At 67.9% G+C, this 57,439-nt stretch carries 51 protein-coding genes; 36 read left to right on the forward strand and 15 right to left on the reverse strand.

All coding sequences use genetic code 11. The annotated features are described in order from the left end of the window. The first annotated feature begins 561 nt into the window (after nt 1-561). The 3 genes from NS6_RS29180 to NS6_RS29185 all read left to right on the forward strand — a co-directional run bounded on the left by NS6_RS29180 (nt 562) and on the right by NS6_RS29185 (nt 2,157). Complete coding sequence (locus NS6_RS29180) at nt 562-1,158, forward strand: Rv1733c family protein (RefSeq protein ID WP_068048555.1); 597 nt, start codon at nt 562-564, stop codon at nt 1,156-1,158. 64 nt (nt 1,159-1,222) lie between these two features. Then, a complete protein-coding gene (locus NS6_RS35000) occupies nt 1,223-1,450 on the forward strand; it encodes a hypothetical protein (RefSeq protein WP_157113008.1) in 228 nt (75 codons plus the stop codon). Nucleotides 1,451-1,776: 326 nt separating this feature from the next. Next, a complete protein-coding gene (locus tag NS6_RS29185; RefSeq protein WP_245669551.1) occupies nt 1,777-2,157 on the forward strand; it encodes a pyridoxamine 5'-phosphate oxidase family protein in 381 nt (126 codons plus the stop codon). A gap of 85 nt (nt 2,158-2,242) precedes the next feature. Here NS6_RS29185 and NS6_RS35005 read toward each other — a convergent pair whose 3' ends face one another. Further along, complete coding sequence (locus NS6_RS35005; protein WP_157113009.1) at nt 2,243-2,404, reverse strand: hypothetical protein; 162 nt, start codon at nt 2,402-2,404, stop codon at nt 2,243-2,245. Between the two features lie 268 nt (nt 2,405-2,672). Between NS6_RS35005 and NS6_RS29190 the strand changes: the two genes are divergently transcribed. Both NS6_RS29190 and NS6_RS29195 read left to right on the forward strand, forming a co-directional pair. After that, nucleotides 2,673-3,674 (forward strand): zinc-binding alcohol dehydrogenase family protein, encoded by a 1,002-nt coding sequence (locus NS6_RS29190; protein WP_068048815.1) that lies wholly within the window; start codon nt 2,673-2,675, stop codon nt 3,672-3,674. 107 nt (nt 3,675-3,781) lie between these two features. Then, nucleotides 3,782-4,234, forward strand: coding sequence for a CBS domain-containing protein (locus tag NS6_RS29195; protein ID WP_068048558.1), 453 nt, complete (start codon nt 3,782-3,784; stop codon nt 4,232-4,234). Nucleotides 4,235-4,357: 123 nt separating this feature from the next. Here the strand turns inward: NS6_RS29195 and NS6_RS29200 are convergent, their stop codons facing one another. From NS6_RS29200 to NS6_RS29210, 3 genes are read right to left on the reverse strand one after another with little or no spacing between them, the layout of a single operon-like run. Then, a complete protein-coding gene (locus NS6_RS29200; RefSeq protein WP_084471527.1) occupies nt 4,358-5,950 on the reverse strand; it encodes a bifunctional aminoglycoside phosphotransferase/ATP-binding protein in 1,593 nt (530 codons plus the stop codon). Between the two features lie 53 nt (nt 5,951-6,003). Beyond that, complete coding sequence (gene ppsA, locus NS6_RS29205; protein WP_157113010.1) at nt 6,004-8,292, reverse strand: phosphoenolpyruvate synthase; 2,289 nt, start codon at nt 8,290-8,292, stop codon at nt 6,004-6,006. Further along, the gene (locus NS6_RS29210; protein ID WP_068048574.1) at nt 8,292-8,762 is read right to left on the reverse strand and encodes a DUF2267 domain-containing protein; all 471 of its coding nucleotides are present in this window, start codon (nt 8,760-8,762) and stop codon (nt 8,292-8,294) included. Before NS6_RS29210 ends, ppsA begins: the two co-directional genes overlap by 1 nt. Nucleotides 8,763-9,242: 480 nt before the next feature. Here NS6_RS29210 and NS6_RS29215 point away from each other — a divergent pair, with 480 nt between their 5' ends. The 14 genes from NS6_RS29215 to NS6_RS29280 all read left to right on the forward strand — a co-directional run bounded on the left by NS6_RS29215 (nt 9,243) and on the right by NS6_RS29280 (nt 22,973). Then, nucleotides 9,243-10,265 carry an Acg family FMN-binding oxidoreductase gene (locus NS6_RS29215; protein ID WP_068048577.1) on the forward strand — a complete coding sequence of 341 codons (1,023 nt, stop codon included), beginning with the start codon at nt 9,243-9,245 and terminating at the stop codon, nt 10,263-10,265. 97 nt (nt 10,266-10,362) lie between these two features. Further along, nucleotides 10,363-10,794, forward strand: coding sequence for an Hsp20/alpha crystallin family protein (locus NS6_RS29220; RefSeq protein WP_068048580.1), 432 nt, complete (start codon nt 10,363-10,365; stop codon nt 10,792-10,794). Between the two features lie 85 nt (nt 10,795-10,879). Then, entirely contained in the window at nt 10,880-11,839 is a 960-nt protein-coding gene (locus tag NS6_RS29225) for a 1-phosphofructokinase family hexose kinase (RefSeq protein ID WP_210746791.1), read from the forward strand. Between the two features lie 99 nt (nt 11,840-11,938). Continuing rightward, the gene (locus NS6_RS29230; protein ID WP_068048583.1) at nt 11,939-12,679 is read left to right on the forward strand and encodes a hypothetical protein; all 741 of its coding nucleotides are present in this window, start codon (nt 11,939-11,941) and stop codon (nt 12,677-12,679) included. A 198-nt stretch (nt 12,680-12,877) separates the two neighbouring features. Further along, nucleotides 12,878-13,627, forward strand: a complete 750-nt coding sequence (locus NS6_RS29235; protein WP_068048588.1) for an SDR family NAD(P)-dependent oxidoreductase — start codon at nt 12,878-12,880, stop codon at nt 13,625-13,627. A 66-nt stretch (nt 13,628-13,693) separates the two neighbouring features. Next, the gene (locus NS6_RS29240; RefSeq protein ID WP_068048591.1) at nt 13,694-14,665 is read left to right on the forward strand and encodes an Acg family FMN-binding oxidoreductase; all 972 of its coding nucleotides are present in this window, start codon (nt 13,694-13,696) and stop codon (nt 14,663-14,665) included. 55 nt (nt 14,666-14,720) lie between these two features. Then, nucleotides 14,721-15,794, forward strand: a complete 1,074-nt coding sequence (locus tag NS6_RS29245; RefSeq protein ID WP_068048594.1) for a CBS domain-containing protein — start codon at nt 14,721-14,723, stop codon at nt 15,792-15,794. 34 nt (nt 15,795-15,828) lie between these two features. Beyond that, a complete protein-coding gene (gene acsA / locus NS6_RS29250) occupies nt 15,829-17,640 on the forward strand; it encodes an acetate--CoA ligase (RefSeq protein WP_084471514.1) in 1,812 nt (603 codons plus the stop codon). Next, nucleotides 17,637-18,635, forward strand: coding sequence for a pyruvate dehydrogenase (acetyl-transferring) E1 component subunit alpha (gene pdhA, locus NS6_RS29255; protein ID WP_371859374.1), 999 nt, complete (start codon nt 17,637-17,639; stop codon nt 18,633-18,635). The genes acsA and pdhA overlap by 4 nt, the downstream gene beginning before the upstream one ends. Further along, a complete protein-coding gene (locus tag NS6_RS29260) occupies nt 18,632-19,606 on the forward strand; it encodes an alpha-ketoacid dehydrogenase subunit beta (protein ID WP_068048595.1) in 975 nt (324 codons plus the stop codon). The genes pdhA and NS6_RS29260 overlap by 4 nt, the downstream gene beginning before the upstream one ends. Before the next feature lies 1 nt (nt 19,607). Then, nucleotides 19,608-21,104: a dihydrolipoamide acetyltransferase family protein gene (locus tag NS6_RS29265; RefSeq protein ID WP_068048597.1), complete on the forward strand. Its 1,497-nt coding sequence runs from the start codon at nt 19,608-19,610 to the stop codon at nt 21,102-21,104. A gap of 3 nt (nt 21,105-21,107) precedes the next feature. Further along, complete coding sequence (locus NS6_RS29270) at nt 21,108-21,365, forward strand: hypothetical protein (RefSeq protein ID WP_068048598.1); 258 nt, start codon at nt 21,108-21,110, stop codon at nt 21,363-21,365. Nucleotides 21,366-21,747: 382 nt separating this feature from the next. Next, complete coding sequence (locus NS6_RS29275) at nt 21,748-22,542, forward strand: hypothetical protein (protein ID WP_068048601.1); 795 nt, start codon at nt 21,748-21,750, stop codon at nt 22,540-22,542. Nucleotides 22,543-22,703: 161 nt separating this feature from the next. Beyond that, the gene (locus tag NS6_RS29280) at nt 22,704-22,973 is read left to right on the forward strand and encodes a DUF1918 domain-containing protein (protein WP_068048604.1); all 270 of its coding nucleotides are present in this window, start codon (nt 22,704-22,706) and stop codon (nt 22,971-22,973) included. 346 nt (nt 22,974-23,319) lie between these two features. Here the strand turns inward: NS6_RS29280 and NS6_RS29285 are convergent, their stop codons facing one another. Then, the gene (locus tag NS6_RS29285) at nt 23,320-24,708 is read right to left on the reverse strand and encodes a wax ester/triacylglycerol synthase domain-containing protein (RefSeq protein WP_068048607.1); all 1,389 of its coding nucleotides are present in this window, start codon (nt 24,706-24,708) and stop codon (nt 23,320-23,322) included. A 334-nt stretch (nt 24,709-25,042) separates the two neighbouring features. Between NS6_RS29285 and NS6_RS29290 the strand changes: the two genes are divergently transcribed. Beyond that, nucleotides 25,043-25,624 (forward strand): CBS domain-containing protein, encoded by a 582-nt coding sequence (locus NS6_RS29290; RefSeq protein WP_068048610.1) that lies wholly within the window; start codon nt 25,043-25,045, stop codon nt 25,622-25,624. Nucleotides 25,625-25,673: 49 nt separating this feature from the next. Here NS6_RS29290 and NS6_RS29295 read toward each other — a convergent pair whose 3' ends face one another. The 4 genes from NS6_RS29295 to NS6_RS29310 form a co-directional block, all read right to left on the reverse strand. Continuing rightward, a complete protein-coding gene (locus tag NS6_RS29295; RefSeq protein WP_068048613.1) occupies nt 25,674-28,262 on the reverse strand; it encodes a cation-translocating P-type ATPase in 2,589 nt (862 codons plus the stop codon). A 22-nt stretch (nt 28,263-28,284) separates the two neighbouring features. After that, nucleotides 28,285-29,199: a universal stress protein gene (locus tag NS6_RS29300; protein ID WP_068048827.1), complete on the reverse strand. Its 915-nt coding sequence runs from the start codon at nt 29,197-29,199 to the stop codon at nt 28,285-28,287. A 14-nt stretch (nt 29,200-29,213) separates the two neighbouring features. Next, entirely contained in the window at nt 29,214-30,119 is a 906-nt protein-coding gene (locus tag NS6_RS29305; protein ID WP_068048616.1) for a universal stress protein, read from the reverse strand. An 86-nt stretch (nt 30,120-30,205) separates the two neighbouring features. Beyond that, a complete protein-coding gene (locus NS6_RS29310) occupies nt 30,206-30,760 on the reverse strand; it encodes a flavodoxin domain-containing protein (RefSeq protein WP_068048618.1) in 555 nt (184 codons plus the stop codon). Nucleotides 30,761-30,890: 130 nt separating this feature from the next. On the opposite strand from NS6_RS29310, the gene NS6_RS29315 reads away from it, so the two are divergent. The 7 genes from NS6_RS29315 to NS6_RS29345 all read left to right on the forward strand — a co-directional run bounded on the left by NS6_RS29315 (nt 30,891) and on the right by NS6_RS29345 (nt 37,062). Then, complete coding sequence (locus NS6_RS29315) at nt 30,891-31,886, forward strand: Acg family FMN-binding oxidoreductase (RefSeq protein WP_068048620.1); 996 nt, start codon at nt 30,891-30,893, stop codon at nt 31,884-31,886. A gap of 200 nt (nt 31,887-32,086) precedes the next feature. Beyond that, nucleotides 32,087-33,211 (forward strand): 4Fe-4S dicluster domain-containing protein, encoded by a 1,125-nt coding sequence (locus tag NS6_RS29320; protein WP_068048622.1) that lies wholly within the window; start codon nt 32,087-32,089, stop codon nt 33,209-33,211. Beyond that, complete coding sequence (locus NS6_RS29325; RefSeq protein ID WP_210746790.1) at nt 33,198-33,692, forward strand: Crp/Fnr family transcriptional regulator; 495 nt, start codon at nt 33,198-33,200, stop codon at nt 33,690-33,692. Before NS6_RS29320 ends, NS6_RS29325 begins: the two co-directional genes overlap by 14 nt. 41 nt (nt 33,693-33,733) lie before the next feature. Further along, nucleotides 33,734-34,543 (forward strand): FAD/NAD(P)-binding protein, encoded by an 810-nt coding sequence (locus tag NS6_RS29330; protein WP_068048833.1) that lies wholly within the window; start codon nt 33,734-33,736, stop codon nt 34,541-34,543. Further along, a complete protein-coding gene (locus tag NS6_RS29335) occupies nt 34,540-35,313 on the forward strand; it encodes an NADH-quinone oxidoreductase subunit B family protein (protein WP_068048625.1) in 774 nt (257 codons plus the stop codon). Before NS6_RS29330 ends, NS6_RS29335 begins: the two co-directional genes overlap by 4 nt. After that, nucleotides 35,297-36,589, forward strand: a complete 1,293-nt coding sequence (locus NS6_RS29340) for a Ni/Fe hydrogenase subunit alpha (RefSeq protein ID WP_068048627.1) — start codon at nt 35,297-35,299, stop codon at nt 36,587-36,589. Before NS6_RS29335 ends, NS6_RS29340 begins: the two co-directional genes overlap by 17 nt. Then, nucleotides 36,586-37,062 carry a hydrogenase maturation protease gene (locus NS6_RS29345; RefSeq protein WP_210746789.1) on the forward strand — a complete coding sequence of 159 codons (477 nt, stop codon included), beginning with the start codon at nt 36,586-36,588 and terminating at the stop codon, nt 37,060-37,062. Before NS6_RS29340 ends, NS6_RS29345 begins: the two co-directional genes overlap by 4 nt. Nucleotides 37,063-37,187: 125 nt before the next feature. Here NS6_RS29345 and NS6_RS29350 read toward each other — a convergent pair whose 3' ends face one another. Further along, nucleotides 37,188-39,890: a cation-translocating P-type ATPase gene (locus NS6_RS29350; protein WP_068048632.1), complete on the reverse strand. Its 2,703-nt coding sequence runs from the start codon at nt 39,888-39,890 to the stop codon at nt 37,188-37,190. Nucleotides 39,891-40,590: 700 nt separating this feature from the next. Here NS6_RS29350 and NS6_RS29360 point away from each other — a divergent pair. From NS6_RS29360 to NS6_RS29395, 8 genes are all read left to right on the forward strand, one after another. After that, complete coding sequence (locus NS6_RS29360; protein WP_068048638.1) at nt 40,591-40,857, forward strand: SHOCT domain-containing protein; 267 nt, start codon at nt 40,591-40,593, stop codon at nt 40,855-40,857. 220 nt (nt 40,858-41,077) lie between these two features. Further along, the gene (locus NS6_RS29365) at nt 41,078-41,452 is read left to right on the forward strand and encodes a hydrogenase maturation nickel metallochaperone HypA/HybF (RefSeq protein WP_068048640.1); all 375 of its coding nucleotides are present in this window, start codon (nt 41,078-41,080) and stop codon (nt 41,450-41,452) included. After that, nucleotides 41,410-42,198 (forward strand): hydrogenase nickel incorporation protein HypB, encoded by a 789-nt coding sequence (gene hypB, locus NS6_RS29370; protein WP_068048650.1) that lies wholly within the window; start codon nt 41,410-41,412, stop codon nt 42,196-42,198. Before NS6_RS29365 ends, hypB begins: the two co-directional genes overlap by 43 nt. Further along, on the forward strand, nt 42,182-44,554 hold the full coding sequence (gene hypF, locus NS6_RS29375; protein WP_084471516.1) for a carbamoyltransferase HypF: 2,373 nt from the start codon (nt 42,182-42,184) through the stop codon (nt 44,552-44,554). Before hypB ends, hypF begins: the two co-directional genes overlap by 17 nt. 16 nt (nt 44,555-44,570) lie before the next feature. Beyond that, on the forward strand, nt 44,571-44,897 hold the full coding sequence (locus tag NS6_RS29380; protein ID WP_068048652.1) for a HypC/HybG/HupF family hydrogenase formation chaperone: 327 nt from the start codon (nt 44,571-44,573) through the stop codon (nt 44,895-44,897). Next, complete coding sequence (gene hypD / locus NS6_RS29385; RefSeq protein WP_068048655.1) at nt 44,894-46,003, forward strand: hydrogenase formation protein HypD; 1,110 nt, start codon at nt 44,894-44,896, stop codon at nt 46,001-46,003. Before NS6_RS29380 ends, hypD begins: the two co-directional genes overlap by 4 nt. Further along, a complete protein-coding gene (hypE, locus tag NS6_RS29390; RefSeq protein ID WP_068048658.1) occupies nt 45,996-47,075 on the forward strand; it encodes a hydrogenase expression/formation protein HypE in 1,080 nt (359 codons plus the stop codon). Before hypD ends, hypE begins: the two co-directional genes overlap by 8 nt. 222 nt (nt 47,076-47,297) lie before the next feature. Further along, nucleotides 47,298-48,233, forward strand: coding sequence for a universal stress protein (locus tag NS6_RS29395; protein WP_068048661.1), 936 nt, complete (start codon nt 47,298-47,300; stop codon nt 48,231-48,233). A 44-nt stretch (nt 48,234-48,277) separates the two neighbouring features. Here NS6_RS29395 and NS6_RS29400 read toward each other — a convergent pair whose 3' ends face one another. Then, nucleotides 48,278-49,201 (reverse strand): lysylphosphatidylglycerol synthase transmembrane domain-containing protein, encoded by a 924-nt coding sequence (locus tag NS6_RS29400; RefSeq protein WP_245669552.1) that lies wholly within the window; start codon nt 49,199-49,201, stop codon nt 48,278-48,280. A gap of 99 nt (nt 49,202-49,300) precedes the next feature. Further along, nucleotides 49,301-50,665, reverse strand: a complete 1,365-nt coding sequence (locus NS6_RS29405) for a wax ester/triacylglycerol synthase family O-acyltransferase (RefSeq protein WP_068048669.1) — start codon at nt 50,663-50,665, stop codon at nt 49,301-49,303. A gap of 251 nt (nt 50,666-50,916) precedes the next feature. Between NS6_RS29405 and NS6_RS29410 the strand changes: the two genes are divergently transcribed. Next, the gene (locus NS6_RS29410; RefSeq protein WP_068048672.1) at nt 50,917-51,105 is read left to right on the forward strand and encodes a hypothetical protein; all 189 of its coding nucleotides are present in this window, start codon (nt 50,917-50,919) and stop codon (nt 51,103-51,105) included. A gap of 69 nt (nt 51,106-51,174) precedes the next feature. Here NS6_RS29410 and otsB read toward each other — a convergent pair whose 3' ends face one another. The 3 genes from otsB to NS6_RS29425 all read right to left on the reverse strand — a co-directional run bounded on the left by otsB (nt 51,175) and on the right by NS6_RS29425 (nt 57,093). Then, complete coding sequence (gene otsB / locus NS6_RS29415) at nt 51,175-55,161, reverse strand: trehalose-phosphatase (RefSeq protein WP_174552644.1); 3,987 nt, start codon at nt 55,159-55,161, stop codon at nt 51,175-51,177. A gap of 157 nt (nt 55,162-55,318) precedes the next feature. Beyond that, entirely contained in the window at nt 55,319-56,674 is a 1,356-nt protein-coding gene (locus NS6_RS29420; RefSeq protein WP_068048674.1) for a wax ester/triacylglycerol synthase family O-acyltransferase, read from the reverse strand. Continuing rightward, on the reverse strand, nt 56,671-57,093 hold the full coding sequence (locus tag NS6_RS29425; RefSeq protein ID WP_068048676.1) for a CBS domain-containing protein: 423 nt from the start codon (nt 57,091-57,093) through the stop codon (nt 56,671-56,673). Before NS6_RS29425 ends, NS6_RS29420 begins: the two co-directional genes overlap by 4 nt. Nucleotides 57,094-57,439 lie beyond the last annotated feature (346 nt).

Raw genomic sequence — 57,439 nt, forward strand, 5'->3', positions numbered from 1 at the left:
TGGCTGCGCAGTGTGGCCCTGGAGCCGTGCTGGCGGCTGCTTCCGGGGCTCATGCGGCTCCATGCCTACCGCAAGGCATGGCTGCGGGCCCGATGATCGTGGGCCGGCTCGGCGCGGTCACCGGTGTCCCGAAATCGGGCAACGATGTCGCAGCGCAAGTTCGGTCCTGGCAGCACACCTCGGCGATTGGCATTGGCTCACCGTCTTGCTCGCCGCTGCCGTATGGACACGTCGGTCGTACTGGCACGGCGCCGATGTCGAAGTCGATCTGATGGCGATGGACGCCGTCGAGCAACTCCGTGACTACCGCACTTGCCGGGGCATCGTGATCGCGCTGGCACGGGTGAAACAAGATCTTCGCGACGATCTGGATGCGGGTGGACTGACCGAACGGATCGGCGCCGGGCACTCTATACCACCTTGCCCACTGCGGGCGCCGCGTTCGAGGCCGACGGTCAGGGGCCACTCGGCCTGCCGGGAAGATGACCTTTTTCTCTGACCCCCTACCGTCTCCAGGCGCGACGCTCTACCCAGAGCAAGGTATCGGAAGAGGTGTTGGTGATGAGCGAGCCCGGGCCGAACGCCCACATACGGTGGGCTGTATTCACCCGCAGTTGGGCGCTGCGGCCGACCAACCCCAGCGTGCTGATGCGCCCGTGCGATCGCCTCGAAGCCACCATCCGGGTCCTCGCGGTGCTGGCGGTGGCAGCGTTGATCCCGATCTCGGCAGCGCTGGGGACCAGCGTCTACACCACCGTCGCCGCGCAGGTCGAGGTCGAGCAACGCAGCAGAGTCCCCGTCGACGCCGTCATCATCGGCGAACCGAGCCACAGCGGTCTGAATGCCGCCGAAGCGAAGGTGAGCTGGGAGCGCAGGGGCCACCGCAGTGAGGCCGACGTCGCGGTACCTCTCACGGCAGTGCCCGGCGACCGGATCACACTGTGGGTCGATGAGGCGGGCCGGCGCACCGGGCCACCGCGCCACTCCAGTGCCGCAGCGACGAGCGGCGTCACCGTGGCAGTCGCCGTCGTCGTCATGGCGGGTTTCGCCGCCTGGGGCACCATCGGATCGGCGTCATGGCTGCTGTCGCGGCGGCGGAACAGCCAGTGGGACCGAGAATGGCGCACCCTCACCGGCACCACCGAAAACCTGCCCTGAAACGGCAACTGGCCCGCGCGGCCGCACCTCATCGTGGCGGGCAGTCACAGGAAGGAATCCACGCATGGCACGTCGTGGTGGTTCGAACAGCACGAAAGGCCCTGCAAACCCGACGATTCCGGCAGCGGTCGACGGTTCGGCCAGTGCCTACCACGCCGTTGCAGGGCGGGAGCGGAAGCGGCACTGCGGTGCTCTGCACATCTTTACCATGATGCTCGGATCGACCAGTACCGCTTTGCTGCATGCTGTGGACATCCCGATGATCATCGTGCGGGCCCCGCGCCCCGATTGATGTGGGAGCAGCGATGACTGCGCATGCACGCTTCGCGCAGACCGGTCGGCACCTCCGTGTCACCGCCGCCGGCACGACCGGAACGGCGGCTTGCGCGGAGCGATGGCTGGTTCATCTGCTGAACGGGCAACAATGGAAAGCGAAGGCCGAAGGTCCGTCGAGCGCGGGGCTTGATGCCCTGTGGGCGCGGCAGGTGGCCGTGTTTCGATTTCTGCTGGGGGAGTACTCGGGTAGGAGGCAGCGTGGAAGAGGTGGGCAAGCTCGTGCCTCGCCGCGATCGTCCAGACACCGGGCGGCACATGGTCGAGTTGTCACGCGGGGAAGCTATGGGACTTCTGGCGACTGCACCGTTCGGCCGGATCGTGTTCACCAGCAACGCCTTACCGGCGGTGCGTCCGGTGAACCATCTCGTCGAACCAGATGGTTCGGTGATCGTGCGCACCAGCCTGTTGCCGGGGCTGCGATCCACCGGTTCGGTGATCGTGGCCTACCAGGCCGACGCGATCGACCCGTTGCAGTGGCTGGGCTGGTCTGTGGTGGTCACCGGTCCCGCGCGTACGGTGACCGCACCGGATGTGCTGGCCGACTACGAACACAGCCTCGATGCCTTCGTCGCCAGCGGAAACAACCGGGTGATCGTCATCGAACCCACGATGGTGACCGGAGTCAGGTTGGTAGAGCGGCCGCCGGAGCCGACAGCCAGGTGAACGCGACATCCGGTACCTGGGTAGATCGGCGCCGCGGGGCGCGGTGGGCCGGGACGGCTCGACCTCCGGTGGCGGCCCGCAGGGGTCACAGCGGGATGCTGTGGCGCGTAGTCGTGTGATCACCATCAAGTTTGGACCGGTCGATCAATACCAGGATCGGCGGCGGGTCGGTGACCACGGTCTCGACGTCGAGTTCGTCGGGACGGGTCACGGTCTCCCGGGCGGTCTTCTCGGCGGTGCGCAGCATGGCTTCGCCGGCGCCTAACGCTCGGACGCGTCGCCCTGGATACGGGGTTTCGGTCGATTACCCTCACCGCAGGAGTAGTGGCACTGTGCTGCTGCCGTTCGTCGCGAATCCGAGGGGCGAAAGTTGCTCGGGTGCCCAAGAACAGGCGCGGGGGTCGATCGGTAGTTCATCGTGGAAGGACAAAGAACCGTCGGAGTCCACTGAACGGAGTCCGGTTCATATAGGCCGAGGTGCAGACGGAGAGGCGAAGAAAGGATCGCGCGTGTCGATGCGAGCATGGCGACTGGACTCACCGGCCGATATCCGGCAGCAGCCGCTGCGCATGAACGTTGAGCCGATGCCGGTACCGGCCGAAGGGGAATTGCTGGTTCGGGTGCTGGCCTGCGGAGTGTGCCGGACCGATCTGCACGTAGTGGAGGGTGATCTGCCCGTCCACCACCAGCATGTGGTGCCCGGCCACGAGGTCGTCGCGGAAGTCGTTTCCGCGGATACCAGTCCCGGGCACGCTTTCGTGTCCGGGCAGAAGATCGGCGTGCCGTGGCTGCGCTACACCTGCGGCGAGTGCCGCTACTGCCGCCGCGGCGCAGAGAACCTGTGCCCGCGTTCGAGATACACCGGCTGGGACGCCGACGGTGGCTACGCGGAGTTCACCACTGTGCCCGCGGAGTTCGCGCTACCACTGCCCGCGGGCTACGACGACGAACATCTCGCACCACTGCTGTGTGCGGGGGTGATCGGTTACCACGCGCTGCAGCGCGCCGAGCTGCCCGACGGCGGAGTGCTGGGGATATACGGGTTCGGTGGCAGCGCCCATATCACCGCCCAGATCGCGGTGGCTCGCGGCGCACGCGTGCACGTGATGACCAGAGGCGCGGCCGCACGCGCCCTGGCGCTGTCGCTCGGCGCCGCGTCGGCCTCCGATGCTGCCGCGCCGCCGCCGGAGCCGCTGGATTCGGCGATTTTGTTCGCCCCGGCGGGTGAATTGGTGTTGCCGGCGCTGGAAGCGCTGGACGCCGGCGGGACGCTGGCGGTCGCGGGAATACATCTCAGTGATGTACCGCCGCTGAACTATCAACGACATTTGTTCCGGGAACGCCAGCTACGCAGTGTCACCTCCAACACCCGGGCCTCGGCGCGGGAGTTCCTGGAACTGGCGGGCCGGCAGCGGCTGCAGGTCACCACGCACCACTACCCGCTCGACCACGCCGACTGGGCGTTGAGCGATCTCGCCGCCGGCGCCTACGACGGTGCGGCGGTCCTGATTCCCTGACGGATTACCGAAGACCCTCCACGGAGTACCTAGGTCCCTGCCGTGGCGGGCTCCGGGTGGCGAGGATGGACCCACCACCGAAGAAAATGCGATGTCAGGAGGCAACAATGACCACTGCAGGGGCCGTGATGCACGACGATGTGGCCCATATCGGGGTACGCGACACGCTCGACACCGCGGCACAGCAGATGCGTCAACACGGCGTCGGCGCCTTGCCGATCTGCGACGGAGAAGGCCACGCCGTCGGTATCGTCACCGACCGCGACATCGTCGTGAAATGCATCGCGCAGGGCCACCATCCCGCCACCGCCACTGCCGGTGAATACGCTCAGGGCGACGAGCTGCACACAGTGGAATCCGACGCCGATATCGGCGCCGCTCTGGCAGTGATGGAGCAGTACCAGGTGCGCCGGCTGCCGGTCACCGAGCACGGCCGGTTGGTGGGCATCATCACCGAGGCCGATCTGGCCCGGAACCTGCCCGAACAATCTGTCGGCGAATTCGTCGAAGCGATCTGTGAACAGAAACTACCCGCGCAGGCCGAGACCTCCCCAGGGTAACGGCGCAGCTGCCACCGCCGGGTGTGACAGCAGGCCACGTCCAGTCGCCGTGTCTCCGGAATCTCCGGGTCCTCAACGGTGGCGGACTCGATCGAGGCGGACGTCGGAATCGGGCGGGGAGAATCAAGCCGGCCCTCGCCCGGTTTTCGAGAGCAGACGCTGTGCCCACCTCTCGGCGACCGGCCCGGTGACGGCGGCATCGGACGAGCGGGGAGGCTGTGCAGGCGGGGATCCAGGAGGCTGTGCAGGCTCCGAATGGTCGGTGTCGTCGGCGAGAGCGTCCCATACCGGGCAGGCAGTCGACACCGCAGTATCCAGTCGGTTGCCGGTGTCGATATCGGTTGCTTCCGGCCACGGGTCCGCCGCGGCGGCCAGGGCGGCGGCAATGCGGGGCGTGGCCTCGGAGGGGTCGTGCCTGCGGCGGCGGATGCGGTCGGCGGCCACAGGTGCCGGACAGACGCAGCGTAGCGCCGCGAAACGAGCCCAGGTCCGGTGCGCGAGGGCTCGAGCGCGGCGCCGTTCGGTGGCGTCGCCCCAGCTCGCATCGAGGATCACCGATCGACCCGAGTCCAGCAGTGTTCGTGCGCGGTTCAACAGTTCGGTGTAGACACGCTGCTTGTTCTCGGGTGAGTAGGCCCCGCGACCGTAGGCGCCGCTATCCCCGGCGATATCGCCGGCCGCCCGCAATTCGGCACGCACCGTGTCGCTGGAGAGGACCACGGCACCGGTGTGTTCCGCCAGTCCGGCGGCCAGGCTGGATTTACCGGTGCCGGGTAGTCCGCCGACGAGGACCAGCCGCACCGCCGATGCCTGCAGGTGCTCGACCGCGATCTGCAGGTGCCGGTGTGCGCGGTCACCGCCTCCTGTGTCCCCTTGGCCGGCGCGGATGGCGTCGACTTTCGCGCGGACCAGCGCACGGTAGGCGATGTAGTGATCGGCCAGCGAGGCCGGGGCGGTGTCTGCGGCGCGGCGCTGATAGGTCTGGATCAGATCGGCCGCGTATTCGGGGTGGCCGAGGAACTGGAGGTCCATGGCGAGGAAGGCGATATCGTCGAGGCAGTCAACGAACCGCAGATCGTCGTCGAAGTCGAGGCAGTCGAGGATGCGGAACCCGTCGCGGAGTTCGAAGATGTCCTCGGCGAGCAGGTCGCCGTGCCCGTCGACCATGCGCCCCGCGGCGATACGGTCCTCGAACAGGCGCTGCCGGCCGGTCAGGTAGTGCCGGACCAGTGTGTCGATGGTGTGGAGCAGTGCGGGGTCGAGGATTTCGGGTGGCCGGTGGCGCATGCTTGTCAGCAGGACGGTCCACCGGCCCCAGAGCGCATCGGCGGTGCCGGCCCGGTCGATCTCGGGTCCTCGTCGCGCGGTGGTGTGGAAGTCCACCAGCACATCGACCAGGGCCGTGAGGTCGACGGGCTCGCCCCCCGGGTCACTGAGCCGACGCGATAACCGGGTGTGTTCGGGGAGGCGGCGCATGACGATCACCGGCTCGTCCGGTGCTTTGCCGGGCTGAGTGAAATGGCCCAGCCCGAGATAGATGTCGGGGGCGAGCCGACGGTTCAGTTCGATCTCGCGAGTACAGGCGCGTTGCCGCTGCTGCGTCGTGGCGAAGTCGAGAAAGTCGGTGGTGATCGATTTTTTGACCTTGTATACCCGGTCCCCGCAGAGCATAACGATCCCGGTGTGTGTCTCCCGCAGTTCGACCGCTGGATCCATGTCCAGGTCCTGTCTGTTGCGCGTATGCCCGGCGCGGCGCCGGAGGTTACCCGTCATCGGCCGGTCGCACGGACGTGATCGAGCAGTAGCCGCCGTTCGGCGGCCTCGATGGCGCGTCGTGTCGCGAGGACGGCATCAGTGGTGACCGAGACCGACGTGATGCCCATCCGGATCAGGTGTTCGACGAAGTCGGGGTTTCTCGACGGCGCCTGCCCGCACAACGAGGAGGTGATCCCCGACGTGCGCGCGGCGGCGACGATGGTGGAGATCGCGTCCAGCACTGCGGGGTCGGATTCGTCGAACAGCGGTGCGCACTCGGTGGAGTCGCGGTCGACTCCCAGGGTCAGTTGGGTGAGGTCGTTGCTGCCGATCGAAACCCCGTCGATGCCCAGGCCGACGTATTCGGGCAGCCAGTAGGCAATCGACGGCACTTCGGCCATAACCCAGCGGTGCATTCCGCGCTGATTGCGCAGCGAGCCGGAATCGATGAGGTCCAGGCATGCTTCCAGTTCCCAGCGGGTGCGTACGAACGGGAGCATCAGGTGCAGGTTCGGGGTTCGTTGCCGGACCTCGGCCAAGGCGCTCATCTCGAGCTCGAACACTTCCGGCTCCCGGGTGTAGCGATAGCATCCGCGGTAGCCGATCATCGGGTTGTGTTCCCGCGGCTCGTAGCCGGCCCCGCCTTCGAGGTCGCGGAATTCGTTGCTGCGGAAGTCGGTGGCCCGGTAGATCACCGGGCGCGGGGCGAATGCAGTGGCGATGTGGGTGAGCGCATCGACCATGCGGTCGAGGAACACATGTTGTTCGCCGCGGGCGATCACTTCACGGGGATGGCGGTTGTCGAGGGCACGGGTCAGCAGCATCTCGGCGCGCAGGAGCCCGACGCCGTCGGTGTCGGCGGCGGCTGCGCGTTGCGCGGCTTCGGGCAGCGCGAGGTTGACATACAGTTTGGTGGCCGTAGCCGGGCTTGCTGCCGGGGCGGTGCCAGCGGTGTGGGGTTCGGTGACCACCGTGGTGTGGGGTTGTGCGCCGGCGCGGACTTCTCCTGTGGAGCCGTCGACGGTGACGGTGTCGCCGTCGGTGAGCGTGGTGGTGGCCGTGCGGGCGCCGACGATGCAGGGCACACCGAGTTCCCGGGCGACGATCGCGGCGTGGCAGGTCATTCCCCCGCTATCGGTCACCACGGCGGCGGCGCGGCTGATGGTGGGCAGCCAGTCCGGGTTGGTCATGGGCGCGACCAAGATCTCGCCGTGCGCAAGCGCGGTCCCTTGTTCCGGTGCGGACAGTACGCGTACGGTCCCGTCTGCGGTGCCGGGTGCGGCGGCAAGTCCGCGGACGAGCACTGTTGCCGACGGGGGAGCGTCCGGAACAGGGTGGGGTTCGGGCAGGGTGGTGATGGGCCGGGCTTGGACCAGCCAGAGTCCGTCCTCGTCGTAGACCCATTCGACATCTTGTGGCCGGTTGCCGTGATGGTGGTGTACGGCCAGGGCAAGCCGGGCGACCTCGACGGCTTCGTGTTCCGTCAGTGCCGGTGCTGTCTTGTCTTCCTCGCTGAGTTCGATGCGGCGGTCGCCGCCAGGGCCGGCGATAATGGCGAAATCCTGGTGGCCGGGCCGGCGTTCGAGCAGGCGGGGCCCTTCGGTATCGAGGAGGTAGGTGTCGGGTTGGATGGTCCCGGAGACCACGACCTCGCCTTGGCCGCGGGCTGCGTCGACGACGATGCGGTCCCGGCGGCCGGTGGCCGGGTCGGCAGTAAACGCGACACCCGCACGGCGGGCCTGCACCATCGTCTGCACGACCACTGCCATGGCCGGTGTGGCCTGCATGTCGCGGCGGGCGCGATAGGTCAGTACCCGCGGACTGAACAGCGAGGCCCAGCAGTCGACGATCGCCTCGACGAGCTCTTTCTGGCCACGCACGTTGGTACGGGTGAGGTTCATGCCCGCGAACGAGGAGGTCGCGCTGTCCTCGCCGACCGCGGAGGAACGCACTGCCACGTCGGCGCGGTTGCCGAGTGAACGGTAGGCGGCCGCGATCGCCGAGCGCGCTTCGGTATCGAGAGTGCAGGCGCGCACGATTTCGCGCATGCGCTGACACAGCTCGTCCACCCGGACGGAATCGGCCGCCGCCGCGGCGGCGAGTGCTTCGGCGTGCAGCGCCGCGAGTTCGGCGCCGCGTGCTCCCTGCGCGACGATCTGCTCGTAGCAGGAACGCAGGACAACGAATCCCGGCGGGACCGGGAGGCCGGCGGCGACGAGTTCACCGAGGTTGGCGCCCTTGCCGCCGGCCTCGTCGGCGTCGGCCAGGCACAGTTGATCGAACGCGGCGACATAGGCGCCCATCATCGACTCCCTTGCTTGTCGGTGCCGGTGGCGACTGTGCTGCTGAGCAACTCGGCGGTGAGCAGCCGCCGTAAGGGGGCGGGTAGTTCGGCCAGGAGCCGGTCCAGTTGCCCGGTGGAGAACAGCCGGCTCAGTGCTTCGGTGACCGCACCGAGCAGGGCAGCGGCCTCGTCGGCGGAGACGCCGGCCTCGCCGGCGAACTGCGTCAGGAACGACTCCACGGTGTGCGGGTGGGGCACCTCGTCGGGGACCCAGCCCTCGTAGAAGGCACCCCGGAACAGTTCCGGCAATTGGGCCGCAAGTCGCGCCGCGGTGCCGGCACCGACACTGTCGCGCACGGTGTGCAGCCAGGCGCGCAGCGCGCGGTGTGCGAAATTGCGGTCGTAGGTGCCCAGATCGTCGGTGACCGCACGCAGCCATTTGTGTGCCGTGTTGATCGCGGGGGCCAGCGGATCATGAGGTAGCGGCATGACCGGTCCTCTCGGGCTCGGCGGCAACCCTCGCCGAGGTCGGCGGGCACTGCGGAGTCTGCCTGGGCATGGGTCCAGCGTGGTCGATACGCCGGCCTCCGGGTCAGTGTCGTCGTGCCTGAGCCGCTGGGACCTAGGACCTTTCCGGCGTGGCGTGGGCCGTAGCCCCCTGTATCCGGGGTCGGCGGTGCCGGGAGCCAGGACACCACCACCGGGAAGGCCACGGCCGGCACCGGCATCCCGGCCACCCGCGTCAGCGCCGTGGCGGCCCTCGACATGAGACCGAGGTGGTCAGCTACACAGCCGGGTCACCGGCCTGGGGACTCGGCGGGACGAACGGCATGTCCGAAGGTCACAGGTTCTCAGGACGCGATTGCGTTGCTCGGCCGACGACACAGGCCGGTGGGCTCTGGCCGGATTCGCCTGTAGACGGCCACTCTGGGAGGGGAAAAGTCGCCCGGTTGCGACGAGGAGAGGAATATGGTCGCCGCGAAACCCGATGTGCAGACAGTGCGCAAGATTGTAGCCAGGGCGTGCCGTGCGCCGTCGCTGCACAACAGTCAGCCGTGGCGGTGGACATGGAACGGGGCGTCTCTGCGGCTGTATATCGATGATCGGCGTCTGCTGCCCTACACCGATGCGTTCAACCGGCAAGGGATCATCGCCTGCGGCGCCGCACTCGATCACGCTCAGGTAGCAGGCGCCGCATTGGGGTGGGAAATGCAGGTGTCGGTGTTCCCCGGCCCCCTGGACCGGTCGCATCTGGCGTCGCTGTCGTTTCGTGGCCGTCATGCACCCTTGGAGGCCGATGAGCTGCTCGGCGCGGCGATCGAAACCCGCTGTACCGATCGGCTGCCGTTCACTGCGCCCTTCCAATGGATCGGTCTGGAGGTGGTCCTGCGGACACTGTGCCGCAACTTCGGCACCCATCTGCGGGTGCTCGACCGGTCTCAGCACCGCGATCTGAACCGGATCTCGGACACGGCGGCCGCGTTGCGCCGCGCCGATCCCCGATATCAGGACGAACTGCATGGATGGGCCGGCGACACCTGGCGGCCCTATGCCGGTATCCCTGCGTCTGCCCGGGCGACAGCCCAGGCGGCGGAGAAGGTAGCGACAGGCCGGATGTTCCCGGTCGGTGCCGCCGACGCGGCCACGCACCTCTCGATCGAGGACCGTGCCGCGATCGTCGTGCTCTCCAGCGATAACGACACCGTGGAATCCCTCCTCGAATGCGGACGGGCGTTATCGCAGCTCCTGCTCGAGTGCACGGTCGAAGGGCTGGCGACCTGCACGCTGACCCACGTCACCGAAGCCCCGTCGGTGCGGGCAATGGTGAGCGACCTGCTGGGTCTCGACTACCCCCAGGTCCTGGTTCGTATCGGGCAGGCCACCGCGCCGTCGCCTCCGCGTACCCCGCGTCTGCCGCTTGAGTCGGTATTCGACCTCGACCCCGAAAGCCCCGGCCCCGGGTATGGCCGGTCCTCGGCGGCGGCGACCTGAGTCTCTGCCAGAGGTGACCGCTGTCCCTATACCGCACGTGTCGCGGCGGCGTGGAATCGAACAGTGTCACCCGACAACCCATTGATCAGGAGGAGTAATGAGCCTCATCCCTGCACACCGCCAACAGCATTCGCTGCTGCCCGACTTCACCGACGTCTGGAACTCACTGGCTCCGGCCGCGGGCCTGGCATCGATGTTCGGCACCCACCTGCTGCGGGTCGAGGACACCGTCGACGACGGCCACTACGTCGTCCGCGCCGAGATCCCGGGCGTGGACCCGGACAACGACGTAGAGATCTCCGTACAGGACGGCCAACTGACCATCAAGGCCGAACGCTCGGAAAAACACGAGGAGAAGGGCCGGTCGGAATTCAGCTACGGCTCCTTTGTCCGCACCGTCACCCTGCCTCAGGGCGCAGACGAGGACGCGATCGAAGCCAACTACGCGAAAGGCATCTTGACTGTATTGGTGCCCGTCGCCGAACCGACCAGCGAAGCGAAGAAGGTCCAGGTGAAGAAGGGCGAGTAAGCGAGCCCGCCGCTCGACCGAACCGCCGGGAAACCCGGCGTGAGTCCGGCATCTCCGACGCAGGCCTACGTGTGCAGGAGGCGCGATGGTGGCGCCCATTGTCACGGTGACAATGAACCCGACAATCGACCTGTCGACCTCTACCGACCGGGTGGTAGCGACGGAGAAGATGCGCTGCGCACAGCCGCGGACGGATCCAGGCGGCGGCGGTATCAATGTCGCCCGGACAGTGCTCGCACTCGGTGAACCGGTGCTGGCGGTGCTGCCCGTCGGGGGCCCCACCGGAACAGTGCTGGAAGAGCTGCTCGGACATGCCGCAGTACCGTGCCGGATCATCTCGATCGACGGGTCGACGCGGGAAAGCTTCTCGGTCACCGACAACGAATCCGGCCGGCAGTTCCGGTTCGTCTTCCCCGGCCCGACGTTGACCCCGTCCGAGTGGAGCCGCTGCCTGGACACCGCGAACGACGCGGCACGCCCCGCCCAGTACGTGGTGGCAAGCGGAAGTCTGCCACCCGGGGTGCCCAGCAACTTCTACCAAGCGCTGGCCACGCGGGTGGCTCGGGCAGGCAGCCGGTTCATACTCGACACCTCCGGGGAGGCGCTTCGACAGATGCGCCACGGCGCATATCTGGTGAAGCCGAGCGCACGCGAACTCGCCCATTATGTCGGCCACCCCTTACCTGACAGTGACAGCCGGATCACTGCGGCACGGGAACTGATCACCGGTGGCGTCAGCGAGCTCGTGGTGGTATCGCTCGGTGCCGACGGGGCACTCGTCGTCGGCCGGGACTGGTGGGAGACCGTGTCGGCGACACCGGTTGCGGTCGCCAACGCCACCGGTGCCGGCGATGCGATGGTCGCGGGCCTGACTGTGGGATTCACGCGCGGGCTCGACACGATGGACGCGATGGAACTGGGGATCGCCGCGGCATCGGCTTCTCTGGTGACCCATGGCACCAATCCCGGCCACCCCGATGTCATCGCGAACCTGCTCGACGTGCGCACTACGACACCGGCACCGCTGTCGCACAGTACGGATTGACAACCGGCCGCCGCCGGTGCCTCGGCCAGGCCGTGTACAGCTACGGTCCCGCGCCCGGGACAGACAAGGACAGCTCTTTCCAGCAAGAAGGAATCATCGATGCGTTCATCCGTCTTATCGATTACCGCCGCGGCCGCCGCTGCCGCGGTAGCGCTGCTGCTGCGGCAGCATATGTTGCGCTGGGGTGCGACCGACGAGGAAGTGGCGGCAACCTATCCCGGCGACGAGCTGATCAGTCGGCCGTGTTCGCGGTCGACCATGGCGACGACCCTGCCCGGCCCGCCGACCGCGGTGTGGCCGTGGCTGGTGCAGATGGGTGCGGACCGAGCCGGCTGGTACAGCTGGGACCAGCTGGACAACGATGGCCGGGCCAGCGCTACCGAGATCGTCGAGCAATGGCAGAATCTGCGCGCCGGTGATCGGATCTGTGCAACCGCTGACGGCAGCGTCTATTTCACCGTCGCTGTGGCCGGGTATCCGTCGACGTTGGTGCTGCGCAGTGATTACGCGCTGCCCAGCGGTCGGCCCCTCGACCCGGCCGAACCCGACCCACGCGCGTTCGCCCGCGGATTATGGGGCTTTCACCTGCGCGAATTGCCCGGAAACAAGACTCGGCTGGTGGTGCGCACCGTCGGCCGTGACGGGCCCCGCGCGGTCACCGCGGTGTTCGACCGGTTGTTCGGGGAACCCGCTCACCTGATCATGCAGGCACGCCAGTTCCACAACCTGGCGCAGCGGGTCCGATCCACCGCAGACAGCGCCGAGCCCGCAGCGGCTGCCACGGCCGTGACAACCCGGCCCGAGCAGATCGCGGATCGAGCCACACCTGTCCCGCACTGACCTCAGGTAATCCTCAGCGAGATCCCGGATTGCGCCGCCACGGCATTGTCGGCGCGGTACGCAGCGAGGACCGCGCAGAACAGCGGAAAGCGGCGGGGTCGTAGGAGAGCTGAAGAAGTGACTTTCGCCCGTGTCCGCACCGTAGTGGGCGGGACGAAGCTTGGAACTCCAATGGCCCCTGCGAGGGAGGTTGCCGACATGGATTCGCTCTCGGGTCGCAGTGCGATCGTCACCGGCGGCGCACGCGGTATCGGTGCGGCCGTCGTCCGGTCGCTCACCGAGGAGGATTTCGGTGTCGTGGTCGCCGATATCCTCGAGCGGGAAGGCCGTGAGCTCGCCGACCGCCTGGGTGACGCCGCGATCTTCCACGTACTGGATGTCACCGACGAGACGCAATGGCGGCAGACGCTCCGTGACGCCGAGGCCACCTACGGGCCGCCGGCAGTGCTGATCAACAACGCCGGCATCGTCGATTTCGCCGGTGTGGAGGCAGAATCGCCCGCCATGTTCCGCCATGTCGTGGATGTCAACCTCTACGGTTCGTGGCTGGGTATGCACGTGTGCGCGCCCGCGATACGCGCCGCCGGGGGCGGGGTGATCGTCAATATGTCCTCGACCGCCGGCCTCATCGGATACGCGGGAGTCGGCGGCTACGTGGCCAGCAAGTGGGGGCTGCGCGGGGTCACCAAAGCCGCGGCGCTCGAGCTCGGACCCGACAATGTGCGGGTGTGCTCGGTGCACCCCGGACCGATCCACACCCCGATGACCGCCGTGCTGTCCGAGTCCACCGCCGCCTATCAACCGCTGCCCCGGTTCGGCGAACCCGACGAGGTCGCGGCCATGGTGCGGTTCCTGGTCACCGAGGCAACGTTTTCCACCGGCTCGGAATTCGTCTGCGACGGCGGCGCCACGGCCGGTCGGACCCTGGATCTGGCCGACGTCTCCTGAACTCGACCCCCACCCGAGCCGCGGGCTGCGGTACGAACTTCGACCCGACCGGAAGGAACTTCCACGATGACCGGCAGCAGCGTACCGGGCCCCGAAACCGTCCACTCGGCGCTGGCATTGGCCAGCCGGGCGCCGTCGGTGCACAACAGCCAGCCCTGGCTGTGGCGCCTGGGCGGCAGCACGGCCCACCTGTATGCCGACCCCAGCCGGCACCTGCCGTTCACCGACCCGGACTCCCGGGACCTGCTGCTCAGCTGCGGCGCGGTACTGCATCATTTTCGGATCGCCGCGCATTCGCTCGGTTGGCGCACGATTGTGCACAGGTTGCCCAATCCGGACGATCCGCAGCATCTGGCGTCGATCGAGTTCGTCCGAGCCGCACCGGATTCGGAGGTCCTGCAATTGGCGGGCGCCATCAACCGGCGACACACCGACCGCCGGCGGGTCACCTCATGGCAGGTGTCCTCAGGCCATATCGCCACGTTGCTCGCCGCTGCCACCGACGAGGGGGCCGACGCGCTGGACGTGACCGAGGAGCGGCAGCGCCGCGTATTGCGTGAGGCGTTCACTCGCGCGGCCGACCGGCACCATCACGATGACGGCTACCGCGCTGAACTGTCGCGGTGGAGCGGCCATTACGCCACCGCCGACGGTGTCCCCGCCCGCAACGCGGTCGCGGCCACCGACCCGCTCACCCGCGAATTCCGCGGGCCCACCATGCAGCAGGTGGTCGACGACACGATCGACGGTGCGCACCTGTTGCTGGTGCACACGCGTTCCGATGACCGGTTGGCGCGGCTACAGGCGGGCGAGACCACCAGCGCCGTACTGCTTTCCGCCACCGAGTTGGGTCTGGCAACCTGCCCATTGTCCGAACCATTCGAGATCGGCGACACCCGCGAGCAGGTGCGCACAGAAGTGTTGCACGACTGCAGCTACCCGCAGATCGTCCTCCGCGTCGGCTGGGCCTCGACCCGCGCCCCCTCGGTGCCGGTCACCCCCCGCCGGCCCCTCACTCACATGGTGAAGCCGCTGTGACACCACCCGGAACGAACCGCACCGGAGCGCCCGGACGCCAGAGAGGAGCCGCGCGATGAGGCACACAACTGTGGCCGACGTGATGACCCGAGATGTCGTCAGCGTCGATGTGGACACACCGTTCCATCACATCGTGCAACTTTTGACCCAGCACGGAATCAGCGGCGTACCCGTCCTCGACGCCCGCCACCAGTGCATCGGAATGGTGACCGAAGCCGACCTGCTCGCCAGGCAGTCCCGCCTCGGTGGCCCGATCACGGGCACCGTATGGGCGGTGCTGTGGAAGAAGACGTTCGCGCGCAAGAGCGAAGCGCTCACTGCCGCACAGTTGATGACCGCCCCGGTGATCACGGTCATGTCCGATGCTCGGGTATCGGCGGCCGCGGCCATCCTGGCACGCCACGACCTTCGCTGCGCACCGGTCATCGACCCCGAGGGCGCTATGGTCGGGATCGTCGGCCGCAGAGATGTCCTCGCCGTGTACCTACGCCCGGACGAAGAGCTGGCCGAGCTGATCCAGGACGACGTTGTGCACCGCGCGTTGTGGCTGCCACCGACCGCGGTCTCGGTCGAAGTACACGCTGGTGTCGTCACGCTGAGGGGTGCGGTCGAGGCGGCCATGATCGGTCTGATCGGTTCTCTGGTCGCCGCGGTGGACGGTGTCGTCGAGGTGCGCAATCGGCTGATCGCCGATACGGCTCGCGCGTTGATGCACGCCGGTGTGCACAGCATCGGCGCCGGGGAATCGGTGGCGGCGGCCGCACACCGGATGCGCGCCGACAACGTCGGGACACTGCTGGTGGTCGACACCACGGGGACAGTCACCGGAATCGTCACCGATCGCGATCTGGTGCTGCGTTGTGTGGCCGACGGATTCGACGCACAGCGTACCCCCGTCGAGGCCTTCGCAACCCACGCCGTGGTCACGGCACAGGCAGATCAACATGTCGACGACGTGGTGGCCACCATGCGAGGACACCGGCTCCGCCGGGTACCGATCCTTGCCCACGGGCGCCCGGTCGGGATCGTTACCGAAGCCGATATCGCCCGTCGTCTACCGCGCGCTGCGACCGGGGCCTTGGTGAAACACCGGTACAGCACCCGGCCGGCAGATCGCAGCCACCGATAACCCGGACCCTGCCCGACCGGTCACGGAGGATGGTATGAACTCGGTACATCACGGCAGCGCAGCGACTGCGCCCACCTGCTGGCCGCCCATCGACAAGCCGCCCGCCCTGCGTGCGCAGGCCAATCTCACCGACTACCGCCATGCCTGCACGGAATTCGACTGGGACACCGCCGCCGGCGAACTCGCCACGCTGCCCGGCGGCGCGGTCAATATCGCCCACGAAGCTGTCGACCGCCACCTGGACACTCCGCGGGCCGCCGCGCCGGCCCTGCATTGGCTCCGCGCCACCGGCGGGCGGGTGACCCTGTCCTATGCGGATCTGGCGACGTCGAGCAATCGGTTCGCCGGTGTCCTGGACACGCTCGGCGTCGGCCGTGGCACGCGTGTGTGCACCTTGCTCGGACGCAGCCCGGAGCTGTACATCGCTGCTCTCGGGACCTGGAAGGCCGGTTGTATCGTCTCGCCGTTGTTCTCTGCCTTCGGCCCCGAACCCGTGCGCCAGCGCATGGCCCTCGCCGGTGCCGAGGTGCTTGTCACTACCCGCGCCCATTATCGGCGCAAAGTCGCGCCGATCCGACGGGAACTGCCCGAGCTGCGCCATGTTCTGATCACCGATTCGGAGCCCGGGGGAGACCTCGATGGTGGAGTCGTCGACCTCCACGCGGCCATGGCCGCGGCCGCACCCGACTACACCATCGTCCGCACCGATCCCCAGGACGCGGCGCTGCTGCACTTCACGAGCGGGACCACAGGAACACCGAAAGGCGCCGTGCACGTGCACAATGCGGTTCTGGCGCATCGGGTGACCGCACGCTATGCCCTGGACCTACGGGGCGGCGACGTGTTCTGGTGCACCGCCGATCCCGGCTGGGTCACCGGGATGTCCTACGGTGTGATCGCGCCGTTGAGCCTGGGCGCCACACTGATCAGCGACGAGGCCGAATTCGACACCCGCCGCTGGTATGACGTCCTGACAGCCGAGCAGGTCACGGTCTGGTACACCGCGCCCACCGCGTTGCGCATGCTGATGCGCCACGGCCAGGACATGCCACCGGGCACCGACCTGTCACGCCTGCGTTTCATCGCCAGCGTCGGTGAGCCACTGAATCCCGAAGTCGTCGTGTGGGGACAGCGCGCATTCGGCCGGCCTGTGCACGACAACTGGTGGCAGACCGAGACCGGTGCCATCATGATCGCCAATCTCGCGGCCGAACAGGTCCGTCCGGGCTCCATGGGCCGACCGCTACCGGGTGTGCACGCCACGATCGCGCGCCGCGGCCCCGACGGCCCCACAATGGTCGACGGAGACATCGTCCACGCCGATATCGACGAGATCGGCGAGCTGGCGCTGCACACCGGCTGGCCGTCGATGTTCCGCGAGTACTGGCAGCAGCCGCGACGCTACGAGAAAGCCTTCGCCGGGCCCTGGTATCTGTCCGGTGACCTGGCTCGCCGCGACGCCGACGGCTACTACTGGTTCGTCGGCCGCGCCGACGACGTCATCAAATCCGCGGGACATCTGGTCGGGCCGTTCGAAGTGGAAAGCGCGTTGATGGCGCACCCGGCCGTCGCTGAAGCCGGCGTCATCGGCGTCCCGGACTCCCTGGCCGGGCAACTGGTGAAGGCGTTCGTGCTGTTGCGCCCCGGCCACACACCGACCGAGGCCCTACGCGACGAGCTGATCGCGTTCGGTCGACGCGCGCTCGGCGCGGTCGCCGCCAAAGACATCGAATTCGTCGACAGCCTCCCGCACACCCGCAGCGGCAAAGTGATGCGGCGGTTGCTGCGCGCCCGCGAACTCGGACTTCCCGAAGGCGATGTATCGACCCTGGAGGCGCTGCCGTGACGATCACCGAACACCCGGCCGAACTCGACCACACCGACCCCGGGGACGGGCTCGGATTGCTGCAGCAGATGCTGCGCATCCGCAGTTTCGAAGAACGCTGTGTCCAGCTCTACAGCGCCGAGAAGATCCGGGGGTTCCTACATCTCTACATCGGTGAGGAGGCCGTCGCCGCGGGCCTGCTCGGCGAACTCGGCGCCGACGACGCAGTGGTATCGACCTACCGCGAGCACGGACACGCACTGGCACGTGGCATACCGATGGCGGCGGTGATGGCGGAGATGTTCGGCCGCACCACCGGCTGCAGCGGCGGCCGCGGTGGCTCCATGCACCTGTTCGACGCCGGGCGACGGTTCTACGGCGGCAACGCTATCGTCGCCGGCGGGTTGCCTCTGGCGGTCGGGATCGCGCTGGCCGACGCTATGGCCGGCACACCCCGAGTCACCGTATGCCTGTTCGGTGACGGCGCCTTCGCCGAAGGCGAATTCCACGAATGCGCGAACCTGGCTGCACTGTGGCACTTGCCGCTGCTCTTCGCGTGCGAGAACAATCGATATGCGATGGGCACCGCGCTGCGCCGCGAACACGCCAACACCGATCTCGCCCTGCGCGCCGCCGGTTACGGTATGGCGGCGTGGCCGGTGGACGGGATGGATGCCGACGCCGTGGCCACGGCGTCGCAACGCGCGATACAGATGATCCGCGGCGGGGCAGGACCCTGCTTCCTGGAATTCCGCACCTATCGGTTCCGGGCGCATTCGCTCTACGACGCCGACCGCTACCGCGACAAGACCGAGATCGACCAGTGGAAAGCCCGCGACCCCATCCCGCGCCTGGCCGCACAACTACGTGCTGCCGAACTCATCGACGACCACCGGTATGCGGAGTTGCAGGCATCGATCGACGCCGAAATCGACGCGGCGATCACCGCCGCCGAAAACGCTCCCGAAGAACCCGTCACCGACCTGACCCGCCACGTGTACGCGGAGCGGATATGACCACCTACCGGCAGGCGTTGACCGAAGCCCTGCGTGAGGCGCTGGACCGCGATGAGCGGGTATTCCTGATGGGCGAGGACGTGGGCGCCTACGGCGGCTGCTTCGGCGTCAGCCGCGGCCTGCTCGACGCCTACGGGCCGCGCCGCATCCGCGACACCCCGTTGAGCGAATCCGCCTTCGTCGGCGCGGGTATCGGCGCGGCGATCGCCGGGATGCGCCCGATCGTGGAGATCATGACCGGCAACTTCAGCCTGCTCGCCCTGGACCAGATCCTCAACAACGCCGCCACGCTGCGGCATATGTCGGGCGGGCAGATCGGTGTGCCGCTGGTCATCCGCATGGCCACCGGCGCCGGACGCCAGCTCGCGGCCCAGCATTCCCACAGCCTCGAAGCCTTCTACGCCCACCTTCCCGGATTGCGCGTCCTGTCACCGGCGACGGTGACCGATGCCCGAGCCATGCTGTGGCCGGCACTGCAGGACCCGGACCCGGTGGTGATCTTCGAACCGATCGCGCTGTACAACAGCAGCGGTGAACTTCCCGCCCCGGACACCGTCACCGATATCGGTATCGATGCTGCCGCGATCTCCCGCCCGGGTAGCGATGTCACCGTCGTCGCCTACGGCGGCACCTTGCATACCGCGCTGGCCGCCGCCGACCGGCTCGCCGAAACCGATATTGCCGCCGAAGTGGTCGATCTGCGGACACTACGACCGCTCGACACCGACACGATCGTGGGCTCGGTGGGCCGCACCCACCGGCTGGTGATCGTGGACGAGGGCTGGGGCCGGGTCGGGATCGCCGCCGAAGTCGCCGCGACGACCATCGAACACGCCTACTACGAGCTGGACGCACCGATCCGCCGGGTATGCACCGCCGATGTGCCGATCCCCTACGCCCGCCGGCTGGAGGAGGCTGCCCTGCCCTCATCGGCGGCGGTGGTCGAGGCCGTGCACGCGGTGGTGAGCTGAGATGCCCGAGTTCCGGATGCCGTCCCTGGGTGCGGACATGGTCGAGGGAACAGTGCTGCACTGGTTCGTGCGCCCCGGCCAGAGGGTGCACACCGGAGACATCGTCGCCGAGATCGACACCACGAAAGCAGCCATCGAGGTGGAAAGCTTCGACGACGGTATCCTCACCGAAATCCTCGTGCCCGAGGGCGCCACCGTGGCTGTCGGAACACCGCTGGCAACCATCGATCCCACCGCAGAACCCACCCCGGCCACGGCACCGGCACGTGGTGATGCCGAGCCGGCATCCGACACCGGTCCCGGAGCGCCCCGTCGGCTGCCGTCGACCGCCTACGCGTCACCCGGCCACAGCGCCACCCCGCCGCGCAGCGACGGGGCCGAACACGACCATCGCGCCACACCTCTGATCAGGAAATTCGCCGCCGAGGCCGGTATCGACATCGCTGCTGTCGCCGGCACCGGCCCCGGCGGGCGGGTCATGCGCGCCGATATCGATCGTGTCAAAGCCGCCGCAACTGCACCGCCCCCGCCGAGCCGTCCACCCGCCGACCATCCCGCGCCCCCGGCCCGCGTTGCCGACCACTCAGGCGCTGCCGGGGCCACCGCGCCGAAACCGTATACCGGGCCCGCATCGGGATACGCGCGCCGCCTGGCACACACAGCGGGGATCGAGCCGGCCGGGCTCACCGGCACCGGACCCGACGGCGCGGTACGCGCACGCGACCTTCCTCCCCTTGCGCACGCGGCACTCGATCCCGGTGACTCACCGGCGTCGCAGACCATTCCGGTCGAAACCGAGGAAACCGAGAAAACCGGAGAGCGGCCGCCGCACGACCCGGCCGCCGCTCGGCAGCTGATCGCTGCGGCGATGACACGCTCGAAACGCACTGTGCCCCACTACTATTTGTCGAGCACCGTCGACATGGAAAAAGCCACCCGAGCGCTGCACGCGATCAACGAACAGGCACCGGTGCCGGACCGTATCGTGGTCTCGGCGTTCCTGCTGTGCGCGGTGGCCCGCGCCGCGCGCGCCGTTCCCGAACTCAACGGATTCTGGATCGACGAACAGTTCCAGACCGCGTCGGATGTCCATCTGGGCACAGTGGTGTCGCTGCGCGAGGGCGGCATCCTGGTGCCGACCATCCCCGACGCCGACCGGCTCTCGCCCGCGCAGATGATGCACGCCATGCGTGAGGTGGTCGGCCGGACCCGGACCGGCCGCCTACGCTCTCACGACACCACCCAGGCCACCATCACCGTGACCAATCTCGGCGATCTCGGTGCGGACGCGGTGTTCGGGGTGATCCCGGTTCCGCAGGTCGCGATCGTCGGTTTCGGTGCGGTGACCGAACGCCCCTGCGCGGTGGCCGGCCTGGTGGGAGTCCGCCCGCAGGTGACCGTGACTGTGTCCGCTGACCACCGGGCCAGCGACGGAGCCGTGGGTGCGCGGTTCCTGCACCGCCTCACCGACTACTTACAGCACCCGGAGGAGTTGTAGATCATGACCGCTGGAATCACCTCGCGTGCCGACGCGGCCGCCCTGGTACGCCGATCACTGCAGGGCTTCGCCACCTACGACGAGATCACCGGACTCGACGAACACCAGCCATTGCGCAGCACCCTCGAACTCGACTCGATCGATTTCCTCACCTTCGTCGAACGACTCGCTGCAGGCAGCGGCCGCCGCATCGACGAGGACGACTACCCACGTTTGGCGACCATCGAAAGCTGCACCGAATTCCTCATCACCCCCGGGTAGCAGCCGACTGCGCCGGCGGCTACCGAGGCCCGAGGTAGAGCCGCGACCGAGCCCACTGATATCCCTGTGCACGCAAGGCGGGACAGGCACGTACCGCAGCCGGCGAGGCCCGAAGTCCCGATCGTGAAGGGTGTTCGCGATTCCCTTCGGCAGTCGTATCGGTGACGTTGGTTTCTGTGCCGACAACACCGGCGGGCGAAGTATCGGGTTCATCACCCTTCACCACAACTGAGGGAACGACGATATGGAAGCAGACGAGCGGCGCGACGATCCGCCACACACTCGTGACCGGCTATCCCCCGCAGGCGAGGCACCATCTCGTGTTCGAGCCGACCTGGGATTCGGTGGCTCGGCAGCCGAGTTGCGCCGAGGGTGGTCGGCAATGGTGACGGTGGGGGCTGCCGCCGCGTGGGCGATTCCGGTGCTCACCTTATCGATGATGGTCGACCCCGCGGACCCGTGGAGTCCGGCGGCGATGATGGTGCCTGCCGGTGCCGCGGGCGCAGCGGTACTGGCCGTCGCGCAGGCTGTGGCTCTGCGCCGATGGCTGAGTGCGTTCCCTGTCCGCCGGTGGACCGGGGCCTCGGTAGCGGCCGGCGTTGTGGAGTGGTCGGTGATCGCGCTGGTCGTCGTCTACGGGGAAAAGGTGGGAGCCATGTCTGCCGTCGGTCAGGTTCCGCTCGTAGTCGCGGGGATGGTGTCGGTGACGTTCGCGCTGGGTGTCGGCCAATGGTTTGTCCTGCGGCGGTGGTCGGATGAGGCTGTGCTGTGGATCTGGGCCAACGCCGTTGCCTGGATCATGGGTACAGCTGTCTTCGTCGCCGCCGTCGTGCAGCCGGTGCGGGCCACCACCGCGATGACCGTCACGGCGGCAACGATCACCGCGGTGGTGGGAGCGCTGCTGCGGGGCGCGGTGGTTGCTGCGATCACCGGGGTGTACCTACTCCCCATTCTTTCCGAGGCCCACCTTCGTCCCGGTGTCTCCAGCCCCGCCGGTGCGCCGTCACGCAGCGGTTACCTGCACGCAGGTTCCGCGGCAGGCCGGCTTGTCGGGGCGGCGGATCGGTATCCCGCACGACGTGCGCTGCAGGCCTCTGTCCAGGCCCTCGCTCTGCGCCACGTACCCGGCAATTCTCGGCTGTGGCCGAACTCCGATGCGCCCGCTGCAGACAGCTGATATCCGATTCGCTCGGCCCGTACGGTTGCACCACCTCGACCATGAGCTCAGGGCGAAAGTCGCCGGGAATGTGGACTGCCGGCACTAGGGAACAGCCCATGCCCAGGGGATCGTGGATTCCGTAGCAGCTTTTTCGATGGACACGAGAGGGGACCGATCCGATGCGAGCGCAGGTCGGGGATTGGCTGGTCATCGAATGCGGATCAGTGGGCGGCAGCATCCAGCGCGGACTCATCGAAGAGGTCCATGGGCACGACGGCGGTCCGCCCTACCTGGTCCATTGGATCGAAACCGGAGGACGGGCGCTGATCTTCCCCGGACCGGATGCGCACGTGGTCACCAGCGAGGACCTGCACGCGAGCCAACGGCGGGCAGCACGTCACTTCCTGTTCGGAGGCCGTGCAGCCGAGGACCCCGCCCAGTCATCGTGAACGGGCGACGTCACGGTCCAAGGCCCGCCTATACCCGCCGTGCGGTCGATGGTCAGGGCTTCCTGATCGACAGCATGGTGGTCACCACAATGGTGACCGAGAGCACGACCGCGATTACCACGGCGGCGGTAGGCCAGTCCATGTCGGTTCCTTTCCCTCGATGAAGTCATCGACCGCACGAACCGAGCGTCACAATTGCGGGCCCGGCTCATATGGTTGCTGTCAGCTTTGTACCCGAGTCTTCCGGGCGGCTCGCGGCAGCAATATGGCCCATTCGCCTGCGCCGCGGGGGCGATGGTCACTGATCGGCACCGGCACGGTATTCCTCCTGGACCGGTGGGGGCAGTCACGGTGGACTTACCCGGTCGTCGGACCGAGAGCCGATCGCGAGGACCTTCCGGAAGCCGGAGTCGATACACGCGACGAAATCCGCGATGTCGGGTACGGCTGCGGTGTCGATGGTCAACCCGATATGGCAGGTGCCGAGATGGGACAGCAGTGTGGCGTTGAAGGCGGTGCCGAGTGTGGGGCCGAAGGCGTGGACGTGCTCGACTTCGGCGCCGGCGAGGTAGAGCGGGATCGGTGATCCGGGTACGTCGGAGGCGACGAAGTCGACGTGTTTCAGCATCTCCGCGAGTACTCCGCTCGGCATGCGGTTGAACACCGCGGCCACCGTGTTGGACAACGGGATCGCTGGTTCGCGCCGCCACCGTTCGACCAGGGTATGCACCTGCCACATCTGTTTGAGCGCATTGTCGGTGTCGGCGGGGATTGCGAATCTGGCGAGGGTGATGCGGTTGCCGCCGATCGGATCGTCAGGTGTGCGCAGGCTGATCGGCATCGTCAGGCGCAGCCGGTCGACCGGTGCGTCGTAGCGGGCGTGGTATTGCCGTAGTCCCAGTACGAGCGCGGTGAGGAAGGCGTCGTTGAGGGTGCATTCCACTCCGAGTGCGGAGTCGGACAACTGTTTCAAGGGGAACTGTAGGACTGTCAGTTGCCGGCCGAGGCTGCGGTCGGTCATGACCGGTGACAGGGTGGTGGTGACGGGTCTGGCGAGCCGCAGAATCGAGGTTGCCAGCGTGGCGCTGCCGCGGACGGTGCCGATCGGGTCGGCCAGGGATCGCATCAGCTTCGGTGTGCGGGTGAGGCTTCCGGTGAGAAGACTGCTTCCGGTGGCCCAGTTCCAGGCCACGATATCGGCGAGGGTTCCCATGCCGGGTTCGTTGCTGACCTTTATCGGGTCGCGTTCTGTTCCCTCACGGCTGAAATCGAGAATTTCTCCAGCGATCTGGATACCGCCGATGCCGTCGGTGAGGCTGTGGTGCACGGTGAGTACGGCGGCGCATTTACCTCCGGGCATGCCGGTCAACAGGGTGAATTTCCACAATGGCCGGGCGGGATCGAACGCGGTCATGGCTTCGGTGCGGGCGAATTCGAGGACGGCCGCAATATCTGCCGGGCGCGCCAGGGTGGCCCGGCGAATATGCCAGAACAGGTCGAAGTCCTCGTCCGGCTTCCAGCGCGGAGGTGCCAGGCTCAGTGGTACGGGGCAGAGGGTGTGGCGGAAGCGGGGTACGACCCGGGTTCCACGGTCGATTGTCCGGACCAGTTTCGCCCAGTCGGGTTCGGTGTCCAGCAGCAACACGGTCACGATCGTCGAGCGCAGCATCGGGTCCTGTTCCATGCTCCAGGTGAACAGGTCCGATTGAGTCATATGCGATGAGCGAGAACCCATGGTCAGCTACTTCCTGGGCCGCAGGGGAGTCGGCTCGATGCTTTCACTGTGCCCCGGTGGCCGGCCGGTCGACAGGGGCGAAGGTCCCCGCCCACGGCCCGCGATCACGTGAGCGTGATTCCGCACGGCGCTCCTTGTTGCCGGCGGCTGCGGCGCCGCATGTGGCTCCGGACTGACTTAGGTCCCTGTGATGAGGTACTTGCGCACTGGCGGTGGCACTGACCGGCAACGAGCCTGGAGACAGACCGGTGCCCCGTGGTGTCGAGCGGTAGCGAGGGCTTCGACGGCATCGGCCGGCCCTTGAACTGATCAGCCTGCAATGAGGTGATCTCGAATGCGTGCACGCGATATCCTGAGCCGACCGGTGGTTACGGTGCGGCGAGACACGGCATTGACCGACGCTGTGGCGTTGCTGACCGGCCATGGTTTCGCCGCGCTGCCCGTCGTCGACGAGCGAGAGCGTGTGGTGGGCATATTGTCGGAGTCCGATGCGATGGCCGCGATCGAATCCGGGCGGGAGGCCGGTATCGTCGAGGTCGCGATGTCGACTCCGGTGTCCGTGGTCGAGCCGACCACGGAGGTGCCCGAGATGGTGAAGGTCATGCTCGATCACCACCGGCGGTCGGTGCCGGTCGTGGAGGCCGGTGTGCTGGTCGGCATCGTGGCTCGCCGGGACCTGTTGCGGGCGCTGGCACGGGACGAGCAGGCGCTCGAGGCGCGGGTGTATTCGTTGCTCGAGGATTATTCGGGCAGTCACCGGCAGTGGGATGTCGAGGTGGTCGACTCGAATGTCACTATCCGCGGGATCTGTGCGGACGAGGCCGAGCAGCGGGTGCTGGCGGCGATCACACGGACGATCCCGGGTGTCGGCGAGGTCCGTGTGGTGGATACCGCGGCGATCCCATCAGATCAATGACACCCGGCCGGGCTCGGGGGCCCGGTGGATTCGTTGCCCGGGTGTCGGCTTATGTGTCCGCGGCGACCGGGACGGTGCGGCGCTTCGGTGGGTGCAGGATTCGGTCCAGGCGCGCGGCCACGTAGCCGAGAACCGATACCGCGCTCACGATCAGTAGATCACCGGGCGTCAAGGGTTCGGTGCCGAGAAGCTCACGCAGCAATGGCAGGTACAGACCGGCGAGTTGCAGCAGGAGCGCACCGGCCACGGCCACCAGGAGAATGGGATTGGCCAGAGAACGCACCCGGGTGCGTGAGCCGAGGGCCACCCCGAGCTGGGTCATCCCGAGAGCCAGGAACGCCATGCTCTGCCACGGTCTCCCGGTCTGGTCGGCCCAGATGGCCACCCCCAGCGTCACCACGGTCAGCGCGATCCCGATCCGGATCACCCGCAGCCACAGCCCGGCACCGAGGATGGTTTCGGTGGGTGGGCGCGGCGGCCGGTTCATCGCTTCGGGTTCGGCGGGTTCGCCGCCGAGCGCGACCCCGGGCAGCCCATGGGTGAGCAGGTTGATCCACAGGATCTGGGCAGGCAGAAGCGGCAGAGCTAGCCCGAAGAAGGGTCCGAGCAGCATCACCGCGATCTCGGCCGCTCCACCGGAGAGACCGTAGACCAGGAATCGGCGGATGTTGTCGTATACCCGGCGGCCTTCTTCCACCGCGACGATGACGGTGTCGAGGTTGTCGTCGGCGAGCACGAGATCGGCGGCTTGGCGGGCGACTTCGGTGCCGCGGCTGCCCATCGCCACCCCGATATCGGCGTCCTGGAGCGCGGGACCGTCGTTGACTCCGTCGCCGGTCATGGCCACGACGTGACCGGCGTGATGCAGGGCGTCGATGATCCTCAGCTTCTCGCCGGGTGTCGCCCGCGCGAACACGGTGCTGGTTTTCAGGTCGTCGTCTCGAACGGTTGCGCGGCAGTCGATCACCGGTTCGCCTGGGCCGCGGATCCCGAGACGGGTCGCGATTGCCTGCGCTGTGCCGGCGTGATCGCCGGTGATGAGCACGGGCCGGATCCCGGCCGTGCGGCAGGCCGCGATGGTAGCTGCCGCCGCGGTCCGGGGTGGGTCGAAGATGGCGATCAAACCGAGCAGCCGCAGGTGCTGTTCCATGGTTTCCTCACCCGAGGACGGTGCGTCGGTCCGGTGCGCGTCGGCCACGGCGAGTACCCGGAAACCGTCTCGAGCCCAGCGCTCGGCTTGCTCGGCGGCCTGGGCCAGCTGCAGCGGTTCGTCGTCGAGGATCGGTGCGGTGAGGATCGCTTCGGGTGCGCCCTTGCAGATGACCCGGTAGCCGCCGGCCGGGGCGCGGTGGGCTGTCGACATGCGTTTGCGGTCGCTGTCGAACGGCCGTTCGGCGACTCGCGGAACCCGGGCGTGCAGTTCGTCGGTGTCGAGACCGAGCTTCAACGCCGCCGACAGCAATGCCAGCTCGGTGGGATCGCCCAGCGCCACCCACTCGCCCGTCTCGCCGTCGGCCGCCGGCGTCAGACGTGCGTCGTTACACAGGGCGGCTGCCGCCAGGAGCTCGGTGAGAACTGGTTGGTCGCCGGGACGCAGCTGCCGGTCACCGGCGAGCACGGCACCGGTCGGGCTGTAGTCGGTGCCGGTGACCGAGGCCTGCGCGTGCGGAGTCCAGATCCGGCGGGCCGCCATACGCCCTTCGGTCAGGGTGCCCGTTTTGTCGGTCGCCAGTACCGTCACCGACCCCAGGGTTTCCACCGCGGGTAGGTGGCGGATGAGTGCTGCGCGTTGTGCCATGCGCCGGGCCCCCAGTGCCAGGCTCAGGGTCACCACGGCCGGCAGTGATTCCGGGACGGCGGCCACCGCCAAACTGATCGCGGTGACCACCATCAGTTCGACCGGCTGCCCACGGAGCAGACCCAGGATCAGGACGAGTACGCACAAGACGATGACCACGGCGGCCAGCAGCCGCCCGAACCCGGCGAGCCGGCGCTGCAGCGGCGTGGCGGCATGGCCGCGGTCGAGGAGGTGGGCGATCTGCCCGGTGGCGCTGGCGGTCCCGGTCGCGGTGACCACGGCGGCGCCCCGGCCGCGGACCACGACCGTACCGGCCGAGAGCCCGGATGCTGTAGTGAGATTCTTTTCCACCGGCACGGATTCGCCGGTAACTGCCGATTCGTCGACGGCCAGCGATTCGGCGGTACACGCGGTGGCATCGGCGGCCAGGATGTCGCCCTCACCGAGCACCAGCAGATCCCCGACGACCACCTCCGCCGCCGGAATCTCGCGTTGCACCCCGTCACGCAGCACGCGTGCGGTGGGCGCGGTCAACTCCGACAGCGCCGAAATCGCACGGTCTGCCCGGATCTCCTGGGCGACACCGACCACCGTGTTGATCACGACGACGGTCAGGATGATGGTCATGTCGGCCCAGTCGCCGGTGAAGACCGTCAAGACCGCGGCGACCAGCAGGACGACGATGAGCGGATCCCGCAGCTGGGTGAGCACACGCTGCCACCATCGTGTCGGCGGGCGTTGCGGCAAGACATTGGGTCCGTCGGCAGCCAGGCGTTGCGCTGCCTGCGCAGCGGTCAGCCCCGTGACGCTCGGTGCGGCGGTGCTCTTGTGTAGTGACATCGGCCCGTCTCCCCGTGTGGGTTCATCCGTCGGTGCGGGAGCGCACGATAAGCAGCGGGGTGTCCACGGCGTGCAGCAGTGCGTTGCTGGTGGAGCCGAGCAGCATGCCGGTGAAGCCGCCGCGACCGTGGCTGCCGACCACGACCAGCTGAGCGCCGGCCGCAGCGTCCAGCAGCGAGCGCACCGGCCGGTCGGTGGTGATGATCCGCTCGACCTCGACGTCGGGGTACTGCTCGGCGTACCCGGCGAGGTTTTCGGCGAGGACGGCGTCGGTCTCTGCGCGGGCCGAATCCCAGCCGCGGACCGGTAGTTCCAGGCCGCTGGTATCGCTCCACGCGTGCAATGCGATCAGCCCTGTCCTGCGACGGGATGCTTCGTCGAAGGCCGCCGCGACGGCGGGGGCACTGTTGTCGGTGCCGTCGACGCCGACCAGAATCGGCTGGCGGGCCGTCACGGCATCGACACCGGCGGGGGAGCGTAGGACAGCGACCGGGCAGCGTGCGTGGCGGGCCACGGTGGTACTGACCGACCCCAGCAGACCGCGGGAGAACGCTCCCATTCCGTGGCTGCCGACCACGAGCATTCGCGCCGGCGCGGAGCGACTCAGCAACGCGTGCGGGGGCAACTCTTCGGTCACCACGGTGGTGATGGGCACCGGTGAGTGTTCCGCGCCCGCTGTGCGCGCCACTCGCGCGGCCTCGCTGGTGACGTGTTCCCCTTCCCGTCGCAGAGACTGTCGTTCGGCGTCACTGAGCACAACTCCGGGCCCGAACCCGCTCGGTACTCCGACAGCGTTGACGATATGCAGATCGCAGTGGTGCAATCCCGCTTCGGTGGCGGCCCAAGCGACTGCCCGCAAAGAGGTGGGGGACCCGTCGGCGCCGACCACGATCCGAGACGCAACCTGCGGGAGCGGTTCGCGCTCCGATTCGGACATGTTCTGCTCCTGTGTCACTGAGGCGGTACGGGATCGGGTCGGTGGTGTCGTGCGATGATCAGCGGGCACTCGGCTGCGTGTAGCAGGGCCACGCTCGTGGAACCGAGCACCATGGAGGCAAAGCCGCCGCGCCCGCGGCTGCCGATCACCACCAGTTGCGCACGCTCGCATTCGGTGAGCAGGCTGCGCGCGGGCGCATCAGAAGTGACGACCCGCTCGACGGGGACAGTGGGAAATTGCTGCGCGAAGCCGGCGAGCTGCTGGGCGAAGCGGTTCTCCTCGGCCGCGCAGGCGCGTTCCCATTGCGTTCGCACGTCGATCCCGCTGGTATCGCTCCATGCGTGGACCGCGACAAGGGCTACTCGACGGCACGCGGCCTCCTCGAAGGCGAGCTTCAACGCTGTCGCGCTGTCCGGAGATCCGTCCACCCCGACTAGTACCGGCCGGCATTGTGACACCGCGTCGGTGGCGGAAAGATCACGAATCACCGCGACCGGGCAGCGTGCATGCCCGGCTACCGCCGCGCTCAGCGATCCGATCACAGTAGGTGCCACGCCACCACGGCCGCTACTGCCGACCACGACCATCCACGCTGACCACGACCGGTCCAGCAGGGCCAGGGTGATCAGCTCGGATGTCACCTCGGTGCTCACCGCCACGGAGTCGTGACCAGCGGCGGCCTGCGCGATGCGGGCGGCTTCGGCGACGGTGTCCTCCGCGATCGACTGCAGGCATTCGGCCCCCTGGCCGGTCCGAACCAACGCCGGGATACGCGCGGTGGACACCAGCAGGTGCAGCGGGCGGCCCCGCAAGTGTGCTTCCAACCCCGCCCACGCCGCCGCCCGATAGGACGTCGGGGAGCCGTCGACGGCAGCCACGATCGGCGCTGCGGTGTCCTGATCGCCGTGGTCCTCGATCATCGCCGGCTCTCCTTTACGCTCCTACCGCGAGGAACCGCACCCTTCGGGCCGGCCGACCAGGCGGTCGATGCTCGCCGGGCAGGCGATCATGGGTGGATGGTGTGGGTTCGTGCCGCGGGGAGCCCAAGTGAATCGGCGATACCAGCCGACCATGTTTGGATCGCGGCCCAGTCCCGCAGGTCGCCGTAACGACCACCGCCCATGAGCCGGTAGAGGATGCGCGCCTTCAGCGACACGCCCTGACGCTCGTAGGTGCCGGCGAAGGCCTGGTAGTCGCGGGCATGCACCGCGTCTCGATGCGCGGCGACCTTTTTGGGCACCATGCGACCGACCCGGCGGCCGACAGGGCCACGCAACGCCGGCCCGAGGCCGACGGTGAACAGGCGGACATCGGTGGACGCCAGTTCGGTCCGGTTGTGCTCGAGATAGGCCGCAGCCGTCGGTAAGAGATCCATATTGTGGACGGCGCTGCCGAGGACCACCGTGTCGACCTGCCCGGGAGCGGGTGCGTGGTCGATATCGTGCAACTCGACGCGAGCACCGCGTTCGGCCAGCTCAGCGGCAATGAACTCGGCGATATCGCGGGTACTGCCCTGTTCGGTCGCGTAGATGACCGCCACCCTGCGCATGGTCGATGTCATACCGGTGAGTGTGGTGCTTCACCGGTGACTGCGCGCAGGGTCATCGGACCTCGGCCCGGGGGACCCGGCCATGCGGGGCAGGGACCAAAGGCCCCTGTCTCGGCGCAGCGGATTTCCTACCGTCAGGAGTATGAACGATGGACCGGCAGGAGCGGTGGTCGAGCGAGCGGTGCGTCTGGCGGGACGGGCTCCGTCACTGCACAACAGCCAGCCGTGGCGTTGGACATTCGACGGCACGACACTGAGTCTGTACGCGGTGCCGGAGCGGATGCTGCCGACCACCGATACCGGCGGTCGGCAGATGCTGATCAGCTGCGGCGCCGTTCTCGACCATCTGCGGGTGGCTATGGCCGCTGTGGGATGGCGGCTGTCGGTGGCCCGCTTCCCGAACCCGAACAACCGTGATCATCTGGCCGAGATCGGTTTCCGCCGGGCAGCGATCGTCACCGAGGGGGACCGTGCGCGCGCAGAGGCAATCGGCCGCCGCTACACCGACCGCCTGCCATTCGGGGAGCCGGCGGGCTGGACCGATTTCGAGACGATCCTGCGATCCACGTTCGACCCCGACGACGCCGTGGTGGACGTGCTACCGGAGGGCGTCCGTCCCGTCCTGGCGCACGCCGCGCAGATGACCACGTCCCTGCGGCGATACGACTCGGGATACCACGCCGAACTGCATTGGTGGACCGGCCATGTCATCAGTGCCACGGGTGTCCCGAAAAGTGCGCTCGTGTCCCTGGGCGAGCAGGAACAGGTTGCGGTCGGGCGGCAATTCCCGGCCGCCTCCGGGGAAGCCGACCGGAGCGTCGAAGAGGCCGAAGACCATGCCGAAATACTGGTCTTGTCAACCCTGGGAGATACACCCGAGGAGATCCTGCGCTGCGGCGAGGTGCTGTCCACCGTGCTGCTCGAATCCACGCTGGCCGGGTACGCCACCTGCACGCTGACGAATCTCACCGAAGTGGCGCGCAGCCGCGACGTGGTCCGTCAGCTGATCGGTGGCCGGGGCAGACCCCAGGTTCTGGTCCGCGCCGGTGCCACACCGCACCGCGACCAGCTGCCGGCATCGACACCGCGGCTGCCGCTGCACGAAATCCTGTCCACCGAGGGCTCCCCGGCCCGGTGAACCGAGACGGCCGAACACCTCACCGTGCCGGTGGCCGGAGGTAACCGAGAGTGAAGGCTCCCGGGGCCGGTCCCTGCTGGTCGACGGACAGCCTTGCTGAACCCTTGTACTCGCGATCGGTGACTTTCTTCCCTCGCTGCGGTCGCGTCACCGGGGCACACTTAGGTGGGGTGGGCTGTTTCGACCGATCGGAGGCGGTTATGGAACCGGGCGATACTGCCGTGATCGACCGCGCGGGGCTGGATCGGCTGGTGGATGTGTTGCGGGCGCGGGGCTACCGGGTGATCGGACCGCGAGTGCGCGAGAACGCCGTGGTGCTCGACGAGCTCGCCTCGGGTGCCGAGTTGCCCGATGGCTGGGGAGTGGAGACGGCGCCCGGGTACTACCGGCTGCGCCGCCGCGAGGACCGAGCTGTTTTCGCACATTCGGCCGGGCCGGGTTCCTGGAAACAGTTTCTGCATCCGCCCCGGCGCAGAGTGCTCGCGGTGGGGCCCGATCTCGAACCGGAACCGGACCCGGCGGTGGAGGCTCCGGTCCGTTCCGCTTTCCTCGGCGTGCGCGGCTGTGACCTGGCGGCCATCGCCATTCTCCGTCGTGTGCTGGGTGGCGGCGCGTATCCGGATACCGGATTCACCGCACGTAGCGGCGGCCTGTTCGTGGTCGCCGCGAACTGCACGGAACCGGGTGGCGTGTGTTTCTGCGCATCGATGGGGACCGGGCCGGGGGTGACGGACGGCTACGACCTCGCGCTCACCGAGCACACGGGTGCCGAGCACCGGTTCGTCGTCGATGTGGGCACGGAGGAAGGTGCGGCGGTGCTCGCAGAGATCGGATCGTGCCCGCCTGCGGAGTCCGAGGTGGTACAGGCCCGGGAGTCGGTATCGGCGGCTGCCGGGCGGATGGGGCGGTCGATGCCGGAGGTCGATATCCCGGGACTGGTCCGTGATTCGCGGGATTTCGCGCATTGGGAGGATGTGGCCGCTCGCTGCCTCACCTGCGGGAACTGCACGATGGTGTGCCCCACTTGCTTTTGCACGACCACCGAGGATGTCACCGATCTGACCGGTGACCACGCCGAACGCTGGGAACGCTGGGCGTCGTGCTTCGAGCTGGACTTCTCCTATATGCACGGCGGGAGTGTGCGACGCACCGGTGAGAGCCGCTATCGGCAATGGCTGAGTCATAAGCTCGGCACCTGGCACGACCAGTTCGGCAGCTCGGGATGTGTCGGTTGTGGGCGGTGCATCGATTGGTGCCCGGCCGGTATCGACCTGACTGCGGAACTGACCCGGCTGGCCGAGGAGGCCTCCGGTGCCGGCAGCTGAGGATCTGTCGGAGTTCGCGAGTCTGGCCACTCTCGACCAGGACGCGTTGCGCGCCCTGGCCCGGGTGGGCAGGGAGGTGGCGTTCCCGCCCGGTCACCGCCTGATCCAGGAAGGTCAGCGAGCGGATCGATGCTGGTTGATCCGCAGCGGGCGGATACGGCTGGACGCCCGGGTCGACGGGCATGCCGATATCACTGTGCAAACCCTGCACGGCGGCGACCTGCTCGGCTGGTCATGGCTGATACCGCCGTACCGCTGGCATTTCGGCGCGGTGGCCACCGAACACGTCACGGCCGTCGAATTCGATACGGCCGCGCTGAACCGGTTGTCCGACGACGATCCCCGGTTCGGGCGCCTGCTGCTGCTCGCGCTGGCCGCGGTCTTGGTCGACCGGCTACAGGCCACGCGGGCCCGGCTGGTGGATCTCTACCGCAACCCGGCCGAGGACCCGGGCCGCCGGAGCGTGCGGGGCGGGTCGTGACCAGCGCGGTCCGGTCCGAGCCCGCGGCCGCGGGCGATGTGATGTTGCCGTTCCGGGTCGTGCGGCGTACCTGTCAGACCCGCGATACCGTCACCCTGCAATTGCAGCCGGTTCACCGCGCGCCGCGACGTTTCCGGGCCGGGCAGTTCATGATGCTCTACAGCTTCGGCGTGGGCGAGATCGCGATCTCGCTCAGCGGGGACCCGGCCGCGCCGGACGGGTTGCTCGAACACACGATCCGCGCGGTCGGCGCGGTGAGCGGCGCCCTGAGCGGAGCCGGGGTCGGCGATCGGATCGGGGTACGCGGGCCGTTCGGCACCGGCTGGGATATCGAGGCGGCAGCCGGAGGTGATGTCGTGATCGTCGGCGGCGGTGTCGGATTGGCGCCGCTGCGGCCGCTGATCCTCTCCGTGCTCGCCGCCCGCGCGCGCTATCGGCGCGTCACCGTGATCACCGGTGCCCGGACACCCGCGGATGTGCTGTTCCGGCGCGACCAGCAGCGTTGGGCGCAAGACGATTCCGTGGCACTGGTGTCCAGTGTCGATCACCCGGCTCCCGGCTGGACGGGGCAGATCGGTTTCGTCACCGAGCCGTTGGCGCAAGTGGATCTCGACCCCGGCCGGACGAGCGGCTTCCTGTGCGGTCCGGAGCCCATGATGCGTTTCTGTGCGCAGGTGCTGCTGCGCAAGAAAGTTCCGGCAGAACATATTCGAGTGTCGCTGGAGCGGACCATGGAATGCGGGGTCGCGCGCTGCGGGCACTGCCAGCTCGGCCCGTTGCTGCTGTGCCGGGACGGGCCGATCGTCGACTACGCCACAGCCGAACCCCTGCTGGCGGTGCGCGAACTATGACCACGCCACCGACCCTGGCCGTCTGGAAATTCACCTCCTGCGACGGATGTCAGCTGACCTTGCTGGACTGTGAGGACGAACTACTCGCCCTCGCCGGACGGGTGCGGATCGTGCACTTCACCGAGGCATCGAGCACCGTGGAACCCGGACCCTACGACGTTTCACTCGTGGAAGGCTCGGTGACCACGCCCGACGAGTTGCGGCGAGTCGCCGAAATCCGGGAGCAGTCCCGGATTCTGGTGACGATCGGGGCCTGCGCCACCCACGGGGGTATCCAGGCGCTGCGCAATTTCGCCGATATCGAGGAGTTCACCTCGATCGTGTACGCCAGTCCCGAGTACATCGAGACACTGTCCACATCGACGCCGATATCGGATCATGTGCCCGTCGATTTCGAGCTGCGCGGCTGCCCGATCGACCGCAGGCAGCTGCTCGATACGCTGTGCGCGTTCCTCGCCGGGCGCGCTCCCGATATCCCGAACACCAGTGTGTGCACCGAGTGCAAACGCCGGGGCACCACGTGTATCACCGTCGCGGAGGGAATCCCGTGCCTCGGGCCCGTGACGCAGGCGGGCTGCGGTGCGCTGTGTCCCGCCTACCATCGCGGCTGTTTCGGTTGTTTCGGCCCGATGGCCCAGCCGAATATCGGCGCGCTGCTGCCGATACTTCGGATCAACGGTATGTCCGTCGAGGAGGTCGACCGTGCCTTCCACACCTTCGCCGCCGCCGCACCCGAATTCTCGGGACGAGACCGTGCCGGCGGAACGTAGAACTCTGACCGTCGATTCCCTGGCGCGCGTGGAAGGCGAAGGCGCCCTGCATATCGTCGTGCACGAGGGTGCCGTGGAATCCGCCGAGCTCCGAATCTATGAACCGCCCCGGTTCTTCGAGGCGCTGCTGCGCGGCCGGGCCTTCACCGAACCGCCCGACATCACCTCGCGCATCTGTGGGATCTGCCCCGTGGCCTACCAGGTCAGCGCCTGCAACGCGCTCGAACAGGTCTGCGAGGCCGAGCTGGACCCGCCGCTGCGCGCGCTGCGCCGGCTGCTCTACTGCGGCGAATGGATTGCCAGCCACTGTCTGCATATCTTCCTGCTGCATCTGCCCGATATCCTCGGGTTTCCGGACGCGGTGGCGCTCGCACAGGCCGAGCGGGCCCTCGTCGAGCAGGGCCTGGCACTGAAGAAAGCGGGCAACGCCCTGCTGGAGCTGATCGGAGGGCGGGCAATCCATCCCGTGAATGTGAAACTCGGCGGCTTCTACTCGACACCCGAACCGCGCGCCCTCACCGAACTGGCTGAGCAATTACGTCGCGGTCTCGACGATGCCGTGCAGATCGCGCGGCGGATGGCGCGATTCGACTTCCCCTCGGCCGAACTCGGTTGCGATTTCGTCGCGGTCACCGACGCCCCGCACTATGCCATCGAGACCGGCGAGGTGCGGACAAGCGGTGGCCAGACATTTCCCGCGGCCGGATTCGCCGAGCACATCACAGAACAGCAGGTGCGACACTCCACGGCGCTGCATGCGACTCTCGACGGCCGGCAGTATCTGACCGGCCCGCTGGCCAGGTACACGCTGAACTCGGCGCAGCTGTCCCCGATCGCGCGGGAGCTGGCCGCCGATATCGGACTGGACAGCAGTTGTCGTAACCCCTTCCGCAGCATCCTGGTACGCCTGGTCGAGGTCGTCTACGCCCTAGACGAGGCACTGCGCCTCATCGCGGACTATCGGCGACCACCGCGTGCCGCGGTCCCGGTCCGTTCGCGGCCCGGGACAGGGCACGGGGTGAGCGAGGCTCCTCGCGGCCTGCTGTATCACCGTTACGAGCTCGATACCGAGGGCATCGTGCGTACCGCCACTATCGTGCCGCCCACATCGCAGAACCAGTCGATGATGGAGGAAGACCTGCGCCGAGTGGTGGGTGCCAACCTGCATCTGTCCGACGCGGAGCTGACCACGCTGTGCGAAACCACCATCCGGAACTACGACCCCTGCATCTCGTGCTCGGCGCATTTCCTCGCGCTCGAAGTGACCGGCCGTTGACCGGGTGGCGGGCAGTGGTCGTGGGCGTCGGCACCGGCTGCCGCCACGATGACGAACTGGGGCCCGCGGTGGCCGAATCGGTCGCGGACCTGCACCTACCGGGAGTGGACGTCGAGACCTCCGGGGGTGACCTCACTGAGCTGCTGGATCTGTGGCGGGGAGCGGATCTCGCTGTCCTGGTGGACGCGGTGGCTCGCACTCCCTCTCACCCGGGCCGGATCGAGCGGATCGACGCGGAGAGAACGGCCGCGGCGGCCGCGGCGGCCAGTTCGCACTCCCTCGGGGTGGCCGAGGCCGTGCGATTGGCCCGGTCGCTCGACCGGTTACCGGGCAGGTTGGTGGTGTTCGCCGTCGACGCCGCTCGGCTGGACCTCGGTTTCGGATTGTCCACCGCGGTGGCGTCCGCGGTACCGCAGGCGGTGGCAGCAGTGGTGGCGGAGCTGGAGCGCTCGCGCATCTCGGCCGAAAAATAAGATCTCGGGCTAGGCCCGGCTTTCGTTCCGGAGATCGCGGACTTCACTGTTCCGGTCAGTGGTGCGCGTATCCGCTCTCCGTGTGCGGACCTGCCGGGCCCAACCGCGCGGACCGCGACTGTTCCCTAGGTGACCGGCAAGGCGGCACTCCCGGTCGGCAGGGAAGGCCCGCGCGTACCGGGCTGCGGTGTTCTGCGCCGACGGTGCCGGCGCAGCAGCTCGTCCGCCGCCCAGACCACGACCGGGAAGGGCAGTGTTATCGCCACCATCCACGGCGCCAAAGCCGCGGTGCCGAACACGGCCTGAAGCGGCGGGGCATAGATCAGGGCTGCGGCGAAGACGATTTCGAACAGGCAACCGGCGAGGAGGAGCCGATTACTCGTCAGGCCGACAGAACGCAGTGACGCCCACTCGGTGCGCGCGGCGAAAGCGGTACCCAGCTGACAGGTGACGATACCGGCGAAAGTCATGGTGGTGGCCTGCATATAGGCGTGGTGTAGTGGGGCGTCGGGCCCCACCGGATCGCCGGGATGCCAACCGGCGGCAAACAGTACGACGAAGAACCCGGTAGTCACCAGCACCGCCGAGACCACACCGAGCAGCGCCCACGCCCGCAGCAGCAGCCATCGGGTGATGACCCCTTCCCGGCGTGGCCGGGGCGGCCGGTCCATCAGGCCGGGTTCGGCCGGTTCCCGGCCCAGCGCGAGCGCCGGCAGTGTTTCGGTACCGAGATCGATCGCCAGGATCTGCAGTACCGTCAACGGCAGCGGGATCGCGCCACCGGACAGTGCGAACAGCAGGAACGGCACCACTTCGGGCACCGCGTGGGCGAAAATATAGAGCACGAACTTGCGGACGTTGTCGAAGACACGGCGTCCCTCTTCGATACCGACCGCGATCGTGGCGAAATTGTCGTCGGTCAGGATCAGGGTGGCCGCCTCCCGCGCAACATCTGTGCCGCCCCGGCCCATCGCCACACCGATATCCGCCCGGCGTAACGCCGGGGCATCGTTCACACCGTCGCCCGTCATGGCGACCACTTCGCCGTTCTGACGCAGTGCGTCCGCGATCCGGAGCTTCATTTCCGGTGTGGTGCGGGCGAAAACGATTTCACCCGGCTCAGCGAGCAGGGCATCGAGCTGTTCGTCGGACATCTCGTCGACCGCATTGCCGTCGACCACCCGATCGGCGCCCAACCCCACCTGCCGGGCGATCTCGGCCGCCGTCCGGCCATTGTCCCCGGTGATGACATGAACCCGGATCCCCGCGGTATGCACGGCCCGCACTGCGGCGGGAACCTCCGGACGGGGTGGGTCCAGCAGGCCCACCAGCCCCACGAACGTCAGGTCCTGTTCGGCGGATTCCGCATCCTGCGGTGGGTTGCCGTCCGCTCGGCGCCGGGCCACCGCCAGGACCCGCAGGCCACGGCCCGCCAGCTCGTCGACCTGTGCCCGGACCTGATCGGCCGCCTCGTCCCGAGGCCACCCGGTGCACCGGGGGAGTACCGTCTCGGGTGCGCCCTTTACATGGACCCATGCCGTATTGCCCACCCGGTCCACGGTGGACATCATCTTGCGCTGCGAATCGAAATCGTTGAGCGCCAGGCGTTCGCGGTCCCGGCGCGCAACCGGCACCGCGCGGTCTCGGTCGGCGGCGTATCGGAGCAGAGCGATCTCCATCGGATCGCCACCTGTGTGCTCACCCGTTTCCGCGGTGGCGCACCGAGCGACGATATCGGCCGTATCCCCGGGGTTTCCGGTGGTCTCGATGACCCGCATCGAATTCATGGTGAGGGTGCCGGTCTTATCGGTGCAGATGACGGTGGTGGATCCCAGCGTTTCTACGGCGGACAGCCTTTTCACCACGGCACCGCGGCCGGCCATCGACCGGACACCGGCGGCGAGCGCGAGGGTGATGGTCGGTAGCAATCCCTCCGGAACATTGGCAACGAGCAGCCCGATCGCGAACAGGAACGCCGCGCTGAGTGAAAGCCCGGCCAGCAGTCCGAGCGGCAGGAACGCGGCGCCGGCACCCACCGCGACCGCGGCGATCAGCCACGCCACCCGGCGTACCTGATGCTCCAGCGGGCTCTCCTCCCGGTGGACATGCTGGGACAACGCCGCGATGCGCCCGAGTTCGGTGTGCACACCGGTGCTGTGCACGACCGCCCGCCCGGAACCTCCGACGCAGGCGGTCCCACTGAACAGCAGAACCGGTGAATCCAATGAACGATCTGCCGTATCGGGATCGTCGGCGGTACGAACCACAAGGGCGGATTCGCCGGTGAGCGCGGACATATCGACCTCGGCAATGCCGGCGATGAGGCGCGCGTCGGCCGGTATACGCTCGCCTTCCTCGATGAGAAGGACATCGCCGCGGACCAGCCGGCTCGCCGGAACCGGTATCCGCTCTCCGTCTCGCACAACGCACACCTGGTCGGGCAGGAAACGGCTCAGCGCTCGGACGGCGTGTTCGGCCTGGTTCTCCTGCCAGAACGCAAGAACGGCGTTGAGCACGATCACCACGAGGATCGCATTTCCCAGAGCGGCCGCCCCACTGCCGAGTGCCAGCGCCGCGGCGACCCACAGCAGAAGTGCCAGGGGATGGATGAACTGCCGGCCCAGCGCGGCCCACCAGGGCGTCCCGCGGCGGAGCGGGAGCTCGTTGGGACCGTACAGGTCGAGGCGGCGCGCGGCTTCACGCGCGCTGAGCCCGTCGTACCCGGTCCGCAGATCCCGCAGCAGCGCGGCAATCGGTTCGCGCGGGTTGACGACAGGGTCGGGTTCTCTCTGGCCGGGCGGTGGGCGTGTTGAGCCGATGAGGTGCATCGTGCCGGTCTCGTATGGGTTACCAGGACCGGGCCGTGTGCGTGCCGGACCACGACATTACTCGTGGATCTTCGTGCCAACTCGTGGAAACCAGGGCGACCGTGCCCGCCGGCCCGCGCACGATCCGCAGAGCGCACCAACACCGGTCGCCGATTTCACCCGTCCGCCGCACAGCGGGCCCGCCGGCGCCGACCACCCCCCGACCGGCCGGATCCGCCGAGTCGTTGTTCCAGGGTGCGCTGTCGATTCCGGCCATTGCGGACCTCCCTGTGTTCGGGCCGGCAGAGATACTGCCGATCATCGTGGGGGCGCTTCACGTGTCAGTCTCGTTTTCGGTGGATACACCAGGACAGGGGAAAAGGTCACCGGTTGGCCGGTTCCGGGACCCGTCGCGGGGTGCTGCCGGGCGGCGGGTGTGACCTAGGTCGTCCAGGCTGTGGTCTTTACGCCCTGCCGTGCCGTCCCGCAGCGTCGTTCACTGGGGTCCGGAGAGACCGGCGACATCGGTGCGCCGAGACCGCGCCGATCCGTTTCCGTGGTCGGCCCGACCGGGAAGACCTCATGGAACGGGCCGATGTGGATCCGGTGGGCGCGAGTCTGTTATTTCGGGCAACCGCGGCGCGGCCACTGCCCGGAGAGCAGCGGCACCCGGAATCTCGACCCGAGACCTGGGCGGGGCTACTCGCCTGGTGCAGAGGAGATGAGTGCGGTGATGTTCTGGTACGACCACGGTATGAGCGGATGGGGGTATGCCTGGATGGGCATCGGGGTGCTGGTGTTCTGGGCGGCGCTGACCGTGGCCGTCGTCCTGCTCATCCGATACGGCATCGATTCCGGCCGTGGCAGGCCGCAACCGCCTCCGGAAACCGCGGAGCATATCCTCGCCGAGCGATTCGCCCGCGGCGAGATCGACCGGGACGAATTCCTGAACCGGCTCGATACCCTGCGCGGTCGTACGACGCCCTGATGCCCGGGCGGTGGTCCGTGTCGCGCAGTCGCGAGGCCCGCTCCTGGGTCGGCTCAGGAGCGGTTGTCCAGATGGCGGGTACCAGGGCACGCAGGTCGGGGCGTGCCGATTTCCCGGTACCGGATCGGTGACTTTGGCCTCTGCCGGCCCCCCGAGCAGGGGAGCACAGTGAAGGAACTTGCCGATGGCGGGCTCTGGCGGCCGAGGAGAGCAAGGTGTGATGCACGAACTCGCGATAACTCAGGACATCGTCGATACCGTGTGTGACCACGCGGCGGGACGGCAGGTATGTCATGTCACGGTGGAGATCGGTGAACTCACGGCCGTGGTCCCCGAGGCGGTGCGGTTCTGTTTCGGGCCTGCCACCGTTGGGACTGTCGCGCAGGACGCGAGCCTGGAACTCGTGGGTGTCCCCGGTGTGGCCCGCTGTCGTGTGTGTGGTGCCGAATTCGCCGTCGCTGATCCGGTGTTGCTGTGCGTGTGCGGAAGCGTCGACGCCGACCTGTTGTCCGGGCGGGAAATACGGATACGTTCGATGGAGGTGAGCCGCGAATGTGCGCGACCTGCGGATGCGGCAACGATACAGCCGGCGTGAGCACGACCGCCCCGCGCGATGCGCCGGGCCTGGGTGCCGGGCTCTACCACGCGGGCCATGACCACGGCAGCGACGGGCGCGAACCACCCGGGAGCGAAACAGTGACCCTGGAACACAGGGTTCTTGCCGCGAACGACCATATCGCCGACCACAACAGGCAGTGGCTGCGCGAGCGCGGGATACTGGCGGTGAACCTGACGAGTTCGCCGGGAGCCGGGAAGACGAGCCTGCTGGAACGGACGATCGGTGACCTGGGTGAGGTCCCGATCGCGGTGATCGAGGGGGACCAGGAAACGGCACTCGACGCCGAACGGATCCGCGCGACCGGGGCCCGGGCGGTGCAGGTGAACACCGGCGCCGGGTGCCATCTCGACGCGCGGATGACCGGTAGTGCGCTCGCGGCGCTCGACCCTGAACCCGGATCGATGGTTCTCATCGAGAACGTGGGAAACCTGGTGTGCCCCGCGATGTTCGATCTCGGCGAAAACGGCATGGTGGTGATCGTCTCGGTGACCGAGGGGGCCGACAAACCGCTGAAGTACCCGCATATGTTCGCCGCGGCGGAACTGGTGCTGGTGAACAAGATCGACTTGTTACCGTTCGTCGATTTCGATTCCGCAATGTTCGCCGCGGCTGCCCGGTCGGTCGGCGGCGGACCGGAGATCCTGCCGATATCCGCGACCACCGGCCAGGGTATGGACCGATGGTACGACTGGCTGTCCGGGCGAGATGCCTCGGCGGCGTGACTCCGCCGCCCCGCGCGGGCACACCGCGGTGGCGCGGGAGTCCGGCGTAACCGCCGAGCGCCGCCGCCGTCGCCTTCGGGTCCGAGGCATGGTGCAGGGCGTGGGTTTCCGGCCATTCGTCTACACCATCGCCACCGAACTCGCGCTCGCCGGCGAGGTCGGCAACGACGAAGCCGGTGTACTGGTGGAGATCGAGGGCACTGCGGCGGCACTGGACGAGTTCGCTGACCGGCTGCGACGGCGGCCGCCGCCCACAGCGACGGTCGACTCGGTGGAATCTACCGATCTCGTGACTCGTGACGACACCGGATTCCGCATTGTGGACAGCATCCGGGCCGGCGGGCGGACTGCGGTGCCCCCGGATGCCGCCCTGTGCGACGAGTGTGCCGGCGAATTGCGGGACCCCGGAAACCGCCGGTACCGGCATCCGTTCATCAACTGCACCGGCTGCGGACCGCGTTTCACCATCACGGCGGGCCTGCCGTTCGACCGGGCCCGGACCTCGATGGCGGATTTCGCACTGTGTGACAGTTGCGCAGGCGAATACGCCGACCCGGCCGACCGGCGTTTCCACGCCCAGTCGATCTGTTGTCCCGGCTGCGGTCCGGTTCTCACCTACTCCGGAGCCGGCACCGGCGATGCGCTGTCGGATGCCCGTGCACTGCTGCGCGCGGACGGAATCCTGGCGGTGAAGGGGATCGGCGGCTACCACCTCGCCTGCGACGCGGCGGATCCGGCGGCCGTCTCCGAGTTGCGGCGGCGTAAGGGGCGTGGGGACAAACCTTTTGCGGTGATGGTCCCGGATCTCGAGACGGCCCGGCGTATCGCGCGGGTGAACGCGGCATCCGCCCAGCTGCTCACGAGCGCAGCCCACCCCATCGTGCTGCTGCCCCGGCGCGGGTGCCCCGGATCCGACCGCGCCGGCGACGGGCCGGCGCATGTCGACCTCGCCGACGCGGTGGCACCCGGAAGCCCGGATATCGGTGTCATGCTGCCGTATACCGCGCTGCATCTGCTGCTGTTCGGGCTCCCGGGGGATCCGCCCGGCCCGCGTGTGCTGGTGATGACCTCGGGAAACACTGGCGGAGAGCCGATCTGCTACGACGACGAGGACGCCCGCACCCGCCTCGCCGGGCTGGCCGACGCGCGATTGTCACACAATCGGCGCATCCTCGTACCATGCGACGACTCGGTGCTCCGGGTTGTCGACGATATCGAGCTGCCGGTACGCCGCTCCCGCGGTTACGTTCCGGCGCCGATCGCGCTCCCGATGGCGGTACCGCCGACTCTGGCTGTGGGCGGCGATGTGAAGAACACCTGTGCCGTCGCCTGCGGCCGGGCTGCCTGGCCGAGCCAGCATCTGGGTGATATGGACCGGCCGGCCACTCTGGCTGCCTTCGAGACCGCAGAACGGCACCTCGAACTACTGACCCGGGTGACGCCCGGCCGCCTGGTCACCGATGCCCACCCCGGCTACCGGTCCACCGGGTGGGCCCGCCGGCATGCCGGGCAGCGGGAGGTGCGCATCGTGCAGCATCATCATGCCCATATCGCTGCCGTCATGGGTGAACATGGACTCGATTCCGCCGAGACGGTTCTGGGTTTCGCGTTCGATGGCACCGGATGGGGGCCGGACGGCGCGATCTGGGGTGGGGAACTGCTCGCGGCCGGATATCGCGGCTTCCACCGGTTGGCGCACCTGAAGTATGTGCCACTCGCCGGTGGCGAAGTCGCCGTCCACCGGCCGTACCGGATGGCCCTGGCCCACCTGTGGACCGCTGGGACAGGCTGGACGCAAGACCTCGCCCCGGTGCGTGCCTGCCCGCCCGCGGAACGCGCGGTAATGGCGCATCAGCTGCGCACCGGCCTGGGCTGTGTACCGACCTCCAGCATGGGCCGGTTGTTCGACGCGGTGGCTTCGCTGGCGGGCGTCCGGCACACCGTGGACTACGAAGCGCAGGCGGCGATCGAACTCGAAGCCGCGGCCCGTGATGTGCCCACGGGCCGGGCGGTCTACCGCTTCGCGGTCCTGCCGGCCACGGATCCTGCCGTGATCGATCCCGCTCCCGTGATCGCCGCGATAGCCAGGGACACCTCCGATGCAGTACCCGCGGGGGTTGTCGGCGCCCGGTTCCACGTCGCCGTGGCGCGTCTAGTCCTGGAACTGGCGCTCGGCCATGCGGAGATCACACGAACCGTGGTCCTCGCGGGCGGGGTTTTCCAGAATTCGCTTTTGTTGTCCACGACCCGGGCACTGCTGCGCGACCACGGGTTCACCGTCCGGTGCCCGCACCGGCTACCACCCAACGACGGCGGCCTGGCCCTCGGACAGGTGCTGGCGGCCGGCGTGGACTGAATGAACGGAGCGACATATGTGCCTGGCAGTTCCGGGAAAGGTCATCGGCCTGCACGAGCGTGCCGGGACGCCGATGGCGGACGTCGATTTCGGCGGCGTACGCAAGGACGTATGCCTGATGTACACGCCCGAGGCGGCACCCGGCGACTACGTGATCGTGCACGTCGGGTTCGCCATCCAGCTGCTGGACGAGGAATCGGCGCGCCGGACACTGGCCGAATTCGAGCATCTCGGAATGCTGGACGAGGAATTCGGGGACGGTTTCGCCGGGGCCGCTCGGCAGGCAGGCATGCCGAATCCCGAGCCGGCGGCGCACCAGGAGGAACCGGAGACCGCATCGTGAAATATCTGGACGAGTTCAGCGATCCCGTACTCGCACGGCACCTACTCGACCGCATCCGCGCCGCCGCGACCCGGCGGTGGGCGCTCATGGAAGTCTGCGGCGGACAGACCCATTCGATCATCCGGCACGGTATCGATCAGCTGCTGCCCGACCAGATCGAGATGATCCACGGGCCCGGCTGCCCGGTATGCGTCACGCCGATGGGAATTGTCGACAAGGCGCTCGAGATCGCGGCCCGGCCCGAAGTGATCTTCTGCTCGTTCGGCGACATGCTGCGCGTCCCGGGGAGCAACGGGGATCTGTTCCGGGTCAAGAGCGAAGGCGGCGATGTGCGTGTGGTGTACTCACCGCTGGACGCTCTCGAACTCGCCCGGACCAACCCCGGCCGGCAGGTCGTCTTCTTCGGAATCGGGTTCGAGACCACCGCCCCGGCCAACGCGATGACCGTTCACCAGGCGAAGCGGCTCGGTATCGGCAATTTCTCGGTGCTGATCTCCCACGTGCTCGTACCACCGGCGATCGCCGCGATCATGGAATCCCCGCGCTGCCGCGTACAAGGCTTCCTGCTGGCCGGACATGTCTGCACGGTGATGGGAACCGTGGAGTACCCACCGCTGGCACAACGGTACCGGGTTCCCATGGTCGTCACCGGATTCGAACCCCTCGACCTGCTCGAGGGCATCCGGCGCACCATCGTGCAGCTGGAAGAGGGGCGCCACGAAATGGAGAACGCCTATCCGCGAGCGGTGTCGGCGGTGGGAAATCCGGCAGCGAAAGAGATGCTGTCGGATGTCTTCGAGGTGACCGACCGGGCTTGGCGTGGAATCGGGGTCATCCCGGACAGCGGATGGCGGCTGTCCGAACGGTATCGCGATTTCGACGCGGAAGACCGGTTCGCCGTCGGCGCAGCCGAAACCCGGGAATCGCCGGCCTGCCGATCGGGCGAGGTGTTACAGGGCCTGATCGCGCCGACCGAATGCGCCGCGTTCGGTACCCGGTGCACACCCCGTCATCCGCTCGGCGCCACGATGGTGTCCGCGGAAGGCGCCTGCGCGGCCTACTACCGGTACCGGCGGCTGGAACGTGTGGGGTCGGGCGATGCCTGACCACACCGGGCAGCCGGCCCCTGTCGCTATCGACGGTGACGGCTGGGTATGCCCGGTTCCGTTGCGGGACGCACCCAACATCGTGATGGGTCACGGTAGTGGCGGTGCCATGTCCGGTGAGTTGATCGAGCATCTGTTCCTGCCTGCATTCGGCGCCGCCGCGGCGAACGGGCTGGGCGATTCCGCAGTGGTCGATATCGATGGCGGCAGACTGGCATTCACTACGGATTCGTTCGTCGTGAAGCCGACTGTTTTTCCGGGCGGCACCATCGGTGATCTCGCGGTGAACGGAACCGTCAACGACCTCGCCGTGGCGGGCGCGCATCCCCAGGTGCTGTCCACGGCGTTCATCCTGGAAGAAGGCACCCCGCTCGCGGAGATCGCCCGCGTAGCGGAGGCCATGGGCGCCGCAGCCCGCGCTGCCGGGGTGGAATTGGTCACCGGGGACACGAAAGTGGTCGATGCAGGGCACGGCGATGGGATCTTCGTCAACACCACCGGCCTCGGGGTGCTCTCGCCCGGTGTGGATATCCGGCCGCAACGGGTCCGCCACGGTGACGTCGTGCTGATCAGCGGCGAGATCGGCGTCCACGGGATCGCTGTGCTGAGCTGCCGCGAGGGTCTGGAATTCGGAACCACGGTGCACAGCGATACCGCACCGCTCCACGAAGTGGCCGCTGCCCTGCTCGCCGCCTGCGATGTCCATATGATGCGGGATCCGACACGTGGCGGGGTGGCCGCGACGTTGAACGAGGTGGCTCGCGCCGCGAATGTGGGTATACGGCTCGACGAGAACGCGCTACCCGTCCCCTCGGCCGTAGCCGACGCCTGCGGTCTGCTCGGACTGGACCCGCTCTACGTCGCCAACGAAGGAAAGCTCGTGGCCTTCATTGCGCCCGGGGACGCCGATCGTGCCCTCGCAGCGCTGCGGTCGCATCCGCTCGGTACGCAGGCGGTCGCCGTCGGTGAATGCGTGGCCGAGCACCCGGGCATCGTCGCAGCCCGGACCGGCCTCGGCGGGACTCGAATAGTCGACCTTCCCACGAGCGAGCAGCTGCCCAGGATCTGTTGAAAGCCGACCTGATTCTGCAATCCCGTGGGGACAACCAGGTATCGAGGCCCACATCCGCGGTGACCTTCTGCTCTGATCTGCCGCGGCTCCGGGCGGGATGATCGAGGAGTTCGTTCCCGATGAGGCAGATCCGAGCTCTACCGCCCTGACAAGCAGAAATGAACCGGTGCTCGTCCGGACGGTGACCCAGAGCGTGCGCGCAGGCACAGTAAAGAGGCAATCATGACCGATATCGTCTCCGGTCCCGGCCGGCATCTCGTCCCACCGGTGATGGCTGCTGTGGACGGTTCGCCGAGTTCCTACTCGGCGGTGGCCTGGGCTGCCGTCGACGCGAGTATGCACCGATGCGGACTACATCTGGTCAATTCGTGGGTGCTACCGGTCGGGTTCGGCCCCGAGGCCACGTTGAGCGAATACGACCTGCAGGTATTGCAGGACGAAGCCGATCACCGGCTTGCCGAGGCCACGCAGTCCGCCCGGGCCGCGGTGGGGGAAGCTGAACTCACGGTTACCACCGAAGCGGTGGACGAGCTCATCGTGCCCGCCCTCGTTGCGCGCTCACGCACGGCCCGGATGATCGTGGTGGGCAGCCGTGGACTCGGTGCGTTACCTCGGGGATTGCTCGGGTCGGTGAGTACCGCGGTGGCCCGGCATGCGAGATGTCCGGTCGCGGTGATCCACGCGGACGCCTCATTGGACGGGCCCACAGCCGAGGAACCGGTACTGGTGGGAGTAGACGGCAGCGCCCACAGTGTGCCCGCGGTGCGACTGGCGTTCGACGAGGCGGCGCGCCGACAGGTGGGGCTTATCGCCCTGCATGCATGGAGCGATACGAGCGGTTCCGCAATCCCGCGCCAAAAATGGGACGGTGCGCAGGATTCGGCGCGGGCACTGCTCGCCGAGAATCTCGCCGGTTACGCGGAGAGGTACCCGGATGTTGCGGTCGAGCGCATCGTCACGGCGGACCGGCCGGTGCGGTCGTTGCTCGATACGTCCGTGGACGCGCAGCTGATCATCGTAGGCAGCCGCGGTCGCGGCGGTTTCTCGACCATGTTGCTCGGTTCCACCAGTAACGCGCTGTTACATGCTGTGGACATCCCTATCATTATCGCTCGGACCGGAGAAGGCGCTGCGGCGTCCCGAGGCGTCGGCGGGTGAACCAGGTCGGCGGCGCCGCGCTTCGTGCGGTTCCCAGAGGCGGGTCAGAGGATGTCGTTGCGTTTCAGCGATCGGAAGTAGACGAACCCGATGCCCGCCGGCAGCCAGAACGTAACGAGCCGGAAGGCCAGAACCCCGGCCACCGCCGGGGCGGCCGGAACGCCGACGACCGCGAGCCCTGCGACGAGGGAAGCTTCGACCACCCCCAATCCTGCCGGCGTCGGCCCGGCCGCGCCGAGCGCCGAACCTGCCAGGTATGCGGCCGCGAGCGGCAGCGGGGACACATTCTGGCCGAATGCCTGGAGTGCGCAGCCCAGTGCGGCGACATACGCGAGATTGACACCCAGCTGGCCACCCACCACTATCGCGGCCCGCCGCGGCCTGCGGAGGAGTTCGAGGGTCGAGCGCAGGGCGCTGCCCACCTCGTGGAACAGATCCGGGCGTCGCCGCACGACCACCACGATCAGCCCGGTGATCGCGATGGCAGCGCCCGCCCCGATCAGTACACCGCGGAAACCGGGTAGTCCCGCCGAGAACAGTCGGCCGGTCGTTCCGAGTAACACTCCGACTCCGGCCAGCTCGAGGATGTGCAGCAGAATCCCGGTGCTCACCGTCACCGCGACGGTGGCGACCGCTGTCGCCGGTGTCAGCCCGGACCGCTCCAGATACCGTTCGTCGACGGCAGTCGCGCCGAGCCCGTAAGGCAACATCAGGTTCGCGAAGGAGGTCGCCAATTGGACTCTCACCGTGCGGCCGAATGCGAGACGACAGGGGCAAGCGCCCATCAGCGCCAGTGCGGCAGCCGCGTAGGTCGCCGCCGACATGGCCAGCGCTGCCCCCAGCCACGGCCACTGCGCGTCCCGCAGAGCCGCGCCGGTCCGACCGAGACGACCGATCTGCGGCAGCAGGACATAGGTCGCCACGACGGTCGCCGCCAGCCAGCCCGCGGTCCGCCACCGGAATCGCACGGTGGTTCCTCGATGGTCGCCGGTCCAGCGTTTCACGACCGATTCGGCGCCGGGCGACGCGGCTGCCGGAGGCAATCGCCTGCGAGGCATCCGGTGGCGCTAACGGAGAGTGTTTCCGGCGGCCTGTGTTTCGCGCTGACGTCGCGCGTGTGCTGCCAGCACGGCGATCTCGGCGGTGATGCCCGAGGAGAGCGTGTGGATATCGGGCGTGGTGTCGTAATCGCCGGTGATGCCGAATGTCAGTTGGTCCCGGTAGCTCAGTACGGCGACGCTGGTCCGGATTCGCATAGCGATCGGAATACAGGGCCACAGCTCGTGTACGGTTCGGCCGCCCAGTGTCAGTAGTCGCTGGGGACCTGGGATATCGGTGGCGAGGGTGACGACACCACGCTGTGGGAACGCAACCGCCAGTCGGACGACCCTCGCCATTAGACCGAACGGCAGCCGCCGCGCCCAGGAGAGCAAAGATTTCTCGTAGTCGGCCTCCCTCCGTGCCCGATGGTGCCGGATCTGCTCATGGACGGTCATCAGCCGCCGCACCGGGTGGTCGATCTCGACCGGCAAGTGGGCGATCATCGCGGATACCCGGTTATCGAGAACCTGCTTCCTGTTTTCCTCCCGCGTCGAGATCGGTATCACGATGCGCAGGTCGGCCGGGACTGGTTGTTCGCCCCGGCCGGACAACAGCCGCCGGTAGGCGGCGGCGACCGCGGCAACAGCGACATCGTTCACGGTGACGTCGAAGGTTGCCGCGACCTCCCGCACCTGCGGAAGATGCGTGCGCGCGATGGTGTAGCGCCGACGCCGCCCCAGCGGGCCGTTGAGCGAGGAGTCACTCGCCGGTGCGATCACCGCATACAACACCGGTGCGAGGACGCGGATGGCACGTACCGCCGATCCGGGGAGCGCCACCGATGCCTGCGCGGCCTTCTTCATCCGTCCCGCATAACCGAGGCGGGAACGAGTAACCGTCGGGCCTTCCCGGTGATCCGGGGCAACGGGGTCGCAGAAACTCTCCAGCAGCGTGATCTCTGAGATCCCGTCGAGCATGGTGTGGTGAGCCTCGAGTATCAGCGCCCAGCGGTCGCCGGCCAGCCGCTCGACCACCACCACAGTCCACAACGGATGGTCGCGGTCCAGCCGTTCGGTCAGTTCGTTCGCGATCAGTTGCTCGAGTTCCGTATCTCGGCCGGGACCAGGGAGAGCGGCCCATCGAATGTGATGTCCCAGGTCGAAGTGTGTGTCGGTCTCCCAGACCGGTGCCCGCAGATCGAAGACGCGGCGCCGGATCCGCTGCCGCAGCCGCGGTTGCCGTCGTAGCCCGCGATCCAGCCATTCGTGTAGATCATCCGGGGACGGTGGCGGTCCGTCCACGATGGCCACGGTGCCGATACCCAGGCTGACCTGGCGATCGGTGTCCTCGATATCCATGAAGCCCGTCTCCAACAGGCGCGAGTCCGTCATCGCGAACCTCCCCGGCAGCAGGCGCCGCTGCTGCCTGTGGCGGGAACTACCCCTTCCGAGCCACGATTCTCGCGCGCCGCGAGCCTTCCGGTGAGATGACGAGGTCATCGGCAGTGGTGACCTTCGGCCCGGCTGTGCGAGCTGCGACCCGGGTCCCTCGGCCCCGCCCGGGTGACTTTCTTCTCTGGTCCGGCGCGGCCGATTCGCGAGAGGCTCGGACCTGTGGCCGCGTGTCCAGAGGAGGTGCCGGTATGGCGGAGCCCAGCGGCGGGGTCGCCGGTATGGATCGGGTAACCGTGATGCTGGCTGTGCTCACGTGTGTGCTTCTCGGCGTCGGCGTAGCCGATATTTCACGTTCATTGGTGTCGGCGATCGTGGCGGGCGCATTGATAACGACGGGTCTGGTCATCGCACTGGCCATACTTCGGCTGTCGTCTTGACGTCCGAGCATACTGCCGCTTCGCTGCCGGGGTCGGTCCTTGCTCCCGCGGCGCGGTGCAGGCGATCCTTCAGTGAAATACCTCCGCCGTACCCGGGAAGCGGATCGTGTCTCCGGCAGCGAGTTCGACGGTCTCGTCCCGGCACGACACCGTGATCGGCGCGGCGGGACCGGGATGGGAACCGATTTCTACACCGTGCCCACTGACGTGCACGTTCAGCCGGTGGCCGCGGTACACCATGGGAAATGACAGGGTCCCCAGCGAACGGGGCCATGCGGGACAGAAGACGAGTTGATCCTCGCGCACTTCGAGGCCGGTGAAGCAGCGTTGCAGCAGATCGGCGCTGCCGGCCATGGCGGCGAGGTGGATCCCTTCGGCGGTGGTGCCGCCTTGGATATCGGCGATATCGGATTCCAGTACCGATTCGAAGTACTCCACGGCATGTTCGCGATGCGCGCGCGCCAGGACCCAGGAGTGCACCAGGGCGCTCAGCGTCGAGCCGTGTGCGGTGCGGGCCAGGTAGTAGTCGATCGTGCGGGGGATCATCGCCGGGGGCAGCGCATAACCGAGATGCTCGAGCAGCGTGCGCAGTTCGTCGGCGGAGAACACATAGAAAAGCATCAATACGTCGGCTTGTTTTCCGGCGCGGTAGGCGTTGATATCGTCGCCTTCGGCGTCCAGGATCCGATCGAGCCGCCCGATATTGCCGTAGCGGCGCCGATAATGGTCCCAGTCCAGTTCGCGTAGCTGTTCGTAGCCGTCGAACTGGCTGATGACACCGTCGTGGAACGGTACAGATATCCGGCGCGCGACATCCTGCCAGTGCTGTAGTTCGCCGGGGGTCAACGACAGGACGTCGAGCAGTTCGGCCCGGGCAGGCGGGGGCAGCACGTCGAGGGCGTCGAGGGCCCGCAGAATCGTCCAGGCGGCCATGATGTTGGTGTAGGCGTTGTTATCGATGCCGTCCTGCGGGGCATGTGGATATCCGGAGTGGAATTCGTCGGGGCCGATCACGCCCCGGATGCTGTAGCGGCCGCGGCCGCGGCCGCGGTCGAGTTCGGCGCGGCTGGCCCAGAAGCGGGCGATTTCGGCGAGCATTTCGGCGCCGCATTCGGCGAGGAAATCGATATCGCCGGTGACTTGGTAGTACTGCCAGACAGTGTAGGCGACTGCGCTGCCGATATGGTGGGCGCGATGGCTGGGATCGGGATTCCAGTGTCCCGACAGCGGATTGAGGTGCATGCGCTGGCTTTCTTCCCGCCCGTCGCTGCCGGACTGCCACGGGAACATGGCCCCCGAATACCCTTCTTGCGTGGCGGCGCGACGAGCCTGCGGGAGGCGCCGGTAGCGATAGCGCAGTAGGGCCCGGGTCAATGCGGGGAAGCGGGGGTTGAGTACCGGGAAAACGAACAGCTCGTCCCAGAACACGTGCCCTCGATAGGCTTCGCCGTGCAGGCCACGTGCCGGGACGCCGACATCGAGGTCGACGGTATCGGGGGACAGTGTCTGGATCAGGTGCAGCAGGTGCAGGCGCACGATCTGCACCGGGCGGGTCGCGCCGTCGAGGTCGATGCGCAGCCGTGCCCAGATCCGGTCCCACGCCAGGATATGCCCGTCGCGGAGTTCGGTGTAGCCGGCGAACTCGTCGAGCAGGCCGGCCGCGGCCTCACCGGGATCACCGGTTGCGGGGTCGCGGCCGGTGGATACCGCCATTGTTTTCTCTACCGAGATCGGTTCTCTCGCGACCATATCGAGGCGGAACTGGTGTCCGAACGCGCCGTCGTGATGCAGGTAGTGTCGCTCGGCGAGGGCATTGCCACGTTTGCGTACCACGGTGCGCAGGGCCATCGCCAGCGGCAGCCCGGCCCCGTTCGTCCGGGTCCGGACCAGGACCGAATCGGTGGACAGTTGCCGACCGCGGGGTGCGGTCAGGTGTTTACTCGACAGTCCGCGGTAGCGGGCCACGAGTGTGTTGGCGACTGTAGTGTCGATGGTTGCGCGGATCTCCATCGGCCCCGACCAGTTCTCGGCGACGATCGTGGTTTGCAGCGCGCCCAGGTGCGGGCGGTGCATGGCGGCGAAGCGGCGCTCGGTGACTGCGGTGACACGGCCTTGTGTGTCGCGGAACCGGTAGCAGCGCACGAGTTCTGCTCGGCGCAGGTCCAGCTGTTGCCGGTAGGTCAGCAGGTCGGCGCGGTCGATATCGAACCAGTCTCCGTCGCCGATGCGCCAGGTCACCGGTAGCCAATTCGGGACGTTGACCAGGCTTTCGTTGTCGATCTCCCGGCCGGCGACGCGGTCGTGGAGCCGGTTGTACAGCCCGGCGAGGTAGGTGCCCGGATAGTGGAGGTCACCGGCCACCGATCCCGGGAACGCGCCGCGGGTGGCGAAGTAGCCGTTACCTACGGTGCACAATGCCTCGCGCAGTTTCTCTTTCACCGGGTCGTAGCCATCGAAGGTGACCGCCCAGGACGGGGGCACCGGAGCATCAGCACCGGCAGCCAGCAGCCGGGCGAGCCGGTGCAGGAAATCGCGGACGCGCGTGGGTTCGGCCAGGGAGAAACCGGCCGCTGTTGCGCGCGTGACGCTTTCATTACTGCGCACCACCACGCCCAGTCCGTCGGCTTCCACCACATCGAAGGCGTCCTCGTCGGTCAGGTCGTCGCCGATATAGACCGGGAACGCGGTGCCGGGTAGGCGTTCGACGATCCAGCGCAGCGCGGCGCCTTTGTCCCAGTCGGTGTCCGGCCGCAATTCCACCACGCTACGGCCGCCGGTCACCCGCAGTCCGTGCGCGCGTCCGGCGGCGTGTACCGCGGCCACGACGGGGCCGATATCGCCGGGTGCGACGTTGCGGTAGTGGGTGGCGACCGCGAACCGCTTGCGCTCGACCAGTACACCCGGCACATCGCACAGATCGCGGTGCAGCTTGTCCGCCGCTTCCGCCAGCGCCTGCTCGGTACCCGCGGGGATCGCCGCGGTATGGGGGATGCCATCGGGGGCGAGTAGTTCGAATCCGTGGCTGCCGGCGTACCAGAGCCCGGTACCGCCGACTCGCCCGCGGAGATCGTCGAGCTCGCGCCCACTGATGACGGCTACGGGACAGTGCACCGCCAGTTCTTCGAGGACTTCTTTCATCTCCGGGACGAGGTGCGCCGCGGACGGGTCAGGCACGATATCGGACAGTGTGCCGTCGAAATCGAGCAGGACCGCGGGGGTTTCGCCGCTGAGCAGGTCGGTGATGCGCGACCAGAACGCGAGCGCATCGGGAACATCGGATACGCGCCGGAATCCGCCGCGTACCTCGATCCGGGACAGATCGTCGACAACGATGTCGGCGCCGCACCTCCGCAGCCTGTCGGTATGCCCGCCGCGGTCGACGCCGATGACGAGCCCGAATCTGCCGTCGCGGCCGGCCGCGACACCCGCTTCCGCATCTTCGACGACCACGGTGCGTTGCGGTGTGCTACCCAGGCGACGGGTGGCCTCGAGCAGGGTCGCCGGGTCCGGTTTACCTTCGAGTCCGAGGTGTTCGGCGTCGATTCCATCGATGCGGGCGTCGAATGCCTCGGTGAGCCCGGCGGCGGTGAGGATGTAGCCGAGGTTGCGGCTGGCGGAGAAGACACCGGTCGGCATGCCCAGCGAACGTACCCGCCGGATCAGCGAGACCGTGGACTCGAACACTCGCACTCCGTCGCGGACGACTCGCTCGCGGAACAGGCGATCCTTGCGATTGCCCAGTCCGCACACTGTCTCCGCGGTCTCGGGGTCGGTGGGTTCGCCCCACGAGAGGCCGATGCCGCGGGAGGCCAGGAAGTCGGCGACACCGCGATAGCGTGGTTTGCCGTCGATGTGGCGGAGATAGTCGTCGGGGGTGAACGGCGACCGGTCCTGGCCCGCGGTCGCGCCGCGCCGGTCGAGGTAGGTGTCGAACAGTTCGGTCCAGGCCGCCGCATGCACCGACGCGGTATCGGTGACGACGCCGTCGAGGTCGAACACGACCGCGTCGTAGCGGCGCGTGTCGATCACGGTCGCGGTGTCTGCACCGTTGTTCACCCTTTCAGCCTGCACCACCGGCGATGGCAGGAGATAGGGCAAGAAGTCGTCGACCGGTGCCCGGCGGTCCGCACCTGTATCGGAGACAGGGGCTTACTGCAGGCCCGCACGCCGGCCGGTGGCAAGACCGTTCTCGCCGACCGGGTGTGTGCACAGGTCAGGGTGGCCCGAACGGCGGGTCGGACTGTCCGGCGCAGCGCGACATCTCTGCGAGGTCTGCCTCGATGGCAGCGGCGATCCGTTCAGCGGACAGCATGCTGTCGTAGTCGCCGAGCACGCCGAACCTTAGGAGGCCGTGGTAGCTGGTGACCGCGACGGCCAGGCCGATGCGCATGGCCAGTGGCGGCAGTGCGAACACGTCCAGCACGGCACGACCGAGGAATGTCAGTGTGTCCTGTGGCCCGATTACGTTGGTGACCAGTGCTCCGACTGCCTGCTGCCGGTAGCGCACCGCGAACCGGAGCACGGCGGCCGCAGAGGCTGTCGGTAACAGTGCCGCCACGCCGAGCGCCAAGCCTTCGGCTTCCACTTCGCCCGTCGCCCGCTGCCGGGCCACTCGCTGATGCACTCGGGTGAGGCGCTGGCGAACGGTTGCGGCATCCAGCGGCAGTTGCGGGGTGAGGGCGGCGACGACGTTGCCGCGTCCGTCCTCGGCCTCGGCGGGCCGGGTGGAGACCGGAACGAGGATGCGCAAGTGTTCGGTGGCCGGGTCCCTGCCCTGTGCGATCAGTACCGACCGCACCGCGCCGGTGACCGCGGCGACCGCGACATCGTTGACGGTGACCCCGAACGCGGCACAGAGGGCGCGGATATCGACCAGATTCGCCTCGGCGACCCCGTAGCGGCGCCTGGGCCCGAGCCTGCCGGCGCCCAGTGAGCCGTTCCCTGCCGGTAGCAGTGCGCGGGTCAGGGTTACGGCGTTGCAGACCAGATTCCCCGTGCCGCGGGCCGCGACGGCCGCCGCGCGTGTGCCGGCGGAGGCGAGGCTTGTCACGGTGGGAATCGCGGGCGGCGGCCCGGGTGGTGGGTGGCCGGGGTGTTCGTCGGTATCGTCGCAGAGTTGTTCGAACAACCGCATACCGGCCATACCGTCGATCATCGCGTGATGGGCCGCGAACAGCAGCGCCCATCGATCGATGTCGTATTCCTCGATGACCAGGCATCGCCACAGCGGGTGGTTTCTGTCGAATTTCTCGGTCGACTCCGCGGCGATCAGGTCGCACAGCTGCTGCCTGCCGCGTGGTTGCGGCAGGGCGCGCCACCGCACGTGTCGTGCCAGGTCCAAGCCGGGGTCGTCGACCCATCGGGGCGCCTGCAGCCCCAGGGGTGCCCGCTCGACTCGCTGCCGCAGGCGGGGATCGCTGTCGGCGCGCTGTTGAAGACGTTCGATGAGTTCTGGCTGCGAAGGTGCTTGCCCGGCCAGCACCGCGACGATGCCGATACCGACATCGGCGGTCGCGTCGGCATCTTCGATGTACAAGAATGCCGAATCGAGGGGGCGCAGGCGGCTCATCGGCTGTCGTGCTCCGGCACCGCGGGCTCTCGCCCGGACAGCGGTCGGGCTTCGGAGATCGCCTCGATGAACCGGCCGACGGTTTCGTCCGGCAGCGCCCGGGCGAAACCGGCCTCGGTGAGTATGCCGACGAGCCGGTCCTGTTCGGTTACCGGAAGCCGGCGAATCCGGCAGCCCTGCGACACTGTCAGCGCGTCGGAGACGTCGCTGTCGATATCGACGCTGCGCAGCATCGTCCCCTGGAGCAGACTACCGCTGGTCCAGCTATCAGGATCGGGTTCTACGGCAAGGCATTTCACCACGTTTTCCCGGTCGGTCACGATGCCGTGCTGCCGTATCTGCCGGGCCGCTGTGGTCATCGTGTCGCTCTGCCCACGGCAGGTGACGTCGCGGTGCGTGATGGATCGAATCGGTCTCATCGCGAGATCTCCCAACGTCCGGGCGCTGCCGATTCAGCATCACCGACCCCGGTGCTCTCCTGTCAGGGCACAAAGTCACCCGTCGCGCGTGGAAAGACACGAACTCGGGTCCCTCGATGACCGAACGGCCGCCGCCTCATCGGGGTAGCCGCCCCGCGACAGGTGGTATCCGACCCCCGGTGATGCCTGTCCAGCGGTCACCTCCGGACGGATTCGACCGTGTGCCCGGCGCGGCGGTCGGGACCATTTCCCCGCGCATCGGCGACTTCCGGCCCTCTCCGAGGCGGGCGGCCGGAATCGATGCTGGAGAAGCACCCCAGCCGGTATCTCGGCCCCCGTGAGGAAG

Source organism: Nocardia speluncae NBRC 108251 (assembly GCF_001613245.1).
GTDB classification, from domain to species: domain Bacteria; phylum Actinomycetota; class Actinomycetes; order Mycobacteriales; family Mycobacteriaceae; genus Nocardia; species Nocardia speluncae.

Coding starts and splice junctions, on each gene's coding strand:
- NS6_RS29180 (WP_068048555.1), top strand. CDS start 562: ATGAGCGAGCCCGGGCCGAACGCCCACATACGGTGGGCTGTATTCACC.
- NS6_RS35000 (WP_157113008.1), top strand. CDS start 1,223: ATGGCACGTCGTGGTGGTTCGAACAGCACGAAAGGCCCTGCAAACCCG.
- NS6_RS29185 (WP_245669551.1), top strand. CDS start 1,777: ATGGGACTTCTGGCGACTGCACCGTTCGGCCGGATCGTGTTCACCAGC.
- NS6_RS35005 (WP_157113009.1), bottom strand. CDS start 2,404: ATGCTGCGCACCGCCGAGAAGACCGCCCGGGAGACCGTGACCCGTCCC.
- NS6_RS29190 (WP_068048815.1), top strand. CDS start 2,673: ATGCGAGCATGGCGACTGGACTCACCGGCCGATATCCGGCAGCAGCCG.
- NS6_RS29195 (WP_068048558.1), top strand. CDS start 3,782: ATGACCACTGCAGGGGCCGTGATGCACGACGATGTGGCCCATATCGGG.
- NS6_RS29200 (WP_084471527.1), bottom strand. CDS start 5,950: ATGGATCCAGCGGTCGAACTGCGGGAGACACACACCGGGATCGTTATG.
- ppsA (WP_157113010.1), bottom strand. CDS start 8,292: ATGGGCGCCTATGTCGCCGCGTTCGATCAACTGTGCCTGGCCGACGCC.
- NS6_RS29210 (WP_068048574.1), bottom strand. CDS start 8,762: ATGCCGCTACCTCATGATCCGCTGGCCCCCGCGATCAACACGGCACAC.
- NS6_RS29215 (WP_068048577.1), top strand. CDS start 9,243: ATGGTCGCCGCGAAACCCGATGTGCAGACAGTGCGCAAGATTGTAGCC.
- NS6_RS29220 (WP_068048580.1), top strand. CDS start 10,363: ATGAGCCTCATCCCTGCACACCGCCAACAGCATTCGCTGCTGCCCGAC.
- NS6_RS29225 (WP_210746791.1), top strand. CDS start 10,880: ATGGTGGCGCCCATTGTCACGGTGACAATGAACCCGACAATCGACCTG.
- NS6_RS29230 (WP_068048583.1), top strand. CDS start 11,939: ATGCGTTCATCCGTCTTATCGATTACCGCCGCGGCCGCCGCTGCCGCG.
- NS6_RS29235 (WP_068048588.1), top strand. CDS start 12,878: ATGGATTCGCTCTCGGGTCGCAGTGCGATCGTCACCGGCGGCGCACGC.
- NS6_RS29240 (WP_068048591.1), top strand. CDS start 13,694: ATGACCGGCAGCAGCGTACCGGGCCCCGAAACCGTCCACTCGGCGCTG.
- NS6_RS29245 (WP_068048594.1), top strand. CDS start 14,721: ATGAGGCACACAACTGTGGCCGACGTGATGACCCGAGATGTCGTCAGC.
- acsA (WP_084471514.1), top strand. CDS start 15,829: ATGAACTCGGTACATCACGGCAGCGCAGCGACTGCGCCCACCTGCTGG.
- NS6_RS29260 (WP_068048595.1), top strand. CDS start 18,632: ATGACCACCTACCGGCAGGCGTTGACCGAAGCCCTGCGTGAGGCGCTG.
- NS6_RS29265 (WP_068048597.1), top strand. CDS start 19,608: ATGCCCGAGTTCCGGATGCCGTCCCTGGGTGCGGACATGGTCGAGGGA.
- NS6_RS29270 (WP_068048598.1), top strand. CDS start 21,108: ATGACCGCTGGAATCACCTCGCGTGCCGACGCGGCCGCCCTGGTACGC.
- NS6_RS29275 (WP_068048601.1), top strand. CDS start 21,748: ATGGTGACGGTGGGGGCTGCCGCCGCGTGGGCGATTCCGGTGCTCACC.
- NS6_RS29280 (WP_068048604.1), top strand. CDS start 22,704: ATGCGAGCGCAGGTCGGGGATTGGCTGGTCATCGAATGCGGATCAGTG.
- NS6_RS29285 (WP_068048607.1), bottom strand. CDS start 24,708: ATGGGTTCTCGCTCATCGCATATGACTCAATCGGACCTGTTCACCTGG.
- NS6_RS29290 (WP_068048610.1), top strand. CDS start 25,043: ATGCGTGCACGCGATATCCTGAGCCGACCGGTGGTTACGGTGCGGCGA.
- NS6_RS29295 (WP_068048613.1), bottom strand. CDS start 28,262: ATGTCACTACACAAGAGCACCGCCGCACCGAGCGTCACGGGGCTGACC.
- NS6_RS29300 (WP_068048827.1), bottom strand. CDS start 29,199: ATGTCCGAATCGGAGCGCGAACCGCTCCCGCAGGTTGCGTCTCGGATC.
- NS6_RS29305 (WP_068048616.1), bottom strand. CDS start 30,119: ATGATCGAGGACCACGGCGATCAGGACACCGCAGCGCCGATCGTGGCT.
- NS6_RS29310 (WP_068048618.1), bottom strand. CDS start 30,760: ATGACATCGACCATGCGCAGGGTGGCGGTCATCTACGCGACCGAACAG.
- NS6_RS29315 (WP_068048620.1), top strand. CDS start 30,891: ATGAACGATGGACCGGCAGGAGCGGTGGTCGAGCGAGCGGTGCGTCTG.
- NS6_RS29320 (WP_068048622.1), top strand. CDS start 32,087: ATGGAACCGGGCGATACTGCCGTGATCGACCGCGCGGGGCTGGATCGG.
- NS6_RS29330 (WP_068048833.1), top strand. CDS start 33,734: ATGTTGCCGTTCCGGGTCGTGCGGCGTACCTGTCAGACCCGCGATACC.
- NS6_RS29335 (WP_068048625.1), top strand. CDS start 34,540: ATGACCACGCCACCGACCCTGGCCGTCTGGAAATTCACCTCCTGCGAC.
- NS6_RS29350 (WP_068048632.1), bottom strand. CDS start 39,890: ATGCACCTCATCGGCTCAACACGCCCACCGCCCGGCCAGAGAGAACCC.
- NS6_RS29360 (WP_068048638.1), top strand. CDS start 40,591: ATGAGTGCGGTGATGTTCTGGTACGACCACGGTATGAGCGGATGGGGG.
- NS6_RS29365 (WP_068048640.1), top strand. CDS start 41,078: ATGCACGAACTCGCGATAACTCAGGACATCGTCGATACCGTGTGTGAC.
- hypB (WP_068048650.1), top strand. CDS start 41,410: ATGTGCGCGACCTGCGGATGCGGCAACGATACAGCCGGCGTGAGCACG.
- hypF (WP_084471516.1), top strand. CDS start 42,182: ATGCCTCGGCGGCGTGACTCCGCCGCCCCGCGCGGGCACACCGCGGTG.
- NS6_RS29380 (WP_068048652.1), top strand. CDS start 44,571: ATGTGCCTGGCAGTTCCGGGAAAGGTCATCGGCCTGCACGAGCGTGCC.
- hypE (WP_068048658.1), top strand. CDS start 45,996: ATGCCTGACCACACCGGGCAGCCGGCCCCTGTCGCTATCGACGGTGAC.
- NS6_RS29395 (WP_068048661.1), top strand. CDS start 47,298: ATGACCGATATCGTCTCCGGTCCCGGCCGGCATCTCGTCCCACCGGTG.
- NS6_RS29405 (WP_068048669.1), bottom strand. CDS start 50,665: ATGACGGACTCGCGCCTGTTGGAGACGGGCTTCATGGATATCGAGGAC.
- NS6_RS29410 (WP_068048672.1), top strand. CDS start 50,917: ATGGCGGAGCCCAGCGGCGGGGTCGCCGGTATGGATCGGGTAACCGTG.
- NS6_RS29420 (WP_068048674.1), bottom strand. CDS start 56,674: ATGAGCCGCCTGCGCCCCCTCGATTCGGCATTCTTGTACATCGAAGAT.
- NS6_RS29425 (WP_068048676.1), bottom strand. CDS start 57,093: ATGAGACCGATTCGATCCATCACGCACCGCGACGTCACCTGCCGTGGG.